Origin of the sequence: Actinomadura sp. (assembly GCF_044508335.1) — a bacterium.
In the GTDB taxonomy this organism is placed as follows: domain Bacteria; phylum Actinomycetota; class Actinomycetes; order Streptosporangiales; family Streptosporangiaceae; genus Spirillospora.
On record NZ_JBIQHY010000019.1, the window covers coordinates 20953 to 71031 of the forward strand.

The 50079-nt window shown below is 74.6% G+C and carries 43 protein-coding genes; 22 read left to right on the forward strand and 21 right to left on the reverse strand.

Annotated features, from left to right (window positions below; genetic code table 11):
- Positions 1 to 25: 25 nt before the first annotated feature.
- Complete coding sequence (locus tag ACIWVC_RS10100) at positions 26 to 1417, reverse strand: MFS transporter (protein WP_396454034.1); 1392 nt, start codon at positions 1415 to 1417, stop codon at positions 26 to 28.
- Between the two features lie 67 nt (positions 1418 to 1484).
- Here ACIWVC_RS10100 and ACIWVC_RS10105 point away from each other — a divergent pair, with 67 nt between their 5' ends.
- Together ACIWVC_RS10105 and ACIWVC_RS10110 are read left to right on the forward strand one after the other, a co-directional pair.
- Positions 1485 to 2054 (forward strand): TetR/AcrR family transcriptional regulator, encoded by a 570-nt coding sequence (locus ACIWVC_RS10105; protein ID WP_396446926.1) that lies wholly within the window; start codon positions 1485 to 1487, stop codon positions 2052 to 2054.
- A gap of 61 nt (positions 2055 to 2115) precedes the next feature.
- Complete coding sequence (locus ACIWVC_RS10110; RefSeq protein WP_396446925.1) at positions 2116 to 3138, forward strand: LacI family DNA-binding transcriptional regulator; 1023 nt, start codon at positions 2116 to 2118, stop codon at positions 3136 to 3138.
- A 77-nt stretch (positions 3139 to 3215) separates the two neighbouring features.
- On the opposite strand, the gene ACIWVC_RS10115 is transcribed toward ACIWVC_RS10110, so the two are convergent.
- A complete protein-coding gene (locus ACIWVC_RS10115; protein ID WP_396446924.1) occupies positions 3216 to 4283 on the reverse strand; it encodes a polysaccharide deacetylase family protein in 1068 nt (355 codons plus the stop codon).
- Between the two features lie 277 nt (positions 4284 to 4560).
- Here ACIWVC_RS10115 and ACIWVC_RS10120 point away from each other — a divergent pair, with 277 nt between their 5' ends.
- Positions 4561 to 5124, forward strand: a complete 564-nt coding sequence (locus tag ACIWVC_RS10120) for a TetR/AcrR family transcriptional regulator (protein WP_396446923.1) — start codon at positions 4561 to 4563, stop codon at positions 5122 to 5124.
- 9 nt (positions 5125 to 5133) lie between these two features.
- Positions 5134 to 5910, forward strand: coding sequence for an MBL fold metallo-hydrolase (locus tag ACIWVC_RS10125; protein ID WP_396446922.1), 777 nt, complete (start codon positions 5134 to 5136; stop codon positions 5908 to 5910).
- Here ACIWVC_RS10125 and ACIWVC_RS10130 read toward each other — a convergent pair.
- Entirely contained in the window at positions 5901 to 8132 is a 2232-nt protein-coding gene (locus ACIWVC_RS10130; protein ID WP_396446921.1) for an ATP-dependent RecD-like DNA helicase, read from the reverse strand. The genes ACIWVC_RS10125 and ACIWVC_RS10130 overlap by 10 nt on opposite strands.
- 63 nt (positions 8133 to 8195) lie before the next feature.
- Positions 8196 to 9224: an S-methyl-5-thioribose-1-phosphate isomerase gene (gene mtnA, locus ACIWVC_RS10135; RefSeq protein WP_396454035.1), complete on the reverse strand. Its 1029-nt coding sequence runs from the start codon at positions 9222 to 9224 to the stop codon at positions 8196 to 8198.
- Positions 9225 to 9373: 149 nt separating this feature from the next.
- Between mtnA and ACIWVC_RS10140 the strand changes: the two genes are divergently transcribed.
- From ACIWVC_RS10140 to ACIWVC_RS10155, 4 genes are all read left to right on the forward strand, one after another.
- Positions 9374 to 10195, forward strand: a complete 822-nt coding sequence (locus tag ACIWVC_RS10140; RefSeq protein ID WP_396446919.1) for a hypothetical protein — start codon at positions 9374 to 9376, stop codon at positions 10193 to 10195.
- Positions 10192 to 11715 carry a DNA polymerase Y family protein gene (locus tag ACIWVC_RS10145; protein WP_396454036.1) on the forward strand — a complete coding sequence of 508 codons (1524 nt, stop codon included), beginning with the start codon at positions 10192 to 10194 and terminating at the stop codon, positions 11713 to 11715. The genes ACIWVC_RS10140 and ACIWVC_RS10145 overlap by 4 nt, the downstream gene beginning before the upstream one ends.
- 51 nt (positions 11716 to 11766) lie before the next feature.
- Complete coding sequence (locus ACIWVC_RS10150; protein WP_396454037.1) at positions 11767 to 15039, forward strand: error-prone DNA polymerase; 3273 nt, start codon at positions 11767 to 11769, stop codon at positions 15037 to 15039.
- A 113-nt stretch (positions 15040 to 15152) separates the two neighbouring features.
- Positions 15153 to 17324 carry a protein kinase gene (locus tag ACIWVC_RS10155; RefSeq protein ID WP_396446916.1) on the forward strand — a complete coding sequence of 724 codons (2172 nt, stop codon included), beginning with the start codon at positions 15153 to 15155 and terminating at the stop codon, positions 17322 to 17324.
- 6 nt (positions 17325 to 17330) lie between these two features.
- On the opposite strand, the gene ACIWVC_RS10160 is transcribed toward ACIWVC_RS10155, so the two are convergent.
- A complete protein-coding gene (locus ACIWVC_RS10160; protein ID WP_396446915.1) occupies positions 17331 to 18260 on the reverse strand; it encodes a Ppx/GppA family phosphatase in 930 nt (309 codons plus the stop codon).
- A 75-nt stretch (positions 18261 to 18335) separates the two neighbouring features.
- Here ACIWVC_RS10160 and ACIWVC_RS10165 point away from each other — a divergent pair, with 75 nt between their 5' ends.
- Positions 18336 to 18764, forward strand: a complete 429-nt coding sequence (locus ACIWVC_RS10165; protein WP_396446914.1) for a PH domain-containing protein — start codon at positions 18336 to 18338, stop codon at positions 18762 to 18764.
- Here the strand turns inward: ACIWVC_RS10165 and ACIWVC_RS10170 are convergent.
- A complete protein-coding gene (locus ACIWVC_RS10170) occupies positions 18761 to 19666 on the reverse strand; it encodes a ribokinase (RefSeq protein ID WP_396446913.1) in 906 nt (301 codons plus the stop codon). The two genes, ACIWVC_RS10165 and ACIWVC_RS10170, sit on opposite strands and share 4 nt — an antisense overlap.
- Before the next feature lie 43 nt (positions 19667 to 19709).
- The gene (locus ACIWVC_RS10175; RefSeq protein ID WP_396446912.1) at positions 19710 to 19928 is read right to left on the reverse strand and encodes a hypothetical protein; all 219 of its coding nucleotides are present in this window, start codon (positions 19926 to 19928) and stop codon (positions 19710 to 19712) included.
- Between the two features lie 92 nt (positions 19929 to 20020).
- Between ACIWVC_RS10175 and ACIWVC_RS10180 the strand changes: the two genes are divergently transcribed.
- The gene (locus ACIWVC_RS10180; RefSeq protein WP_396454038.1) at positions 20021 to 20821 is read left to right on the forward strand and encodes an SAM-dependent methyltransferase; all 801 of its coding nucleotides are present in this window, start codon (positions 20021 to 20023) and stop codon (positions 20819 to 20821) included.
- 3 nt (positions 20822 to 20824) lie between these two features.
- Here ACIWVC_RS10180 and ACIWVC_RS10185 read toward each other — a convergent pair whose 3' ends face one another.
- A complete protein-coding gene (locus ACIWVC_RS10185) occupies positions 20825 to 21286 on the reverse strand; it encodes a MarR family winged helix-turn-helix transcriptional regulator (RefSeq protein ID WP_396454039.1) in 462 nt (153 codons plus the stop codon).
- Positions 21287 to 21323: 37 nt separating this feature from the next.
- Here ACIWVC_RS10185 and ACIWVC_RS10190 point away from each other — a divergent pair, with 37 nt between their 5' ends.
- Positions 21324 to 21470, forward strand: a complete 147-nt coding sequence (locus ACIWVC_RS10190) for a hypothetical protein (RefSeq protein WP_396446909.1) — start codon at positions 21324 to 21326, stop codon at positions 21468 to 21470.
- A gap of 2 nt (positions 21471 to 21472) precedes the next feature.
- Here the strand turns inward: ACIWVC_RS10190 and ACIWVC_RS10195 are convergent, their stop codons facing one another.
- The 8 genes from ACIWVC_RS10195 to ACIWVC_RS10230 form a co-directional block, all read right to left on the reverse strand.
- Positions 21473 to 22906: an arabinose isomerase gene (locus ACIWVC_RS10195; protein WP_396454040.1), complete on the reverse strand. Its 1434-nt coding sequence runs from the start codon at positions 22904 to 22906 to the stop codon at positions 21473 to 21475.
- A 142-nt stretch (positions 22907 to 23048) separates the two neighbouring features.
- On the reverse strand, positions 23049 to 25124 hold the full coding sequence (locus tag ACIWVC_RS10200; protein WP_396454056.1) for a bifunctional aldolase/short-chain dehydrogenase: 2076 nt from the start codon (positions 25122 to 25124) through the stop codon (positions 23049 to 23051).
- Positions 25121 to 26287, reverse strand: coding sequence for an L-rhamnose isomerase (rhaI, locus tag ACIWVC_RS10205; protein ID WP_396446907.1), 1167 nt, complete (start codon positions 26285 to 26287; stop codon positions 25121 to 25123). The genes ACIWVC_RS10200 and rhaI overlap by 4 nt, the downstream gene beginning before the upstream one ends.
- 11 nt (positions 26288 to 26298) lie before the next feature.
- Entirely contained in the window at positions 26299 to 26628 is a 330-nt protein-coding gene (locus tag ACIWVC_RS10210; protein ID WP_396446906.1) for an L-rhamnose mutarotase, read from the reverse strand.
- 62 nt (positions 26629 to 26690) lie between these two features.
- Complete coding sequence (gene rhaS / locus ACIWVC_RS10215; RefSeq protein WP_396446905.1) at positions 26691 to 27776, reverse strand: rhamnose ABC transporter substrate-binding protein; 1086 nt, start codon at positions 27774 to 27776, stop codon at positions 26691 to 26693.
- A 55-nt stretch (positions 27777 to 27831) separates the two neighbouring features.
- Complete coding sequence (locus ACIWVC_RS10220; protein WP_396446904.1) at positions 27832 to 28827, reverse strand: ABC transporter permease; 996 nt, start codon at positions 28825 to 28827, stop codon at positions 27832 to 27834.
- Positions 28824 to 29924, reverse strand: a complete 1101-nt coding sequence (locus ACIWVC_RS10225) for an ABC transporter permease (protein WP_396446903.1) — start codon at positions 29922 to 29924, stop codon at positions 28824 to 28826. Before ACIWVC_RS10225 ends, ACIWVC_RS10220 begins: the two co-directional genes overlap by 4 nt.
- Positions 29925 to 30021: 97 nt before the next feature.
- A complete protein-coding gene (locus tag ACIWVC_RS10230; RefSeq protein WP_396446902.1) occupies positions 30022 to 31560 on the reverse strand; it encodes a sugar ABC transporter ATP-binding protein in 1539 nt (512 codons plus the stop codon).
- 297 nt (positions 31561 to 31857) lie between these two features.
- Between ACIWVC_RS10230 and ACIWVC_RS10235 the strand changes: the two genes are divergently transcribed.
- The 8 genes from ACIWVC_RS10235 (at position 31858) to ACIWVC_RS10270 (ending at position 44125) form a co-directional block, all read left to right on the forward strand.
- On the forward strand, positions 31858 to 32889 hold the full coding sequence (locus tag ACIWVC_RS10235; protein WP_396446901.1) for a LacI family DNA-binding transcriptional regulator: 1032 nt from the start codon (positions 31858 to 31860) through the stop codon (positions 32887 to 32889).
- Between the two features lie 49 nt (positions 32890 to 32938).
- Positions 32939 to 33652: a (Fe-S)-binding protein gene (locus ACIWVC_RS10240; RefSeq protein WP_396446900.1), complete on the forward strand. Its 714-nt coding sequence runs from the start codon at positions 32939 to 32941 to the stop codon at positions 33650 to 33652.
- A 62-nt stretch (positions 33653 to 33714) separates the two neighbouring features.
- Entirely contained in the window at positions 33715 to 35136 is a 1422-nt protein-coding gene (locus ACIWVC_RS10245; RefSeq protein WP_396446950.1) for a LutB/LldF family L-lactate oxidation iron-sulfur protein, read from the forward strand.
- Positions 35133 to 35756, forward strand: a complete 624-nt coding sequence (locus ACIWVC_RS10250; protein ID WP_396446899.1) for a lactate utilization protein C — start codon at positions 35133 to 35135, stop codon at positions 35754 to 35756. Before ACIWVC_RS10245 ends, ACIWVC_RS10250 begins: the two co-directional genes overlap by 4 nt.
- The gene (locus ACIWVC_RS10255; protein ID WP_396446898.1) at positions 35753 to 37186 is read left to right on the forward strand and encodes a rhamnulokinase family protein; all 1434 of its coding nucleotides are present in this window, start codon (positions 35753 to 35755) and stop codon (positions 37184 to 37186) included. The genes ACIWVC_RS10250 and ACIWVC_RS10255 overlap by 4 nt, the downstream gene beginning before the upstream one ends.
- Positions 37187 to 37476: 290 nt before the next feature.
- Positions 37477 to 40410: an AAA family ATPase gene (locus ACIWVC_RS10260; RefSeq protein ID WP_396446897.1), complete on the forward strand. Its 2934-nt coding sequence runs from the start codon at positions 37477 to 37479 to the stop codon at positions 40408 to 40410.
- Positions 40411 to 40544: 134 nt separating this feature from the next.
- A complete protein-coding gene (locus ACIWVC_RS10265; protein ID WP_396446896.1) occupies positions 40545 to 41648 on the forward strand; it encodes an alpha/beta hydrolase in 1104 nt (367 codons plus the stop codon).
- Between the two features lie 5 nt (positions 41649 to 41653).
- Positions 41654 to 44125, forward strand: a complete 2472-nt coding sequence (locus tag ACIWVC_RS10270; protein ID WP_396454041.1) for a GMC oxidoreductase — start codon at positions 41654 to 41656, stop codon at positions 44123 to 44125.
- Positions 44126 to 44284: 159 nt separating this feature from the next.
- Here ACIWVC_RS10270 and ACIWVC_RS10275 read toward each other — a convergent pair whose 3' ends face one another.
- The 3 genes from ACIWVC_RS10275 to ACIWVC_RS10285 form a co-directional block, all read right to left on the reverse strand.
- Positions 44285 to 44734, reverse strand: a complete 450-nt coding sequence (locus tag ACIWVC_RS10275) for an SRPBCC family protein (RefSeq protein WP_396446893.1) — start codon at positions 44732 to 44734, stop codon at positions 44285 to 44287.
- Between the two features lie 65 nt (positions 44735 to 44799).
- Complete coding sequence (locus tag ACIWVC_RS10280; RefSeq protein WP_396446892.1) at positions 44800 to 45228, reverse strand: PPOX class F420-dependent oxidoreductase; 429 nt, start codon at positions 45226 to 45228, stop codon at positions 44800 to 44802.
- A 67-nt stretch (positions 45229 to 45295) separates the two neighbouring features.
- Positions 45296 to 46015, reverse strand: a complete 720-nt coding sequence (locus ACIWVC_RS10285) for a hypothetical protein (RefSeq protein WP_396454042.1) — start codon at positions 46013 to 46015, stop codon at positions 45296 to 45298.
- A 436-nt stretch (positions 46016 to 46451) separates the two neighbouring features.
- On the opposite strand from ACIWVC_RS10285, the gene ACIWVC_RS10290 reads away from it, so the two are divergent.
- The 3 genes from ACIWVC_RS10290 to ACIWVC_RS10300 all read left to right on the forward strand — a co-directional run bounded on the left by ACIWVC_RS10290 (position 46452) and on the right by ACIWVC_RS10300 (position 48507).
- A complete protein-coding gene (locus tag ACIWVC_RS10290) occupies positions 46452 to 46940 on the forward strand; it encodes a sigma-70 family RNA polymerase sigma factor (RefSeq protein WP_396446949.1) in 489 nt (162 codons plus the stop codon).
- Entirely contained in the window at positions 46937 to 47668 is a 732-nt protein-coding gene (locus ACIWVC_RS10295) for an anti-sigma factor family protein (protein ID WP_396454044.1), read from the forward strand. The genes ACIWVC_RS10290 and ACIWVC_RS10295 overlap by 4 nt, the downstream gene beginning before the upstream one ends.
- 134 nt (positions 47669 to 47802) lie before the next feature.
- A complete protein-coding gene (locus tag ACIWVC_RS10300; protein ID WP_396454046.1) occupies positions 47803 to 48507 on the forward strand; it encodes a hypothetical protein in 705 nt (234 codons plus the stop codon).
- A gap of 34 nt (positions 48508 to 48541) precedes the next feature.
- Here ACIWVC_RS10300 and ACIWVC_RS10305 read toward each other — a convergent pair whose 3' ends face one another.
- Positions 48542 to 49336, reverse strand: coding sequence for an ABC transporter permease (locus ACIWVC_RS10305; protein WP_396454047.1), 795 nt, complete (start codon positions 49334 to 49336; stop codon positions 48542 to 48544).
- Positions 49333 to 50079: ATP-binding cassette domain-containing protein (locus ACIWVC_RS10310; protein ID WP_396454049.1), on the reverse strand; the 747-nt coding region annotated here is incomplete at its 5' end. The genes ACIWVC_RS10305 and ACIWVC_RS10310, both read right to left, overlap by 4 nt.

The window sequence follows — 50079 nt, forward strand, 5'->3', positions numbered from 1 at the left end:
CGATGCCGCTGTGGTCCGCCCACGATCACCTGGTCTGGTCGGAGCGCGTCCGCGGCGTGACCGCCGGGGCGTTCACCGGCCTGCGCCTCGACCGGCCGGCGGTCGAGCAGAGGGCCGGCAGCGCGCCGAGGAGGGCCAGAGCCGCGGCGGTGACGAGCATCGCCCCCAGCCCCGCCAGGCCGTAGGGGACGCCGAGGACGGCGACTCCCACGGCGATCCCGAGCTGCTTCGCGGTGTTGGTGATGCCGGCGGCGACGCCCGCGCGCTCGGGAGGGGCCGCCTCCAGGGCGACCTGGCTGGAGACGAGGTTTCCGATCGCCGCCAGGCCGCCGACGGCGAAGCCGGGCGCCATCGCGGGCCACGACCCCGTCCGGTAGGCGGCGGCGAGCAGCAGCGTGGACAGCACGGTCAGCAGCGGCCCGGCGGCCACCAGCGCGGCGGACGGGAAGCGGTGGGCGATCCGCCCGAGCACCAGCGGCGCGGCCAAGGCCGGAGCGCTGTAGGTCAGGAACCACAGGCCCGCCTGCGCGGGCGGCGTCCCCATCGGGCCCTGCACGTAGAGCGAGAAGTAGGCCAGCGACCCGGCGCCCGCCGCATGGGACATCAGGGCCGCCGCGGCGTTCGCCGCGTACAGGCGGTCCCGCAGCAGCGACAGGTCGATCATCGGCTCGGGGACGCGGCGGCGGACGAGAACGGCGAGGGCGGCGGCGCCCGCGGCGGCCGGGAGCAGCACGCCGGGGGCCGTCCAGCCCAGCCCGGGGATCTCGATCAGCGCCCACAGCAGCCCGCCGAGCCCCGCCGTCAGCAGGCACGCCGCGACCGGGTCGAGCGGGCGGGGCCGCGCGTCCCGCGACTCGGGCACCCGCGCCGCGGCGGCGGCGAACGCGACCGCGCCCACCGGCACGTTCAGGACGAAGATCGCGCGCCACCCGAACAGCCCGGTCAGCGCGCCGCCGACCAGCGGGCCGGTGGCGATCGCGGCGCCCGACGCGGCGGCGTACACGCCGAGCGCCCGGTTGCGGGCGCGCCCCGCCGGGTACGCGGCCGCCAGCAGCGGCGACGCCGTCCCGTACAGGACGGCCGCGCCGCACCCCTGCACGGCGCGGAACGCGTCGAGGACGGGCGCCGAGGGCGCGAGCGCGCACGCCGATGAGGCCCCGGTGAACGCGGCTAGCCCGCCGAGCAGCATGCGGCGGCGCCCCAGCCGGTCGGCCAGCGCCCCGGCGGTCAGCAGCAGCCCGGCGAGCGCCAGCGCGTAGGCGTCGATGGACCACTGCACCTCCCCGAGTCCGGCGCCGAGGCGGCGGCGCATGTCGGGCAGCGCGATGTTCACGCCGACGAGGTCGAGGACGAGCAGGTACCCGGCGGCCGAGGCGACCGCGAGGGTCCAGGCCGGGCTGCGGCGGCGTGCGGGCATGGGTCCGGCCCTCCGTTAATATACGCTGTAGATATACAGCGTATATTAACCACTAGACTGCCGTTCCATGAAGACCCCGGCCCCGCGCGGGCGCGGCACTCGCGGGCTGACCCGCGAGGAAGTGCTCGACGCCACCCTCGACCTCGCCGAAGAGCGCGGCCTCGACGCGGTCAGCATGCGCGGGGTCGCCGACCGGCTCGGCGTCACGCCGATGGCCCTCTACCGCTACGTCGGCGGCAAGCAGGGACTCCTGGACGGCCTGGTCGAGCGCCTCATCCGGGAACTGCCCGACGACGACCCCGCCCTGCCCTGGCAGGACCGCCTCCGCGCTATCGGCGCCGGCATCCGGCAGGTCGCGCGCCGCCACCCGCAGGTGTTCCTGCTGCTGTTCACCCGCCCGACCGTCACCGAGGAGGCCCGGCGGGCGCGCAACACCGTCCAGGCGATACTGCGCAGCGCGGGGGTGCCGGAGGAGATCGTGACCCCGCTGCAGCGGCTGCTGGACACGGTCGGCATGGGGCTCGCCGCGTCCGAGGCCGGCGGCCGCTTCACCGGCGACGCCGCGGACGTCGACCGGGTCTATGATCTTGCGGAGGACCTGTTCCTCGCCGCGATCGAGCGGTACGCGCGGGAGTGATCTCCGTCTCCGCGCGGATATCAACTTTCGAAGTCGCCGCCGAGATCCTTATGCTTCGACCATGCAGCAGGAGGACGAAACAGCCAGGGTGACCCTGGCTCAAGTGGCAGATCAGGCCGGCGTCTCCATTTCGACGGTTTCGAAAGTCCTCAACGGACGGGAGGACGTGGCCCGCAAGACCCGCCTCCGGGTCGAGCGTCTGCTGGAGCACCACGGCTACCGGCGGGGGTCCCGGTCGGGCCCCGACGCGCCGCTCATCGAGATCGTCCTCCACGAGATCGAGAGCCTCTGGACGATGGAGCTGATCCGGGGCGTGGAGAGCGTGGCCAAGGCCAACGGCGCGAGCCTGGTGCTGACCGAGAGCGGCACCCGGCACTCCCCCGGCCCGGAGTGGATCAGCGGGGTGCTGCGCCGCCGCCCGCTCGGCGTCGTGCTGACCTTCTCCAGCCTGCCGCCGGAGTACAAGAAGCGGCTGCGGTCCCGGTCGATCCCGTTCGTCATCATCGACCCGGCCGGCGACCCGGAGCCGGACGTCCCGTCGGTCGGCTCGGCCAACTGGTCCGGCGGGCTCGCCGCGACCCGGCACCTCATCGACCAGGGGCACCGCCGCATCGCGATCATCACCGGCCCGGCGGACATGCTGTGCTCCGTCGCGCGGCTGGACGGCTTCCGCTCCGCGATGAGCATGGCCGGGCTGGACGTCGACCCGTCCTACATCGCCTACGGGGACTTCCACGTGGACGGCGGCTTCGAGCGGGCCATGGAGCTGCTCGGCCGCCCCGACCGGCCGACCGCGATCTTCGCGGGGAGCGACCTGCAGGCGCTCGGCGTGCTGGAGGCGGCGCGGGTGCACGGGCTGCGCGTCCCGGACGACCTGTCGGTGGTCGGGTACGACGACGTGGCCGTGGCGCCCTGGGCGAGCCCCGCGCTCACGACCGTGCACCAGCCGCTGCGGCAGATGGCGGAGTCGGCCACGCAGATCATCCTCGGCATCCGCAACGGGGAGCCGGTCGCGACGCGGCTGGAGCTGTCCACCAGCCTGGTGGTCCGCAAGAGCACCGCCCCGCCGCCCGAGGAGGGCTGACCGCCCGGCGGCCGCGGGGAGCGCCTCCCCGCGGCCGGGGCCCTGGCCGCGGGGAGGCGCCGGGGGGCGGGATCGGGTCAGCCGACTCTGCAGGAGACGTCCGGCCAGGTCCAGTTGCCGTAGTGCATGATCGTGAAGCCGAACGTGTTGCCGCTCCCGTTCGGCCGCATCGTCATCACGTTCCCGCTGGAGTCCCAGGACGGCGAGCCGTTCCAGGTCGCGATGATCTTCTGCGGGGGGTGCACGGTCACGGTGACGACCCAGTTGCTCGTCCCGGAGACGGTGACCGACAGGTTGAACCGGTCGCCCCACTGCTGCCCGGGTGAGATCTGCGCGGTGCAGGAGTCGCCGCCCCCGCCGGGAGGGGGCGTCGTCGTGCCGCCGCCTCCGCCGTCGGGCGCCACGGCCCGGCCGGTGGACGGCGAGATCATGCCGGGGCACAGGCCGCGGCTCTTGAGGTTCGCGACGATCTGCGGGATCGCCTGGATCGTCGTGTTGTAGCCGTCGTGCATGAGGATGACCTGGCCGCTCTGGAGCTGGCTCGCCCGCTGCACGATCTGCGCGGTGGACGCGCCGTTCCAGTCCTGCGAGTCGACGTCCCAGATGATCTCGGTCAGGCCGAGCTGGCGCTCGACCGCCTGCAGCGCGGCGTTGGTCTCCCCGTACGGGGGCCGGAACAGCTTGGGCGCGGTGCCGGTCTGCTGCTGGATCGCCTGCTGGGTCCGCTGGAGCTCGGACAGCATCTGCGACTGCGACATCTGGGTCAGGTGCGGGTGCGTCCAGCTGTGGTTGCCGATCCACATGCCGGCGTTCTTCTCCGCGCCGACCAGCGACGGGTTGTTCTGGACGTTCTGCCCGATGTTGAACAGGGTGGCGCGCACACCGTTCTGCTGCAGCGTCGACAAAAGCGTGGAGGTGTAGCCGGTGGGGCCGTCGTCGAAGGTGAGGCCGACGTAGCCGGCGCCGCAGTCGGCGGCGGCGAGCGGGACGGCGGCGCGTCCGCGCTGGGCCGCGAACCCGGCGGTCGCCGACAGGCTCACCAGGAAGGCGGCCGCGAGCGCCAGCACGGCGGCGATGATCACCGCGCTGCGGGCGCTCAGCGGCCTGCGCCGGGGTCTGGCGTGCAAGGGGGCGTGCTGGGGCATCGTGTTTCCTCCATGGGCCGATGGCTGCCCGCGGGCGGCGGGCGGGGGTGGGGAGCGGGCGGTGGAGGTGGAGCGGGGAACCTCATTCTGAAAACGGCTCCGAAAGGTGTCAAGGTATCGAGTGTGACTTTCGAGAACAAAATTCTTTCGTAGCCGAGATGCCATGCACTGAACTGCGATTTCAGTTTCGAAATATTTCGAGCAGCTTGGAAGGGCGCCGAGCCCGCAAGGGCGCGGCGGTTGAAATTTGTAGACCGGTCTGTCTAGTCTGACCGCCATGGCACCGCGCGGAGAGACACGGGAGCGGATCCTGCGGACGGCCGCGGACCTGTTCCAGCGGCAGGGCTACCACGGCACCGGGGTGAACCAGGTGCTCGCGGAGAGCGGCGCGCCCAAGGGCTCGCTGTACTTCCACTTCCCCGAGGGGAAGGAGCAGCTCGCGTCGGAGTCGGTGGCGCTGTCCGGCCGGACGGTCGGCGAGGCGCTCACCGAGGCCGTCCTCGCCGCGCCGGACGCGCGGGCCGGGCTCGCCGCCCTCGGCGAGCACTTCGCACGGAGCCTGCGCGACTCGGACTTCCGCAAGGGCTGCCCCCTCGCGACCGTGGCGCTGGAGACCGCCGCCGAGAGCGAGACCATCCGCGCCGCCTGCGACACCGCCTACGGGGAGTGGCTGGACGGCCTGCGCGCCGCGCTGCGCGGATGGGGCGTGCCCGCCGAGCGCGCCGGGCCGCTCGCCGCGCTGGTCCTGTCGTCCCTGCAGGGGGCCGTCATGCTCGCGCGCGTCCAGCGGGACGTGTCGGTCCTCCACCAGGTCACCCGCCAGCTCGCCGAACTTCTCTGAGGAGTCGCCATGCGCGTCCACCATCTCGACTGCGCCCCCATGCGGGAGATCGAGCCCGTCGACGGGGCGGGAGGCCCGCTGCGGGCGGTGGGCCATGTGCTGCTCGTCGAAACGGACGCCTCCGGCCTGCTGCTCGTGGACGCCGGGATCGGCCTCGGCGACATCGAGCGCCCGTCGGAGCGGCTGCTCGACGACTGGGTGGAGATGGCCGGGCCGGCCCTCGACCCGGCCGCGACCGCCGTCCGGCAGGTGGAGGCTCTCGGGTACTCCCCCGCCGACGTCCGGCACGTCGTCCCGACGCACCTGCACCGCGACCACGCGGGCGGGCTGAGCGACTTCCCCGACGCCGCGGTGCACGTGTTCGAGGCCGAGCACGCGGACGGCGGGAAGACTCCTGCGCAGCTCGCCCACGGCCCGAAGTGGGTCGTGTACGCGGACGGCGGGGGCGAGACGTGGCACGGCTTCGGCGGCGTCCGGGCGCTGGACGGCGTGCCCGAGGAGATCCTGCTCGTCCCGCTCGGCGGGCACACGCCGGGGCACGCGGGCGTCGCGGTGCGCGACGGGGACCGCTGGCTGCTGCACGCCGGGGACGCGTACATGTACCACGGGGAGGTCGACCGTCCCGACCCGGTCGTGCATCCGCTGATGGAGCTGGTCCAGGCGAGCGGCGAGGTGGACCGGGACCTGCGGCTCGCGAACGTCGCGCGGTTGCGCGAGCTGGCGCTGGGCGGCGGGGCGGAGGTGTTCTGCGCCCACGACCCGTGGGAGCTGGCCCGCTACCGCTGAGCGAGGCGGTGCGCCAGGGCGGTGTGGCGGCGGCCCGCGCCGGCGGTGCGGACGGCGGCGGCGAGCGCGCGGCGGGAGCCGACGAGGACGACGAGCTTCTTCGCGCGGGTGATGCCCGTGTAGAGGAGGTTGCGGCGCAGCATCATCCACGAGCCCGTGGTGAGCGGGATGACGACGGCCGGGTATTCGCTGCCCTGCGACCGGTGGATCGTGATCGCGTAGGCGTGGGCCAGCTCGTCCAGCTCGTCGAAGGCGTAGTCGATGCTCTCGTCCTCGTCGGTCACGACGGTCAGCGACTGCTCTTCCAGGTCGACCTTCGTGACGACGCCGACGGTGCCGTTGAAGACGCCCGCCTCGCCCTTGTCGTAGTTGTTGCGGAGCTGGGTGACCTTGTCGCCGGCGCGGAAGACGCGGCCGCCGTAGCGGCGCTCGGGGCGCGCGCCGTCGTGCGGGGTCAGCGCGTCCTGGAGCAGCGTGTTCAGGGAGCCGGCGCCGGCGGCGCCCCGGTGCATGGGCGTCAGGACCTGGACGTCGCGGCGCGGGTCGAGGCCGAACCTGCGGGGGATGCGGTTGGCGACGACGTCCACGGTCAGCTCGGCGGCCTCGTCCTGGTCCTCGCACGGGAACAGGAAGAAGTCGTCGTAGCCGCGGGTGTGCGGGTGGTCGCCCGCGTTGACGCGGTGCGCGTTGACGACGATGCCGGACCGCTGCGCCTGCCGGAAGATCTTCGTGAGCCGGACGCGCGGGATGGCGTCGGCGCCGAGCAGGTCGGCGAGGACCTCGCCCGCGCCGACGGACGGGAGCTGGTCGACGTCCCCCACGAGCAGCAGGTGCGCGCCGCGCGGGATCGCCCTCACCAGCTTGTTCGCGAGGATCAGGTCGACCATGGAGGACTCGTCGACCACGACCAGGTCGGCGTCGAGGGGGTTGTCCTGGTCGTACTCGGGGTCGCCGCCGGGCCGCAGCTGGAGCAGCCGGTGGACGGTCGCGGCCTCGTGCCCGGTCAGCTCGGCGAGCCGCTTGGCGGCCCGCCCGGTCGGCGCCACCAGGACGATCTTGGCCTTCTTCGCGGCGGCCAGCTCCACCACCGACCGGACGGTGAAGCTCTTGCCGCAGCCGGGGCCGCCGGTGAGCACGGAGACCTTGGACGTCAGCGCGAGCTTGACGGCCTCCTCCTGCTCGGGGGCGAGCGCCTGGCCGGTGCGCCGGCGGAGCCACGGCAGGGCCTTGTCCCAGTCGACGTCCGCGAACGCCTTGAGCCGGTCGGTCGGGGCGTCCAGCAGTTCGAGGAGCCCGCGGGCGAGGGAGCGTTCGGCCCGGTGGAACGGGACGAGGTACACCGCGGGGATCGTCGCGGCGTCCTCGCCCTCGCCGGGGATCGGCTCCCGGACCACGCCCTCGTCGCGGGCCAGTTCGTCCAGCGCCGGGACGATCAGCTCCTTCGGCACGCCGAGGATCTTCTCCGCCGCGGTGACCAGGTTCGGCTCGGGCAGGAAGCAGTGCCCGTCGTCGGCGGCCTCCGACAGCGTGTACTGCAGCCCGGCCTTGATCCGCTCGGGGCTGTCGTGCGGGATGCCGACGGCCTGCGCGATCGTGTCGGCCGTCTTGAACCCGATCCCCCACACGTCCGACGCGAGCTGGTACGGCCGCTTCCGGACGGTGTCGATCGACTCGTCGCCGTACTGCTTGTAGATGCGCACGGCGAGGGACGTGGACACGCCGACGCCCTGCAGGAAGACCATCACCTCCTTGATGGCCTTCTGCTCCTCCCACGCCTCGCCGATCCGCTTGCTGCGCTTCGGGCCGAGGCCGCGGACCTCGACGAGGCGCTCCGGCTCCTCCTCGATGACGCGCAGGATGTCGGTGCCGAAGTGCTCGACCATCCGGTCGGCCATCACCGGCCCGATCCCCTTGATCATCCCGGAGCCGAGGTAGCGGCGGATGCCCTGGATCGTCGCGGGCAGCACGGTCGTGTACGACTCGACCTCGAACTGCTTGCCGTACTTCGGGTGCGAGCGCCACCGGCCGGTCAGCCGCAGGCTCTCCCCCACCTGCGCCCCGAGCAGCGCGCCGACCACCGTGAGCAGGTCGGGCCCGCTCTTCGCGGTCGCGACGCGCGCGACCGTGTAGCCGGTGTCCTCGTTGGCGTAGGTGATCCGTTCCAGGACCGCGTCCAGTTCCACCGGGCGCGGCGCGGCGTTGGGGTTCGGGGAGGTCGGCACGGTCACCATGATGGACGATCCGGGTGACGGGACGGCCGGAGCCGGGCGGGAGATCCCGCGCGCTCACCTCCCGGCGCCGCCGGGCGTCGCGCCGGCGGACACCTCCAGCACCCCCGTCTCGGTGACGAGCGCGGTCACCAGGCGGGCGGGCGTGACGTCGAACGCGGGGTTGAACGCGGTCACCCCGTCGGGCGCGGTCCGCGCGCCGCCCCAGGTCAGCACCTCGTCGGGCGGGCGCTCCTCGATCGGGATCTCGTCCCCGCCGGCGATCGCCAGGTCGACGGTGCTCCAGGGCGCGGCGACGACCAGGGGGACACCGGCGGCGTGGCAGGCGAGCGCCACGCCGACCGAGCCGATCTTGTTCGCGGTGTCGCCGTTGGCGGCGATCCGGTCGGCGCCGATGACGGCGACGTCGGCGAGGCCGCGCAGGATGGTGCTGGGCGCGGCCCCGTCCGCCTGGACCACGCACGGGATCCCGGCCCGGTCGAGCTCCCAGGCGGTGAGCCGCGCGCCCTGCAGCAGCGGGCGGGTCTCGTCGGCGTAGACGATCTCGACGCGGCCGCGCTCGTGCAGTTCGCGGACGACGCCGAGCGCCGTCCCCCATCCGGCGGTGGCGAGCGCGCCGGCGTTGCAGTGCGTGAGGACGCGCAGGGGCCGGTCGCCCGCGCGGTCCAGGATCCAGTCGGCGCCGTGCGCGCCGATCGCCCGGTTGCCGCGGACGTCCTCGTCCAGGATCGCCTGCGCCTCGGCCGCGACCGCGTCGGCGCCCTTGGCGGCCAACGGCAGGACGCGGTCGACGCCGGCCGCGAGGTTCACGGCGGTGGGCCTGGCCCGGCGGACGCGCGCGATCGCGGCGTCCCGCGCCGCGTCGTCCCATCCCTCGCGCGCGGCCTGCAGCAGGGCGATGGCGACGCCGAACGCGCCCGCGACGCCCAGCGCCGGGGCGCCGCGCACGACGAGCCGGCGGATCGCGTCCACGAGCGTGTCGACGTCGCGCGCCACGACGTACTCGACGCGGCCGGGCAGGACGGTCTGGTCCAGCAGGCGCAGCCCGTCGCCCGTCCACTCCAGGGTCCGCACGTCGCTCGTCATAGTGTTCAAACTACTCGTTCAAAGCACCGCGAAGCCCTATGGCGTCGGGCATTCCGCCTCCGCGACTCCGCTCTGCGACCTGCGGCAACTTGACACGGATCGAACTTGTGTTCGAAATTGTGCAGAGGGCGCAGGAGAGGAGGACGACGGTGCCGGAGGCCGCGCTGCGGGACCTGGCGGCGGTGCCGGAGGCGGCGCCCGGCCGCTCCGCGCCCGCCGGGGCGACGGTGCCGGTGCTGCCCGCGCTGCGGCCCGTGCTGCCGGGCGGCGGGCTGCGGCCCGGCTCGGTCGTCGGCCTCGGCGGGGCGGACGGGCCGGGCGCCGCCTCGCTCGGTCTCGCGCTCGTCGCGGGCGTCTCGCGGCACGGCGGCGAGGACGGCTCCGGCGGCTGGTGCGGCGTCGTCGGCGTCCCGGACTTCGGCGTGCTCGCCGCCGCCGGGATGGGCGCCGACCCCGGGCGGCTGCTCCTCGTCGACGATCCGGGCGGCCGGTGGCCGGACGTGGTCGCCGCGCTGGCGGAGGCCGTCGAGCTGATCCTGCTGCGCCCGCCGGAGCGGCCGGGCGCCGCCGCCGTCCGGCGGCTGCCGGCGCTCGCCCGCAAGCACGGCTGCGTCCTGGCGCTGACCGGCCCGTTCGCCCGCGACTGGCCGGGCGTCCGGCTCCGCCTCCGCCTGGACGAGGCCGCCTGGGACGGCCTCGGCGACGGCCACGGGCGGCTGACCGGACGCCGCGTCCTGGTGACCGCCGAGGGCCGCGACGCCCCCGGCGCGGGCCGCAGCGCCCGCCTCTGGCTCCCCGCCCCCGACGGATCGGTCGTGCCCGACGGATCGGTCGTGCCCGACGGCTCGGTCGTGCCGGACGGGACCGCGCGGCGGCCCCTGGAGCTCGTCTCCGCCGGCGCGCCCGTGCACCCCCGGCCGTCCGGCGCCCCGCCGCTGGTGCGGGTCGCGGCGGAGGAGGGGATCGCGTGACGCGGGCGCTGGTCGTGTGGTGCCCGGACTGGCCGGTCACCGCGGTCGGGATCGACGCGGCGACGCCCGGGGCCGCGGTGTCGCGGGGCCGGGTCGCGGCGTGCTCGGCGGCGGCGCGGGCCGCGGGGGTGCGGCGCGGGCAGCGGCTGCGGGACGCGCAGCGCCGCTGCCCCGACCTGGTCGTCCGGGAGCGGGACCCGGACGCCGAGGGGCGGCTGTTCGAGGAGGTCGTGCAGGCGGTCGCGGAGCTGACGCCCCGCGTCGAGGTGGTGCGGCCGGGGCTGTGCGCGGTGCCGGCGCGCGGGCCTGCCCGCTTCTACGGCGGCGAGGAGGCGCTGCGCGTCCTGGTGCAGGACACGGTCGTGGAGGCCGGGCACGATTGCGGCTGCGGCATCGCGGACGGGCTGTTCGCGGCGGAGCTGGCGGCGCGGGCCGGGGAGGGCGGCGCCGTGGTGCCCGAGGGCGGCGCGGCCGCGTTCCTCGCGCCGTACCCGCTCGCGGTGCTCGACCGGCCGGAACTGGCCGACCTGCTGCGGCGGCTCGGCGTCCGGACGCTCGGCGACTTCGCGGCGCTGCCGTCCGGGCACGTCGCCGGGCGGTTCGGTGCGGACGGCGCGCTCGCGCACCGGCTCGCGCGCGGGGAGGAGCCGCGCCCGCTCGCCCCCGTCCCGGGCGCGGCCGACCTGTCGGTGCGCGCCGGCTTCGACCCGCCCGCCGAGCAGGCCGAGCGGGTGGTGTTCGCGGCGAAGCGGCTCGCGGGCGAGCTGCACGAGGGCCTCGCGGCGGACGGGCTGGCGTGCGTGCGGCTGGAGGTCGCGGCCGGGTTCGCGGACGGGCGCGTCCTGCGGCGGCTGTGGCGGCACGAGGGCCTGTCGGCGCTGGCGGTCGCCGAGCGGGTGCGGTGGCAGCTGTCGGCCTGGCAGGGGGCCGAGACCGAGGCAGAGGCCGAGGCGGTGTGGGGCGGTGTCACGTGGGTGGAGCTGGCGCCCGACCAGATCGTCCCGGACGAGGGGCGCCAGGAGGCGCTCTGGGGCCGGACCGCGGTCACCGGCCGGATCACCCGGGCCGCCGACCGCGTCCAGGCGCTCCTCGGGCACCGCGGGATCACCCGGCCGGTGCTCGTGGGCGGGCGCGGGCCGGGCGAGCGGGTCGTCCGGGTGCCGGTCGGCGACCTGGCCCCTCCCGGCCCGCCGGAGGGGCCGTGGCCGGGGCGCGTGACGGGCCCCGCGCCGGCGGTGGTCCCCGCGGCGCCGTCCCCGGCGGAGCTGGTCGACGCGTCCGGCGAGGCGGTGGTCGTCTCGGCGCGGTGCGAGGTGTCCGCGCCGCCGGCCGCGCTCGCGATCGGCGGGCGCTCCGCCGCCGTGACGGGCTGGACGGGCCCGTGGCCGGCCGACGAGCGCTGGTGGGATCCGGACCATGCGCGGCGCAGAGCGCGCTTCCAGGTCACCACGGACGACGGCGCCGCCTACCTCCTCGCCGTCGAAGGCGGCCGATGGCACGTCGAGGCCGTCTATGACTAGGGGGCTGACCAGGCGACGCATCACCGGGCGGCGCACGGCCGGGCGGGGCTCATGACGGGCTGGTACAACCCGCCGATCCCCTGGCGCGAGTTCGAGGAGCGGCTGTCGTGGCGCCCGGCCGCGCGGCCGCCCGCGGAGGCGCCGGCGCCGCCCGGTCCACCGCGCCGCGCCGAGGCCGAGACGGCGTGGGCGGAGCTGCACGTGCACTCGTCGTTCAGCTTCCTTGACGGGGCCAGCGACCCCGCCTCGCTCGTCGCGGAGGCGGCGCGGCTCGGCGTGGAGACGATGGCGATCACCGACCACGACGGCATGTACGGGGCGGTGCAGTTCGCGCAGGCCGCGCGCGACGCCGGCGTCGGGACGGTGTTCGGCGCGGAGCTGAGCCTCGGCCCGCCGGGCCCGCGGACCGGGGAGCCCGACCCGGCGGGGCGGCACCTGCTGGTCCTGGCGCGCGGCGCGCAGGGGTACGCGCGGCTGTGCTCGGCGATCACGTCGGCGCAGCTCGCGGGCGGGAAGAAGGGCCGCCCCGTCTACGACCCGGACGCGCTCGCCGGGGCGCACGGCGGCCACTGGGCGGTGCTGACCGGATGCCGCAAGGGGGCGGTCCCGGCGGCGCTGGAGGCGGGCGGCCCGGACGCCGCGGAGCGGGAGCTGCGCGACCTGATCGCCGTGTTCGGCCGCGGCAACGTGTTCGTCGAGCTGGTCGACCACGACCAGCCGGACGACGACCTGCGCAACGACGCCCTCTACGAGCTGGCGCACCGCACCGGGGCCGGCGTCGTGGCGTCCAACAACGTGCACTTCGCGGCGCCCGGGGCGGACGCGCGGCTGGCGCAGGCGCTGGCCGCCGTCCGCGCCCGCCGCGCCCTGGACGACATGGTCGGCTGGCTCCCGGCCGGCGGCACCGCCCACATCCGGTCCGGGGCGGAGATGGCGCGGCGGCTGGCGCGGTTCCCCGGCGTCCGGGAGCGGACGGTCGAGCTGGCCCGCGAGTGCCGGTTCGGGTTCGACGTGGTCGCGCCCCGGCTGCCCGACTGGCCCGTCCCGGACGGCCACACCGAGGCGACCTGGCTGCGGCGCCTGGTCGCGGAGGGCGCGCGCGAGCGGTACGGGCCGCCGGAGCGCGAGCGGGTGCCGGGCGCGTACGCGCAGATCGCCAAGGAGCTGGACGTCATCGAGCAGCTCGGCTTCCCCGGCTACTTCCTGATCGTCCACGACATCGTGGAGTTCTGCCGGAGCAGGGGCATCCTGTGCCAGGGGCGCGGATCTGCGGCCAACTCGGCGGTCTGCTACGCGCTCGGCATCACGGGCGTCGACGCCGTCCGGCACGGCCTGCTGTTCGAGCGGTTCCTGTCCCCCGGGCGGGACGGCCCGCCCGACATCGACCTCGACATCGAGCACAGGCGCCGCGAGGAGGCCATCCAGTACGTGTACGAGAAGTACGGGCGGGAGTGCACGGCGCAGGTCGCGAACGTGATCAGCTATAGGCCGCGGATGGCCGTGCGGGACGCGGCCCGCGCCCTCGGCTTCTCCCCCGGCCAGCAGGACGCCTGGTCGAAGGGCATCGACCCGCGCGACCCCGTCGGGTCGGAGACCGACGTCCCGGCGCCGGTGCTCGACCTGGCCGGCCGCATGCTGAAGCTGCCCCGCCACCTCGGCATCCACTCCGGCGGCATGGTGATCGCCGACCGCCCGGTCGGGGAGATCTGCCCGATCGAGTGGGCGGCCATGCCGGGCCGCAGCGTCCTGCAGTGGGACAAGGACGACTGCGCGGCGGCCGGCCTGGTGAAGTTCGACCTGCTCGGGCTCGGCATGCTCGCCGCGCTGCACGACTGCTTCGACCTGGTGGACGAGCACCACGGGCGCCGCTACGACCTGCAGTCCGTCCCGCCGGAGGACCCGCTCGTCTACGACATGCTGTGCGACGCCGACACGGTCGGGGTGTTCCAGGTGGAGTCGCGGGCGCAGATGGCGACGCTGCCGCGCCTGCGGCCCCGCGAGTTCTACGACCTGGTGGTGGAGGTGGCGCTGATCCGGCCGGGGCCGATCCAGGGCGGGTCCGTCCACCCGTACCTGCGCCGCCGGAAGGGCCTGGAGCCGGCCGTCTGCCCCCACCCGCTGATGGAGCCCGCGCTCGGCCGGACGCTCGGCGTGCCGCTGTTCCAGGAGCAGATGATGCAGCTCGCCGTCGACTGCGCGGGGTTCACACCCGCGGAGTCGGACCAGCTCAGGCAGGCGATGGGCGCCAAGCGCGCCCCCGAGCGGGTGGAGCGGCTGCGGCGCCGGCTGCTGGACGGGATGGCCGAGCGCGGCATCCCGTCCGACATCGCGGAGAGCGTCTACGAGAAGATCCTCGGCTTCACCGGGTTCGGGTTCCCCGAGTCGCACGCGCAGAGCTTCGCCCACCTCGTCTACGCCAGCGCCTACCTGAAGCGCCACTACCCGGCCGCGTTCACCGCCGCCCTGGTGCGCAACCAGCCGATGGGGTTCTACAGCCCGCAGAGCCTCGTCGCGGACGCCAGGCACCACGGCGTCGAGGTCAGGAGCGTGGACATCAACGCCAGCGGCGTCCACCCGACGCTGGAGGAACCGGTCGAGGTCGTCTCCGACCACCCGCACGCGCCGAGCGAGCCGCAGCCGGCGATCCGGCTCGGCCTGTCCGGCATCCGGAACCTGGGCGACGACACCGCGGAGGCGATCGCGGCGGGACGCCCCTACACGAGCATGGAGGACCTCGCCCGGCGGGTGCCGCTGTCGGCCGGGGCGCTGGAGGCGCTCGCGACGGCGGGCGCGTTCGACGGGCTCGGCCTGTCGCGCCGCGAAGCGCTGTGGGCGGCGGGTGCGCTCGCGGGCTCGGGACCGGGGCGGCTGGAGGGCGTGACGCCGGGCGCGTCGGCGCCGGCGCTGCCCCCGATGACGCCGATCGAGGAGACGCTCGCCGACCTGTGGGCCACCGGCGTGTCCCGCGTCCATCCGGTCGCGCACGTCCGGGAGGCCCTGGACGAGACGGGCGCGCTGCCGGCCGCGCGGCTCGCCGCCGTGCCGGGCGAGACGAACGTCCTCGTCGCCGGGCTCGTCACCCACCGGCAGCGCCCGCCGACCGCCGGCGGCATCGTTTTCATGACGCTGGAGGACGAGACCGGCATCATCAACGTGGTGTGCCCGCCGCCGGTGTTCCAGCGGTACCGGGGCCTCGCCGTCGACGCGCAGGCGCTGCTGGTCAGCGGGCGGCTGGAGCGCGCCGACGGGGTCGCGAACGTCCGCGCCGCCCGGCTGCGCCGGCTGCCGGTCCCCGGCCGCGTCAAGGCCCGCGATTTCCATTGATCCGCGGACGCTAGAACCTCGGGCCGCCCTCTGTCATCGTATGGAAGCGTTGGGGCCGCGTGCCGCCGCGGGGCGGCCGCCAAGACGCGGCTCGCCGGGAAAAGGTGATCTCCATGGACGGGCCGCGAGCGTCCTCCCTGCGCGAGCTGCGCCCGGACGACCCCACGCGGATCGGCCGGTACCGCATCGAGGCCAAGATCGGCGAGGGCGGGATGGGCGCGGTCTACCTGGGCCGCGGCGAGGACGGACGCCAGGTCGCGGTGAAGGTCGTCCGCGCCGAGCTGGCCGGCGACCGGACGTTCCTCGCCCGCTTCCACGACGAGGCCGCCAACGCCCAGCGCGTCGCGTCGTTCTGCACCGCGCAGGTCCTCGAACACGGCGAGGACCTCGGCCTCGCCTACATGGTGACCGAGTACATCGACGGGCCCTCGCTGCTGGAGCACGTCAGCGAGAACGGCGCGCTGTCGCCCGGGATGCTGCACGGCGTCGCGGTCGGCGTCGCCGCCGCGCTCGTCGCCATCCACAGCGCGGGGCTGGTGCACCGCGACCTCAAGCCGAGCAACGTGCTGCTGTCCATCTCCGGCCCCCGGGTGATCGACTTCGGGATCGCCCGCGCGCTGGACATGGTGTCCTCGCACACCCGGACCGGGCAGGTCGTCGGGACGCCCGGCTGGATCGCGCCCGAGCAGATCACCACGCAGCAGGTCACCACGGCCGTGGACGTGTTCGCCTGGGGCTGCCTCGTGGCGTACGCGGCGAGCGGCCGCAACCCGTTCGGGCAGGGCTCGTTCCAGATCCTCGCGGCCCGCGCCGTGCACGCCGAACCGGAGGTCGGCGACCTGCCGCCGTCGCTGTCGGGACTCGTCCAGGCGGCGCTGCGCAAGGACCCCGGCGCCCGGCCGAGCGCCCGCGAGCTGCTGCTCGCGCTGGTGGGCGGCGGCGGGGAGGCGGCGGTGACGACCGAGCTGGGCGAGTCGTGGACGTCTCCCCCGCTCGCGGCGGACCCGAGCACCACCGCGCGCGACGGCGCGTCCGCACCGTCTCCGCCGCGGCCGTCGCCTCCGCGGCCTTCGCCCCAGCTTCCGCCGCAGCCCCAGGCTTCACCGCAGCCCCAGGCTTCACCGCAGCCTCAGGCTTCGCCGCAGCCTCAGGCTTCGCCGCAGCCCCAAGTCCAACCCCAAGCCCAGCCCCGGCCTCAACCGGACCCCCAGGCCCAGCCGCGGCCCCAGGCTCAGCCGCGGCATTCGCCGATGCCCGCGGCGGAGCCGGCGACCCGGCCGGCGCCGGAGCAGCAGCCCACCGCCTACGCGCCGCCGCCGCGGCCGTGGCGGCCGCCGCCTCCGGGGAGGTCCCGGCGCAACACGCTGATCGCCGCGTCGGTGGCGGCCGCGCTGGTGGCGGCGGCCGTGGCGGGCGGCGTCTACTACCTGAACCGGCCGTCCGGCAAGACGGGGGACGCGGGCGCGAAGCCGGCGGCGTTCCCGTCCGGGCCGCTGCTGGTGCGCATCGACACCGAACCCGGCTGGCCGAAGACGTGCCACGCCGACATCGGCCTGTTCACGCCGGGCGGGGCCGTGCGGACGCTGGTCGGCGGGCCGTCCTGCGACACCCTGCCCGAGCGGTCGCCGGACGGCCGGCTCGTCGCGTTCACCCGGAGCGGCGGCGGGAGCACCGCGGCGTGGGTGATGAACGCCGACGGCACCGGCGCCCGGAAGGTCACCGACATCGCGGGCGGGCGGGTGGCCTGGTCGCCCGACGGCACCCGCCTCGCCTACATGGGCCGGCAGGGCGGCGCCAAGCAGATCTTCACGATCGGCCTGCGGGACCACAAGGTCACCCAGCTCACCGACGACGACTCGGCCAAGGACGACCCGATGTGGTCGCCCAAGGGGCGGATCGTGTTCTGGAGCAAGCGCGACGGCGCCGAGCAGATCTACACCCTCGACCCGGACCGCCCTGGCGGCGCCTGGACGCGGCTGACCAGGGACGGCGTCCGCTCGGTCGACCCCGAGTGGTCGCCGGACGGGTCGAAGATCGCCTTCACCCGGGGCACGTCCGAGGAGAGCGCGATCTGGACGATGAACGCCGACGGGTCCGCGGCGCGGGCCGTCACCTCCGGCGGCGGGCACGACATGGACCCCGGGTGGTCCCGCGACGGCCGCTGGATCTGCTACGTGCGGGGCGCGACCAGCGACCCGGTGCTGCACGCCGTCCGGGCGGACGGCACCGGCGACCGCGTCCTCACCCCCGCCGGGAGCGTCCTCGGGCACCCGAACTGGGCGTGACCCCGGTCAGCCGGTGATCATGTCGAGGCGGCGCAGGATGACGCCCTCGCGCAGCGCCCACGGGCAGATCTCCAGCTCGGTCAGCTCGAACAGGTCCATCGCGGCGTCCGCGACGATCGCGCCCGCGAGCAGCAGCTCGGCGCGGCTCTCCGACACCCCGGGCAGCCCCGCGCGCTCCGCCGACGGCATCGGCGCGAGCTTCTCCGCCCAGTCCGTCACGTCGGCGTCGGACAGGGCGCGGCGCTGGTACGGCCCGTCGGCGCTCGGCGCGGCCCCGGCGATCCGGGCGAGCTGCTTGAACGTCTTGGACGTGGCGACCGCGTGGTCGGCGGCCCCGTAGCGGGCGACGTCCCCGACGTGCCGGGCGATCTCCGCGCGGACGTGCCGGCGCAGGTCGCGGATCTCCTCCGGCGGCGGCGGGTCGGCGGTGAACCAGCCGCGGGTGAGCCGGCCCGCGCCGAGCGGCAGCGAGATCGCCACATCCGGCTCCTCGTCGATGCCGGACGCGATCTCCAGCGAGCCGCCGCCGATGTCGACGACCAGCAGCCGCCCCGAGGACCAGCCGAACCAGCGGCGGACGGCGAGGAACGTCAGCCGCGCCTCCTCCTCGCCGGGCATCGAGCGGATGTCGATCGACTTGTCGGCGCGGATCCGGGCGAGCACGTCCTCGCCGTTGGCGGCGTCGCGGACGGCCGACGTCGCGAACGCGACCAGGTCCTCGACGCCCTTGTCCTCGGCGACCTGCAGCGCCTCGTCGACGAAGTCGCGCAGCAGCGCCTCGCCCTCCTCGGACAGGCGGTCGGAGTCGTCCAGGTGGGCGGTGAGCCGCAGATCGGCCTTGTGGGAGTACGCGGGCAGGGGCCGCGCCCCCTGGTGGGCGTCGACCACCAGCAGGTGCACGGTGTTCGAGCCCACGTCCAGCACGCCGAGTCGCATGCCTGCGACGCTACCGGACGCCCCGCGGCGCGGGTGCGGCCCGGTCGGCGGCCGGTTGCGGCTACGGTGGCGGGCATGGAAGCGGGATCGCAGCGCCGGTGGAGAGTGCCCCCAGGTCACGTGGCGGTGAAGTGCGCCGCCGCGGCGGCCGTCACGGCGCTCATCGTCCTCTACAGCCACGACCCGCAGTTCCTGTTCCTCGCCGGAGCCGCGGCGATCGGGCTGAACGCGCTCGCGCTGCGCGACCTGGTCGCGCCGGTCCGGCTCGCCGCCGACGGGGACGGGCTCACGGTCGTCGCCGGCTACGCGGGGCACCGGCGCATCGGCTGGGACGAGGTGCGCACGATCAGGGTCGACGAGCGGCGCCGGCTGCTGCTGCACACGCGGATGCTGGAGATCGAGACCGCCGACGACCTGCACCTGCTCAGCGCGTTCGACCTCGGCTCCGACGTCCACGACGTCGCCGACGAGCTGTACCGGCTGCGGGCCCGCACGGACCGCTAGGGCTCGGGCAGCTCGTCCGGGGTCGGGTAGGAGCTCTGCGCGCCCCGCCTGCGGACGGCCGCGGCGCCGGCGCGGGCGGCGTACCGGGCGGCGTCGCGCAGCGCGTCGCCGCGCGCGAGGCGCAGGCACAGCGCGGCGGTGAAGGCGTCGCCCGCGCCGGTCGTGTCGACGGCGTCGGTCTTCGGGGACGGGACCGCCGCGACGCCCTCGCCGTCGGCGACCACGGCGCCCTCGGCGCCGAGGGTGACGACGGCGGAGCGGGGCCCGGAGCGGGCGAGCGCCGCCGCGGTCTCGCGGGGGTCGCCGCCGGCGCCGCCGAGGACGAACGCGGCCTCGTGCTCGTTGACGACCAGCGGGTCGCAGAGGGCGAGCAGCCCGGCGGGGACGGGCGCGGGCGGCGACAGGTTGAGCACGACCCGCCCGCCCGCCTCCGCCGCGGCGCGGGCGGCGGCCTCCACGGCCGGCAGCGGCACCTCAAGCTGGAAGGACACGACGGACGCCCCGGCGATCATCGCGCGGGCGGCCTCGACGTCGGCCGGGGTGAGCCGGGCGTTCGCGCCGGGCGAGACGATGATGCTGTTGTCGCCGTCCGGCCCGATCGTGATGAGCGCGACGCCGGTCGGCACGCCGGGCGTGGTCGCGAGGTGGGCGAGGTCCACGCCGCCGGCGGCGAGCGCGCCGCGCAGCAGCTCGCCGTGCCCGTCGTCGCCGACCCGCCCGACGATCCCGGCCCGGCCGCCGAGCCGCGCCGCCGCGACCGCCTGGTTGGCGCCCTTCCCGCCCGGATGGACGACGAGGTCGGAGCCGAGCACGGTCTCCCCCGGCGCCGGCCGCCGGCCGACCTCGACCACCAGATCCGCGTTGACCGACCCGACCACGGCGACTTCCCACTGCCCGACCACGCAGTAACCACTACAGGTCCGGCGGTCCCCGCGCAACCGCTGGTCAGGCCGGGTGCAGCTCGGCCAGGTCGACGTCCTCGGCGAGTTCTTCGACGGAGGCGTAGTAGCCGCGGCCGGCGAGCATCCCGTTTCGCGTCACCAAGAAGGCGCTGTCCCCGTGAACGCCCGCGTACTCCGCCAGGACCCGGTGTGCGCCCGTCAACCGCACCGCCGTCACGCGCAGCCCGCCGGGCCCCGCCCAGCTCCCCCGATCATCCTCCATGCACGGAACGTTACGTATCGCTACGCTCAGTAGCGCCACCGGGTTCCGCCGTCGAGTTGCCGCCCGCCCGCCGATGGCACGATCATGACCGGGTGAGCGACTTCTCGGACGGGACCTCCGCCGGCCTGGACACCGGCTCCCCCAACGTCGCGCGGATGTACGACTACTGGCTCGGCGGGAAGGACAACTTCGCCGCCGACCGGGAGGCCGCCGAGCGCGTCGTGGAGATCTCCGAGGGGCGCGTCGTGCGGGGCGTCCGCCTCAACCGCGCGTTCCTGCGCGCCGCGGTGCGCGCCGCCGCCGAGGCCGGCGTCCGGCAGTTCCTCGACCTCGGGTCCGGGCTGCCGACGCAGGAGAACGTGCACGAGGCCGCGGCGGCCGCCGCCCCCGGCGCGCGGACCGTCTACGTCGACAACGACCCGGTCGTCTGCGCGCACGGCCGGGCGCTGCTCGCGGGCGCGGGGAACGTCGGGTTCGCCGAGGCCGACCTGCGCCGCCCGGACGCGGTGCTCGGCCATCCGGTCGTCCGCGACATGATCGACTTCTCCGCGCCGGTGGCGCTGCTGCTGGTGTCGGTGCTGCACTTCGTGGACGACGCCGACGATCCGCACGCGCTGGTCGCCCGCTACCGCGACGCGCTCGCGCCCGGCGGCCGGCTGATCCTGTCGCACCTGGCCACCGACGCCTTCCCGGAACAGATGGCGCGGGCCGAGCAGGTCTACGAGGGGGCGAGCGCGCGGCTCGGCGCCCGCCCGAGCGCGCTGATCCGCCGCTTCTTCGACGGGTTCGAGCTGCTCCCGCCGGGCCTCACCGGCCCCCGCGAGTGGCTGGAGGGCGGCGGGACCGACGGCGAGCGCTTCGCCGGCCTCGTCGGCACGGGCGTGCTGCGCTGACCGCTACCCCTCCCGCCGGCCGCTCCGGTCGCGGGCGATCTCCCGGAAGGCGTCCTTGAAGACCGCGTAGCGCTCCTCGCCCAGGGCGCGCCGGTGCCGGTCCTCGATGCCGGCGATGATGGCGCGGGCCTTGGCCATCTCGTCCAGCCCGCGCTCGGTGGGCACGATCAGCTTGGCGCGGCGGTCGGCGGGGTCGGGCTCGCGGCGGACGTAGCCGAGCGCGGCCAGCTCGTCCACGATCGTGCCGACGATCTGCTTGTGCCGCCCGGAGCGGGCCGACAGCTCGGTCGCCCGCGACCCGCCCGCGTCCAGGAAGGCCAGCACGGCGCCGTGCCGCGGCCGGACGTCCGGGTGGCCCTCCTCGGCCAGCCGCTCGAACAGCTCCTCCCGCAGCGCCCGCGTCAGCCGCGCCGCCAGCATCGCCAGGTCGGGCTCCCGCCCTCCGGCCCCGTCCTCAGTGGTCACGAATATTGACTATATATCGGTCGTCGCTGAGGGCGGCGTGGACGCGGGCGCAGGCGTCCGAGCCCTGATCGCCGGGTTGGACGCGTACGCCCCGGGGGTCGCGCGGCTCGTCGGGGCCGTCCGCGGGCTCCGCGACACGGGCGGCTTCCTCCCGCCGGACCTGCCTCCGGACCCGCCGGGCTGAGCTCAGGGAGCGACCTGCACCAGCTCGATCCCCAGGAGGTCGGCGAGGGACTCCAGATCGGCGGTCAGGCGGCCGGTGCCGAGCGCCCAGTGGTGGGAGATGCCGGTGGCGCTCCACGCGTCGACCCACTCGCCGGGGTCGCAGCCGAAGTCGACGCGGGACGTGGTGTTGCCGATCTGCAGCAGCGGCCCGTCCACGGTCTCGCCCTCGGACGCGACGAACGCGAACCGGCCGTCGCGCCGCTGGACGATCCCGAACGCGGTGACCGGCCCGTGCTTGACGTCGAACTCCACCGACACGCCGTAGCCGCGCTTGCCGTGGTAGACGCCGAGGCCGCGCAGCAGCGGGCGGCGGGCGCTGATCGCCAGGTGCGCGGGTCCGTCGTGGCCCATCTCGACGTGGCCGCGGCGGAAGTCCAGGGCCTGCAGCTCGGTGAACGAGCCGCCCGCGCCGAGCCGGTCGGCGATCAGCATGGCGAGGGAGGTGCGCAGCTCGTACTCGCCGGCGGCGGGGACGCCGCGGGCGGTCAGCAGCGAGGCGCCGAGGATCATGCCGGCGCCGAGGCGCTCGTGGATCTCGCCGTCCAGGCCGCGGTGGTAGTAGGCGAGGCTGTCGAGGGCGAAGTCCTCGGCGAGGCGGTCCAGGCCGACGGCGACCCGCGCCGCCCACGTCAGGTCGTCGTCGTCGACGGACGCGTCCAGCTCGAAGATCTTCTCCGCCTCGGCCTTCTTCGCGGCGGTCTCGGCGTCGGTGACCTTCTCCACCCGGACGCGCAGGTCGTCGAACTCCAGCACCTCGACGTGCCCGCCGAAGTTGGCGCTGACCAGGGTCAGGTCGGTGGAGACGTCCAGCATGCCCGGGTACAGGTGGCCCATCAGGCCGTGCCGGCCCCTGCGCAGCGCGGCCCGGACCCCGGCGGCCCGCACCCAGCGGCCGATCTTCGCCCAGGCCCGCTCGTCCTCCAGGTATCCGGACACCGAGCGGAACGGGACGCCGCAGCGCTCGAACGCGTTGGCCATCTCCGGCAGCGGGCAGGCGCCGCAGTAGGCGAGCCACTGCCCGGTGTCGAACGTCGCGTGGTCCATCGACTCGGTCGGCTGCAGGTTGATCAGCAGGACGGGCGCGTCCGCCCGCTGCGCGACCGGGACCAGCATCGACGCGGTCATGTAGGTGGTGAGGAAGCCGACGATGATGTCGCAGCCGGCGGCGCGGAGCCGCTCGGCCGCGGCGGCGCCCTCCTGCGCGTCGGAGATGAACCCGGCGTCGACGACCTCGGCGCCGAGCCCGCGCATCCGCTCGGCGACGCGCCCGGCGGAGCGCTTCAGCTGCGGCAGCAGGTCGGGGAACTGCGGCCAGTACGCGCCGAGCCCCCCGGCGACGAGACCGACCTTGACGGGCGGGGAGGCGGTTTCTGCGAACTTCTCGGGCACGTCCATCGTTGTCCTTCCGGGTTCCTTTGGTCGAGCGGGCCCTACGGGACGGCCGGCGGCCCGGGTGGGGACGGTGCGGCGGCGGACGTGTGTGAGCGCCGCCGCACCGTCCGGGCCCCGGCCGTCCCTCCTTTCCGGTGATGCCCCGTCAGCGCAGGAAGGCGGCGGCGACGCCGGCGTCGACCGGGATGTGCAGTCCGGTGGTGCGGGTCAGGTCCCCGCCGGTGAGGGCGAACACGGCCGCGGCTACGTGCTCGGGCAGCACCTCGCGCTTCAGCAGCGTCCGCTGGGCGTAGAACTCGCCGAGCTTCTCCTCCTCCACTCCGTACACGGCGGCGCGCTGGGCGCCCCAGCCGCCGGCGAAGATGCCGGAGCCGCGCACCACCCCGTCGGGGTTGACGCCGTTGACGCGGATGCCGTGCTCGCCGAGCTCGGCGGCCAGCAGCCGCACCTGGTGCGCCTGGTCGGCCTTCGTCGCGCCGTAGGCGATGTTGTTCGGCCCGGCGAACACGCCGTTCTTGGACGCGATGTAGACGATGTCGCCGCCCATGCCCTGCTCGACCATCACGCGGGCGGTCTCGCGGGACACCAGGAACGAGCCGCGCGCCATGACGTCGTGCTGCAGGTCCCAGTCGGCGGCGGTCGTCTCCAGCAGCGGCTTGGAGATCGACAGGCCGGCGTTGTTCACGACGAGGTCGACGCCGCCGAACGCCAGGACCGCCTCCCGGACGGCCGCCGCGACCTCCTCCTCGGAGGTGACGTCGGCGCCGACCGCGACGGCGGCGTCCGGCGCGCGGAGCGCCGTCGCGCCGATCTCGGCCGCGACCTTCTCGGCGGCCGCGAGGTCCCGGTCGGCGACCGCGACGCAGGCGCCCTCGGCGGCCAGGCGGCGGGCGGTGGCCGCGCCGATGCCGGAGCCGCCGCCGGTGACCAGCGCGACCCGCGCGGCGAGGGGCTTGGGCTTCGGCATGCGGCGGAGCTTGGCCTCCTCCAGCTCCCAGTACTCGATGCGGAACTTCTCCGCCTCGTCGATCGGCGCGTACGACGACAGCGCCTCCGCGCCGCGCATCACGTTGATCGCGTTGACGTAGAACTCGCCGGCCACCCGGGCGGTCTGCTTGTTCGCGCCGAAGGAGAACATGCCGACGCCGGGGACCAGGACGATCGCCGGGTCCGCGCCGCGCATCGGCGGCGAGCCGGGCGCGGCGTGCCGGTCGTAGTAGGCCGCGTACTCCTCGCGGTAGGCGGCGTGGAGCTCCTTCAGGCGCGCCTTGACGTCGTCGAGCGGCGCGTCCGGCGGCAGGTCCAGGACCATCGGGCGCACCTTGGTGCGCAGGAAGTGGTCCGGGCAGGACGTGCCGAGCGCCGCGAGCCGCGGGTGCTCGGCGCGGGACACGAAGTCGAGCACGGCCTCGCCGTCGGTGAAGTGCCCGACCTGCGGCCGGTCGGTGGACGCCAGCCCCCGCAGCAGCGGGAACAGGGCGGCGGCGCGGGCGCGCCGCTCGCCCTCCGGCAGCGCCGGGTGGACCACCTCGCCGAACGGGTCGGCCCGGCCGTGCTCGGCGATGTAGGTCTCGGCGGTGCGGATGATGTCGAGCGAGTTGGCCTTGCACTCCTCGCTCGTGTCGCCCCAGGCCGTGATGCCGTGCCCGCCGAGGATCACCCCGATCGCCCGCGGGTTGGCGCGCTTGATCTCGGCGATGTCGAGGCCGAGCTGGAAGCCGGGCCGCCGCCACGGCACCCACGCGACCCGGTCGCCGAAGATCCGCCGGGTCAGCTCCTCGCCGTCGGCGGCCGTCGCGATCGCGATGCCGGAGTCGGGGTGCAGGTGGTCGACGTGCGCGGCATCGACCAGGCCGTGCATGGCGGTGTCGATGGACGGCGCCGCGCCGCCCCTGCCGTGCAGGCAGTAGTCGAACGCGGCGACCATCTCATCCTCGCGCTCGACGCCCGGATACACGTCGACGAGGGCGCGCATCCGGTCCAGGCGCAGCACCGCCAGGCCCTCCTCGGTGAGGGTGCCGAGGTCGCCGCCCGAGCCCTTGACCCACATCAGCTCGACGTCGCGGGCCGTCACGGGGTCGGTGACGGTGCCCTTGGCCGAGGCGTTGCCGCCCGCGTAGTTGGTGTTGCGCGGGTCCGAGCCGAGGGTGTTGGCCCGTTCGAGCAGCTGCTCCACCTCGGGCGGGGTGGCAGTCATCGGTTCGTCTCCTTCACCTGTCAGGCGCCCCAGCCGGCGCCCTGGCCGTCCTTGCGCTCCTCGACGATCCGCTCGTAGTAGCCGGACTCCTTGTAGGCCGCGACCGGGTCGGGGTGCAGGCCCATCTCCTCGCGCAGCTCGGCGAGCAGCGGCCGGACGTCGGTGTTGTAGGCGTCCATGAAGATCGCGTTGGCCTCCAGGACGTCGCCGGCCGCCTGCGCGGCGCGCAGCGCGTCCCCGTCCACCAGCAGCGCCTTCGCCGTGGCCTCCTGCACGTTCATCACCGAGCGGATCTGGCCCTGGATCTTCGGCTCGACGTTGTGGCACTGGTCGAGCATGAACGCCACGCCCGCCTCGGGGTCGTAGCCGCCGCCCCGCACCACCTCGTACATGATCCGGAACAGCTGGAACGGGTCGGCGGCGCCCACCATCAGGTCGTCGTCGGCGTAGAAGCGGGAGTTGAAGTCGAACCCGCCGAGCTTCCCCTCGCGCAGCAGGAACGCCACGATGAACTCGATGTTGGTGCCGGGCGCGTGGTGCCCGGTGTCGACGACGACCTGCGCCTTCGGGCCGAGCTTGACGCAGTGCGCGTAGGAGGAGCCCCAGTCCGGCAGGTCGGTCATGTAGAAGGCGGGCTCGAACAGCTTGTACTCCAGCAGGAACCGCTGGCCGTCGCCGAGCCGCTCGTACACGGCGGCGAGCGCCTCGGCCATCCGGTCCTGCCGGGCGCGGATGTCGTCCTGCCCCGGGTAGTTCGTCCCGTCGGAGAACCACAGCTTCAGGTCGCGGGACCCGGTCAGGTCCATGATGTCGACCGCTTCGAGCAGGTGGTCCAGGGCTTTGCGGCGGACGGCGGGGTCGGGGTTGGTGACGCTGCCGAGCATGTAGTCGTCGTCCTGGAACACGTTGGTGTTCACGGCCCCGATCCGCACGCCGCGCTCCTCCGCGTACGCGGCCAGCGCGGCGTAGTCGTCCACCCTGTCCCAGGGGATGTGGACGGCCACGCTGGGCGCGACGCCGGTGAACCGGTGCACCTGCGCGGCGTCGTCGATCTTCTCCTGCGGGGTGCGCGGCACGCCCCGCTGGGCGAAGACCTTGAACCGGGTCCCCGAGTTCCCGTACGCCCACGAGGGAGTCTCGATCTGCTGGCGGCGCAGGGCGTCCTTCACCGCGCTGGTGTCGTTCACGGTTACCTCTCTCAATCCAGGTGGAAGACCTCGGCGAGCGGCCGCATGCCCTCGTCGGGGCGGCCGTCGAGGTCCTCGAAGTACTGCGCCATCTCCGCCTGCCAGCGGGCGTTGACCTCGGTGCGGGCCATCGCCTCCTGGGCGGCCTGGAAGTCGTCGGTCTCCAGGTAGCCGACGAGGAGGCCGTCCTCCCGCAGGAACAGCGAGTAGTTGCGCCAGCCGGTGTCGCGCAGCGCGTTCAACATGTCGGGCCAGACCCCCCGGTGGCGCTCCTTGTACTCCTCCAGGCGGTCCTGCCGGACCTTCAGCAGGAAGCAGACGCGCTTCGTGCGTTCGGGCATGGGCCGATCAGCCTTTCCGCCCGGGGGCGGCGTCCGCCGCCCCCGGGCCGCTCCGCTCGTCCTCAGAAGTGGTAGTCGTCGATGTTCTTGGCGTCGAAGACCGTGGGCGGGCCGAGGATGACCTCGCCGCCCGAGCCGATCGTGCGCTCGCCGAGCTTGCCGGCCTTGAACTTCTCGCCCTCGGCTCCGGTGATCTGGCCGGACGACAGCGCCGCCGCCGCGTAGGCGGCCAGGTAGCCGAGGTTCTTGGGGTCCCACAGCTCGAATTTCTCGACCGTGCCGTCCTTGACGAACTTGCGCATCTGGTCGGGGGTGCCGAGGCCGGTCAGCACGACCTTGCCCTTGTACTTGGAGCCGGAGATGTAGCGGGCCGCGGCGGCGATGCCGACGGTGGTCGGCGAGATGATGCCCTTGAGGTTGGGGTACGCCTGCAGCAGGCCCTGCGTCTGCTGGAACGACTTCTGGTCGTCGTCGTCGCCGTAGGCGACCTTGACGAGCTTCATCTTCGAGTACTCGGGCTTGGCGAGCTCGTCCTTCATGAACTTGATCCAGGTGTTCTGGTTCGTGGCGTTCGCCGTCGCCGACAGGATCGCGATCTCGCCCTCGTGGCCGATCTGCTCGGCGAGGAGCTTGACCTCGCTGCGGCCGATCTCCTCGGAGCTGGCCTGGTTGATGAACACGTCCCGGCACTCGGGGTTGGTGTCGGAGTCGTAGGCGACGATCTTGATGTTCTTGGCCATCGCCTGCTTCAGCGGGCCGCACACCGCGTTCTCGTCGTTGGCGGCGATGAGGATCGCGTCGTGCCGCTGCTGGATGAGCGTGTTGATGTAGGAGACCTGGGAGGACGCGGACGCGTCGGACGGGCCGACCTCCTTGGCCTCCGCGCCGAACTCCTTGGCCGCGCCGATGCCGGCGTTGTCGACGATCGTCTCGTAGGGGTTGTTGACCTGCTTGGGGAGGAACGCCAGCTTCAGGCCCTTCTTCAGCGGCGCGTTCGGGTTCGCCGTGGCGTTGCCTCCGGCGGCCTTGGCCTCCCCGGAGCCGGAGTCGTTCTTGGTCGTGCCGCCGCAGGCGGCCATGCCGAGGGCCAGGACGCTCGCCGTGGCGACGGCCGCCAGCCGGCGCGGGGCGCGCAGACGAATGGTCATCACGATTGCCTTTCGGGGTCGGGAGGAATGCGGCGGGGGGACGTGTCTCAAGGGGTCAGGTGGGGGCGGGGGCCGCGGGTCTCGCGCCCCGCCGCCTCCCTCGCGCGTCGCGGGCCACGGCGATCAGCCGCGGGGTGAGGACGCTGACGATGAGGAGCAGCCCGGTGACGATCGACTGGACCTCGGTGGAGACGTCGTTGAGCATCAGCAGGTTGCGGAGCAGGCCGATGAGCAGCACGGCCGCGATGACGCCGCCGAGCGTGCCCTTGCCGCCGTCGAAGTCGACGCCGCCGAGCAGCACCGCCGCGATGACGGCGAGCTCCAGGCCGAGGCCGTTGTCGGCGCGGGCGCTGCCGTAGCGGAGCGTGTAGACGATGCCCGCGAACCCGGCGACCAGGCCGGACACCGTGAACAGGATCAGCTTGATGCGCTTGACCCGGATGCCGGCGAAGTAGGCGGCGTCCTCCTGCGCGCCGATCGCGAACAGCGACCGGCCGACGCCGGTGGCGTGCAGGACGACTCCGGTCGCGGCGGCCAGCAGGACGAACAGCGCGATCGGGTACGGGATCGGGGTGCCGGGGACGGACGAGGTGGCGAGGTCGGTGTAGGCGAACGGGAACTCCGAGACGGCCCCGGTGCCGAGCGTCACGTACGCGAGCCCCCGGTAGAGGGTCATCGTGCCGATCGTCACGGCCAGGGACGGCAGCCCCAGCCTGGTCACGAGCAGCCCGTTGACCAGGCCGCAGACGAGGCCCACGACGAGCACGATCGGGATGATCGTCTCGATCGCCATGCCGCCGTCCCACATCTTGCCGGTGAGCGCGCTGCACAGCCCGAGGACCGAGGCCACCGACAGGTCGACCTGCCCGCACACGACCAGCAGCGTCATCGGCAGCGCGATCAGCGCGATCTCCGACAGGTCGTCCAGCGCGAACGACAGGTTGTCGTCACTGGCGAAGTCGGGCGAGAACCCGGCGCCGCCGGCGAACACCACGACCAGCAGGGCGGTGACGGCGGTCTCCCACCGCATCAGCCCTCCGAGGCGGCTCATGCCCGTCCCTCCTTCTCCTGCGGGACCGTCTCCGCGGCGTCCCGGTGCGCGGCGGATTCGAGGGACCGCTGCTTCAGCGCCCGGGTGACGCGCAGCGCCAGCAGCCGGTCCACGCTGATGGCGAGCAGCAGCAGGACGCCGGTGATCGCGTCCTGCCAGAACGAGTTGACCTTGAGCACCACCAGCACGCTGCCGATGGTGGTGAGCAGCAGGCCGCCGAGCGCGGCCCCGTACACCGTCCCGACGCCGCCGGTGATGGCGACGCCGCCGACGACGACGGCCGCGACGACCGTCAGCTCCCAGCCGTGCGCGGCGTCCGCGACGACGGTGCCGAACCGGGCGAGCCACAGCACCCCGGCCAAGCCGGCGAGCGCGCCGCTGACCAGGTAGGCGGTGAGGACGCGGCGGCGGATCGGCACGCCCGCGAGCCGCGCGGCCTCCGGGCTGGACCCGATCGCGTAGAACTCGCGCCCGGACGAGTAGGAGCGCAGGTAGTACCCGGCCGCCAGCATCACCGCGACGGTGACGATCGGCAGGTAGGGGACGCCGAGGATCCCGTCGTTGCCGAGCTTCAGCACCGAGGACGGCAGCTCGGCGGCGCCGATCTGCTGCCCGTGGGCGATGCGGTAGTCCAGGCCCTGGATCACGTACAGCGTGCCGAGCGTGACGACGAGGGAGGGGACGCGGCAGAAGCTGACCAGCAGCCCGTTGGCCAGCCCGCACGCCAGCCCGATCGCGACGCCGAAGAGCAGCACCGGCACGACGCCGTGGCCGCCCTCGGCGGCGAACTTGCCGGCGCTGAACGCGACGAGCCCGACGACGGACCCGACCGACAGGTCGATGTTGCGGGTCACCACGACCACCGTCTGCCCCACGGCGAGCAGCACGAGGATGGAGGCGTTGAGGAAGATGTCCTTGACGCCCTGCCCGGACAGGAACCGCGGGTTGGCGATCGTGGTCGCGACGACCAGGACGACGAGGCCGCCGAGGATGCTCATCTCGCGGGCGCGCAGCACCAGCTCGACCAGGCGGCGGCCGCCGCCCGCCGGGCCGCCCGCGCCGCCCGGCCGCGCCGGAGTCTCGGTGAGAACGGTCATCGGGCACCGCCCATCCGGGGGACGACCCCGCCCATCCGGGGGACGACCCCCAGATCCCCGCGGGGGCGGCACGACGATCCTCGCTTCGCTGCGGTCGTCATGCCGCTTCCCCCGTTCCCGCGCGGCCGGTGGCCGCGGCCATCACGCTCTCCTCGGTCGCGTCCGCGCGGGCGATCTCGGCGGTGAGCCGCCCCTCGTGCATGACGAGGACGCGGTCGGCCATGCCGAGCACCTCCGGCAGGTCGGAGGAGATCATCAGCACCGCGAGGTCCTGCGCGGCCAGCTCCGACAGCAGCCGGTGCACCTCGGCCTTGGTGCCGACGTCGATGCCGCGGGTCGGCTCGTCCACGATGAGCACGGCCGGCTCGGTGGCGAGCCACTTGGCGAGCACGACCTTCTGCTGGTTCCCGCCGGACAGGACGCCGACGGCGTCGCTGAGCCGGGAGTACTTGAGCCGGAGCCGCAGCCCCCAGTCGGCGGCGCGGTCCCGCTCGACCCGCCGGGAGATCAGGCCGCCGCGCCCGGTGGCGCGGCGCAGCGCCTTCAGCTGGGTGAGGCCCATGTTCCGCTCGATGGACATGTCCATGACGAGGCCCTGCTGGCGGCGGTCCTCGGGGACGAGCGCGAGCCCGGCCGACATCGCGGCGGTGGGGCTGCCCGCGGGCAGGGCGCGCCCCTGCACCTCGACGGCGCCGGCGTCCCAGCGGTCCACCCCGAAGATCGCGCGGGCGACCTCGCTGCGGCCGGCGCCGACCAGCCCGGCCAGCGCGACGATCTCGCCGCGGCGGACCTCGAAGGAGACGTCGGTGAAGGCGCCCTCGCGGGTCAGCCGGCTGACCTTGAGCGCGACCTCGCCGGGCGTCACGTCCTGCTTGGGGTAGAGGGCGTCGAGGTCGCGGCCGACCATCCGGCGGACGAGGTCGTCCGGGGTGATGTCCTCGGTGAGGTCGGTGCCGACGTGGGCGCCGTCGCGCAGGGTCGTGACCCGCCGGCAGAGCTCGAAGATCTCCTCCAGCCGGTGCGAGATGAACAGCACCGCGCAGCCCTGGTCGCGCAGCGTGCGGGTCACCGCGAACAGGCGGGCGACCTCCTGGCCGGTGAGCGCGGCGGTGGGCTCGTCCATGATGAGGACCCGCGCGTCCCGGGAGATGGCCTTGGCGATCTCGACGACCTGCTGGTCGGCGATCGACAGGCCGCGGGCCGGCTGCTGCGGGTCCAGCGCGACGCCGAGCCGCTCGAAGAGCCTCGCGGTCTCGGCGTGCATCGCGCGGCGGTCGATGCGGCCGAGCGCGGCGCGGGGCTGGCGGCCCATGAAGATGTTCTCGGCGACCGACAGGTCGGGGAACAGCGTGGGCTCCTGGTAGATGACGGCGACGCCCGCGGCCTGCGCGTCGGCGGGGCCGCCGAAGACCACCGGCTCCCCGTCCACGCGGACCTCGCCCGCGTCGGGGCGGTGCACTCCTGCGAACGTTTTTACGACCGTGGACTTGCCGGCCCCGTTCTCGCCGGCGAGGGCGTGCACCTCGCCCGCGTGCAGCTCCAGCGTGACGCCCTGCAGGGCGCGCACGGCGCCGAACGACTTGCTCACGTTGACCAGTGCCAATGTCGGCGGCGCCGACCGGCCCGGTGCGTTCATGGCGGCCCTCCTCGCGGGGGACGTCGGTTTCCCGCAGCTGAAAAACGTTTTAACGTGATGTTGCGCAGGACGCTAGATGTGACCCGGAGCACCCGTCAAGAGGGGATCCGTTCGAAGACCCGGCCGGAAGCGGCGAAAACACCGTCCGGACAAGGGCGGCGGAACTTTCCGAAGTCGTTCCGCCGGGGCCGCGCCGCCGGGATCCGGCCGCCCGGGTTCCGACTCTGGGGTTGACACGTTTTAATGACATGACCCAAAGTGAGCGGCGACACAGACGGACGGACCGGGGGACGCGCATTGAGCAGGACGGTCGGCATCAAGCAGGTCGCGGAGCGCGCCGGCGTCTCCCCCGGCACCGTGTCCAACGTGCTCAACCGGCCCGAACGGGTCGCCGAGGCGACCCGCGCCCGCGTCGAGCAGGCGATCCGCGAGCTGGGGTTCGTCCGCAACGGCTCGGCGTCCACGCTGCGCGCCGGGCACAGCAGCACGCTGGGGCTGATGGTGCTCGACCTCGCCAACCCGTTCTTCACCGACGTGGCGCGCGGCGTGGAGGACATCGCCAGCGAGCGCGGCTACGCGGTGCTGCTGGCGTCGTCGGCCGAGTCGGCGGAGCGGGAGCAGCGCAACCTGCGGGTGTTCGCCGAGCAGCGGGTGCGCGGCGTGCTGCTGACCCCGTTCGGCGACGACGGGGAGACCGCCGACCGGCTGCGGGAGCGCAACGTCCCGGTGGTGCTGCTCGACCATCCGACGCCGCGGGCCAACCAGTGCTCGGTCGCCGTCGACGACGTGGCGGGCGGCGAGCTGGCGGTCCGCGAGCTGCTCGACGGCGGGGCCCGCACGCTGGCGTTCGTCACCGGGCCGATGGTGCTGCGGCAGTGCGCCGACCGGCGCAGGGGCGCGCTGCGGGCGCTGCGCGCCGCCGGGCTCGGCCGCGAGGCGATGCGCGAGGTCCCGGTCGGCGCGATGAACGCGCGGTCGGGGCAGGAGGCGGCGCGGCGGCTGCTGGAGACGGGCCCGCCGCTGCCGGACGCGATCTTCTGCGCGAACGACCTGCTCGCGCTCGGGGTGCTGCGCGTCCTGCTGCAGGCCGGGATCAAGGTGCCGACTGACGTGGCCTTGATCGGGTACGACGACATCGAGTTCTCGGCGGCCGCCGCCGTCCCCCTCAGCTCGGTGCGGCAGCCGACCTACCAGCTCGGCCGCATCGCGACCGAGCTGCTGCTGGAGGAGTGCGACGAGTCGGCCGGGCACGCCCACCAGCAGGTCATGTTCCAGCCCGAACTGGTCGTCCGCGAGTCCAGCCGTTCAGCGTCCGGAGGCCCATCATGAGCACGGCGAACCCGAGGGTGCGGGGGGTCGTCCCCCGGCGGAGGCGCGGATGAAGGTCGCGCTGTTCCTCACCTGCGTCAACGACACGATGTTCCCCGAGACGGGGAAGGCGATGGTGCGGCTGCTGCGGCGGCTCGGCCACGACGTGGAGTTCCCCGAGTCGCAGACCTGCTGCGGGCAGATGCACCTCAACACCGGGTACCGGGAGCAGGCGCTGCACCTGGTGAAGGGGTTCGCGGAGACGTTCGAGCCCTACGACGCGGTGGTGGCGCCGTCCGCGTCGTGCGCCGCGATGGTCCGGGACTGGCATCCGCGGCTGGCGCCGCGCACCGCCGGGGTCGCCTCCCGCGTGCACGAGCTGTCGGAGTTCCTGGTGGACGTCCTCGGCGTCACCGACGTCGGCGCGTACTTCCCGCACCGCGTCACCTACCACCCGACGTGCCACTCCCTGCGGATGCTGCGCGTCGGCGACCGGCCGCTGCGGCTGCTGCGCGAGGTCCGCGGCATCGAGCTGGCCGACCTGCCGGACGCGGCGGAGTGCTGCGGGTTCGGCGGGACGTTCGCACTGAAGAACGCCGAGGTGTCGGCCGCGATGTGCGCGGACAAGGTCACCGCCGTCCGGCGGACGGGGGCCGAGGTGCTGTGCGCGGCCGACAACTCGTGCCTGATGCACATCGGCGGCGCCCTCACCCGCACCCGCGCGGGGGTGCGGACGATCCACCTGGCCGAGATCCTCGCGTCGACCGAGGAGGACCCGTCATGACGTCTTCTTCCAGGCCCGCCTCTTCTTCCATGCCCGACTCCGCCATGCCCACCTATGTCGGGATGCCGTCGTTCCCGGACGCGGCCAGGCGGGCGGTGGCGGACACCCGGCTGCGCGGCAACCTCGCGCACGCGACCACCACGATCCGCGACAAGCGCGCCGCCGCGGTCGCGGAGCTGGCCGACTGGCCCGCGCTGCGCGAGGCGGGCAAGCAGATCAAGGACCACGTCCTCGCGAACCTCGGCCACTACCTGCGGCTGCTGGAGGAGAAGGTCACCGAGGCCGGCGGGACGGTGCACTGGGCGCGCGACGCCGGCGAGGCCAACCGGATCGTCGCGGACCTGGTGAAGGCGACCGGCGAGACCGAGGTCGTCAAGGTCAAGTCGATGGCCACGCAGGAGATCGGGCTGAACGAGTACCTCGCCGAGGAGGGCGTCACCGCCTACGAGACCGACCTCGCCGAGCTGATCGTCCAGCTCGGCGGCGACCGGCCGTCGCACATCCTCGTCCCGGCCATCCACCGGAACCGGTCCGACATCCGCGACATCTTCCTGCGCGCGATGGACGACGCGCCCGAGGGGCTGACCGACTCCCCCGCGGCGCTGGCCGAGGCGGCGCGGCGGCACCTGCGCGCCAAGTTCCTGTCGGCGAAGGTCGGCGTGTCGGGCGTGAACTTCGCGGTCGCCGACACCGGCACGCTCGTCGTCCTGGAGTCGGAGGGCAACGGGCGGATGTGCCTGACGCTCCCGGAGACGCTGATCTCGGTGATGGGCGTGGAGAAGATCGTGCCGAGCTGGCGGGACCTGGAGGTGTTCCTGCAGCTGCTGCCCCGCTCCTCGACGGCCGAGCGGATGAACCCCTACACCTCCGCCTGGACGGGCGTCACCCCCGGCGACGGCCCGCGCGACTTCCACCTCGTGCTGCTGGACAACGGCCGCACGGCCACGCTCGCCGACGAGGTGGGGCGGCAGGCGCTGCGCTGCATCCGCTGCTCGGCGTGCCTGAACGTGTGCCCGGTCTACCAGCGCGCGGGCGGCCACGCCTACGGGTCGCCGTACCCGGGGCCGATCGGCGCGATCCTGTCGCCGCAGATCAGGGGCATCGGCTCGGACGTGGACGCCTCCCTGCCCTTCGCGTCGTCGCTGTGCGGGGCGTGCTTCGAGGCGTGCCCCGTCGCGATCGACATCCCCGAAGTGCTCGTGCATCTGCGGGCGCGCGCGGTGGAGAAGGGTCCGCGGCATCCGCTGGAACGGGTCGCGATGAAGGCGGCCGGGTGGACGCTGCGCTCCCCGACCCGGCTGGCGCTCGCGCAGCGCGGCGCGTCCGCGAGCCGCCGGATCGTCGGGCGCGGCGGCCGGATACGGCGGCTGCCGGGGCCGCTGAACGCCTGGACCGAGACGCGGGACGCGCCCGCCCCGCCGAAGGAGTCGTTCCGCGCCTGGTGGGCCCGCACCGGCGGCGGACGGAAGGAGGACGGCCGGTGACCGCGCGCGAGGAGATCCTGCGCCGCATCGAGGGCGTCGCGCCCACCCGCCCGGCCGCCGAGGTCGCGGCCTCCTACGCCCGGATCGACCGCTCCTACCTGCGCCGCCACCATGACGACGACGGCGTCCTCGACCTGTTCGCCGAGCGGGTCGCCGACTACCGCGCGACCGTCCTGCGGGTGGCGGAGTCGGAGGTCGCCTCGGCGGTCGCGGAGCGGCTGGCGGCCCGCCCCGGCCCGTACGGCGTCCCGTCCGACCTGCCCGCCGAATGGACGGCGGCCACGGACGCGGCGCTCGTCCGCGACTACTCCGTGGCGTCCCTCGACCGGGTGGCGGGCGCGGTCACCGGCTGCGCCGCCGCGATCGCCGAGACCGGCACGATCGTCCTGGACCACGGCGCCGCGCAGGGGCCGCGCGCCCTGTCGCTCGTGCCCGACTACCACCTGATCGTGGTGCTCGCCGAGCAGGTGGCGCCGGACGTGCCGGAGGCGCTCGAACGGCTCGACCCGTCGCGCCCGCTGACGTTCGTGTCCGGCCCGTCGGCGACGAGCGACATCGAGCTGTCCCGGGTGGAGGGCGTGCACGGGCCCCGCACGCTGGAGGTCCTGGTCGTCCGATGAGCGCCGCCACTTTCGCCGCCGTCGACCTGGGCGCGTCCAGCGGCCGCGTGATGGCCGGGCACGTCGGCCCCGGAACCCTCGAACTGGAGGAGGTACGCCGGTTCCCGAACCGGCCCGTCCGCGCCGGCGGCACCCTGTACTGGGACATCCTCGGCCTCTACGGCAACGTCCTGGACGGGCTGCGCGCCGCGCCGCCCGGCCTCGCGTCGGTCGGGATCGACTCGTGGGCGGTCGACTACGGCCTGCTGGGCCCGGACGGCGCCCTGCTCGGCAACCCCGTCCACTACCGCGACGCCCGCACCGACGGCGTCATGGACCGCGTCCGCGCCGAGCTGGGCGACGACCTCCTCTACCGGACGTCGGGGCTGCAGTTCCTGCCGTTCAACACGATCTACCAGCTCGCGGCGGACGACCTGTCCCGGGCGAGCACGCTGCTGCTCATCCCCGACCTGCTGGCGTACTGGCTCACCGGCGAGATCGGCGCCGAGCGCACCAACGCCTCCACGACCGGCCTGCTGGACGTGCGCGAGGGGACCTGGTCGCGCGATCTGCTCGCCCGCCTCGGCCTCCCGGCGGGGATCCTCCCGCCGCTCCGCGACCCGGGCTCGGTGATCGGGCGGTTCCGCCCGGACGTGGCGGCCGAGACCGGCCACGGCCCGCTTCCGGTCACCGCCGTCGGCTCGCACGACACCGCCTCCGCCGTCGCCGCCGTGCCCGCCGCCGGGGGCGGGTTCGGCTACATCTCGTGCGGCACCTGGTCGCTGGTCGGCGTCGAGCTGGACGCGCCGGTGCTGACCCGGGAGAGCCGCGAGGCCAACTTCACCAACGAGGCGGGAGTGGACGGGACGGTCCGCTACCTGCGCAACGTCATGGGCCTGTGGCTGCTCCAGGAGTGCCTTCGGGCCTGGGGCGGCCCCGACCTGCCCGCCCTGCTCGCCGAGGCCGGGCGCGTCCCCGGCCTGCGCTCGCTGATCGACCCCGACGACCCGGAGTTCCTGCCGCCCGGCGACATGCCGGCCCGCATCGCCGCGCACTGCCGCCGCCGCGGGTTCCCCGCGCCGTCCACCCGCGCCGAGACCGTCCGCTGCATCATGGACAGCCTCGCCCTGGCGCACCGCGCCGCGCTGCGCCGGGCCGCCGCGCTGTCCGGCGTCGACGTCGAGGTCGTGCACCTGGTGGGCGGCGGCAGCCGCAACGACCTGCTGTGCCGGCTGACCGCCGACGCCGCCGGGCTGCCGGTGGCGGCCGGGCCGGTCGAGGCGACGGCCCTCGGCAACGTGCTGGCCCAGGCCCGCGCCCACGGCGTCGTCAAGGACCTCGCCGAGGCCCGCGCGCTGGTCGCGGCCACCCAGGACGTGCGCCGGTACGAGCCGTCGGGCGACGGCTCCCGGTGGCGGGACGCCGCCGTCCGGCTGGGCCTGGAGAGCTGAGCCCGGCGGCCCGGCGCCGGCGGCCGGGCCCGCACCGGAGCCGGCGTCCGGGATGTCACGAGGCCGCGACGGTTTACCCACCCGAGGTTGACATAGGGCTTCCGAGGGCCGTTCATAGCTATGTACACACGGTCACGGAGGAGGGCCGTCCCGTGGGGATCACGTGCGGTCAGGGGTGTGTCGCCCCGCCTTATTGACGTTCCACCCGATAAGGTTGAATTCCGCAATTCTCAGACCACAAGAAGCATGATCACGGCGTATCGACCGCCTGTCGCTGTTGGGATGTGGACATGCAGGGTCGTACGGCGCGCGAGGCCGGAGGCTCCGGCAACGCCCCGCTGGTCGGCCGGCGGGACGCGCTGCGGGAGATCGACCGCGTCCTGGACGCGGCCGCGGGGGGCTACGGGTTCCTGGCGATGGTCGGCGAGCCCGGCGCGGGGAAGACGCGGCTGCTGAACGAGCTGGCCGACGGAGCGATCGCGCGGAAGCTGCCGTTCGTGGCGGGCCGCGCGGCCGAGTTCGAGCAGGAGATGCCGTTCGGCGCCGTGGTCGACGCGCTCGACGACCGCCTCGAAGAGCACGCCCTGAACCTGCCGCCGGGGGCGCTGCGGCTGCTCGGCACGGTGTTCCCCGCGCTGGCCGACCTCACCGGCGAGCCGCCGGCCGCCTCGCCTGAGTCGCAGGTCGCGCGGTACCAGCTGCACCGCACCGTCCGGCACCTGCTGGAGGAGCTGGCCGAGCCGTCCGGGCTGGTGCTGATCCTGGACGACCTGCACTGGGCCGACGACGCGACGATCGAGCTGCTCGACCACCTGGTCCGGCACCCGCCGCGGGCGCGGGTGCTGGTCGCGGTCGCCTACCGGCCCGCGCAGGCGTCGCCGCGGCTGGCGGCGCTGGTGGACGCGGCCGGCCCGCAGGGGGTGCGGGTCAGCGTGGAGCCGCTCTCGCAGAGCGAGGTGCGCGACTTCCTCGGCCCGGAAGTCAGCCGCTCCCGCTGCGAGGCGCTGTTCAAGGCCAGCGGCGGCAACCCCTTCTACCTGGAGGCGCTGGCCAAGATGGCCGGCGGCGCCGCGCCCGTGGCGGGCAACGGCCTCGACCCGCACTGGGAGCGGGGCGTCGCGAACCTGACCGAGGTGCCGCCGGAGGTGCGGGCGGCGCTGCAGCTGGAGCTGAGCGCGCTGCCGCCGCACGCGCAGCAGATGGCGCGCGGCGCCGCCGTCGCCGCGGACGTGTTCGAACCCCAGCTCGCCGCGGTCGCCGCGGAGATGGACCCCGGCGACGCGCTCGCCGCGCTCGACGCGCTGACCGGCCACGACGTGGTGCGGCCCGCGCCGGGCGGCCGGTTCCGGTTCCGGCACCCCCTGGTGCGGCACGTCGCCTACGCCTCCGCGGCGGCGGGCTGGCGGATCGCCGCGCACTCGCGGGTCGCGGCGCGGCTCGCCGAGCTGGGCGCCCCGGCGGCCGTGCGCGCCCACCACGTGGTGCGGTCGGCGCGGTTCGGCGACGCCGAGGCGATCTGGACGCTGGTGGAGGCGGCCCGCGTCGTCGCCCAGCAGGCGCCCGGCACCGCCGCGTACTGGCTGCAGGCCGCGCTCGGCCTGATGCCCGACACCGCCGACGAGGGGTATCCGGACCGGGTCGAGCTGCTGGTCGAGCTGACCTTCATGCAGGCCGTCAGCGGGCACGCCGAGGAGGGCCGGAAGACCGCCCGCACCCTGCTCGAACTGCTGCCGCCCGACGACATCGTGCGGCGCGCCCGGACCGTGCACATGTGCGCGATCATGGAGCGGCAGCTCGGCCGCATCCACGAGGCCCGCGCCATCGTGCTGGACGAGCTGCGCCGCATCACCGACCGGCAGACCCCGGAGGCGGTCCTGCTGCGGATCCGGCTCGTCGCCGACCGCATCCAGAAGATCGACACGCGCGGGTCGCACGCGATCCTGGAGACCATCCCCGACAGCGCCCCCGGCTGGAGCCCCGGGCTGACGGCGGCGGTCGCGGCGATGCGCCCGATGGTCGCCTACGGGCGCGGCGAGGTCGAGCAGGCGATCGCCTACGCGCAGACCGCCGACCGGCTCTTCTCCGCCGCGTCCGACACCGACTTCGCCGACTGCCTGGACTGCTTCGCCTGGCTGGTGTTCGCCGAGTGCTTCCTCGGCATGTACGACGAGGCGCTGCGGCACGTCGAGCGGCTGGTGTCGATCACCCGGGCGACCGGGCAGACGTTCGTGCTCGGCTACATGCTGACCGGGCAGTCGCGCATCCTCACCCACCTCGGCCGGCTGGAGGAGGCCGCCGCCGCGGCCGACGAGGCCACCGCGGTGGGCCGCGACCTGCGCTCGCAGGAGGTGCTGGCCTACGGGCTGATCCAGCAGTGCCTGACCGCGTCCTGGATGGGCGAACACGAGCGGGCGCTGCGCGCCGGGGACGAGGCCGTCGCCAACGACACCGGCTCGGGCGAGTGGTGGACGCACATGGCGCACGTCGCCCGCGCCATCGCGGTGATCAACGAGGGCCGGCTGGAGGAGGGCGCCACCGCGCTGATCGCCGCGTGCGGCACCGGCGACCAGGGCCTGGACTTCGGCACCCTCGGCGGCTGCGCCGAGGCGCTGGCCTGCGTCCGCGCCGCGCAGGACGACGCCGCCGACGCGGCGAACTGGGCCGGCATCGCCGAGGCGATCGCCAACCCGGCGCTGACCGGCGACGTCGGCCTGGCCCGGCTGGCCCGCGCGCACGCGCTGCGCCCCGCCGACCCCGCCGGGTCGGCGGCGCTGGCGGCGGAGGCGGCCGACCTGCTCGCCAAGGCCGGGCGGCGGCCCGACGCGGGCCGCGCCGAACTGGCCGCCGGGCTCGCGCACGCCGCCGCCGGCGACCGCGCCGCGGCCCGCGAGCGGCTGCGCGCCGCCGCGGAGATCTTCGAGGCGTGCGGGATGAAGGGGCTGCAGGCGCAGGTCGCGCGCGAGCAGCGCCGCCTCGGCGTGCGGGTGCCCGGCGCCGGGACGCCCTCAAGGGCCGCCAAGGGCAAGCCGGACCTGCCGTTCGGGCTGTCGCCGCGCGAGCACGAGATCGCGCAGCTGGTCGCCGAGGGCCTCAGCAACCAGCAGATCGCCGAGCGGCTGTTCCTCAGCGTCCGGACGGTGGAGACCCACCTGTCGCGCGTCTTCGCCAAGATCGGCGTGTCCTCGCGGGTCGGTGTCGCGACCGCGATGAACCGTTCCGAGTAGAGCCGACTCTTACTTCACGTACGTCCCGTACGTGAAGCCGGTCCGTCCGCGCGCGTAAGTACGGGTTCTCCACGATGCCGCGCCGATATCGGCGTTTGGCAAGGTTGGGGCGTCAGGAAGCGGAGGAGACGGACATGGATCAGCAGCGGATCGCGCGCTTCACGCACGCGGGCGTCGCCGACGCCGAGATCTCCGTGCACCCCTTCGCGACCGACGACGGGCTCGGCCTGAACCTGACCCGGTTCCGCCGCGCCCGCGCCGACCGCGGCGACGACACCGTCCTGCTGGTGCACGGCCTGACGTCGTCCAGCGACATGTACATCATGCCGGAGCACACCAACCTGGTGAACTACCTGCACGACGCCGGGTTCGGCGACGTGTGGGCGGTGGACCTGCGGATCAGCGGCCGGTTCCCCTACAACGCCGAGACGCAGCGCCACACGCTCGACGCCCTCGCGCTCTGGGACCACCCCGCGGCGCTCGCCGAGCTGCGCCGCCACATCGGCGACCGCCGCCTCCACGTGATCACCCACTGCGTGGGCTCGATCTCGTTCTCCATGGCGCTGGCCGCCGGCACCGTCACCGGCGTCACCAGCCTGGTCTGCAACAGCGTCTCGCTGACCCCGCGGACCCCGCCGTGGTCGAGGATCAAACTCGGCTACGGGCCGGCGCTGATGGAGTACGTCGTGGGGCCCTGCCACCTGGACCCCCGATACGGGAACGCTCCCGTCCTGACGCGCGGCTGGATGCTCGCCAAGGCCGTCGCACCGTTCCACCGCGACTGCGACGAGCCGGCCTGCCACATGCTCAGCTTCATGTGGGGCGGCGGCAAGCCGATCTTCACGCACGAGAAGATCTCGCCGGTCACGCACGGCCGGCTGCCCGACCTGTTCGGGGCCTGCAACGTCAACTACTACCGGCACATCCACGCGATGGTGAAGAAGGGCCGCGCGGTCAAGTACGACCCGCGCGACCCGCGCTTCGCCGCCCTGCCGGACGACTACCTGTCGCGCGCCGACTCGGTCACGACGCCGATCCTGTTCCTCACCGGAGACCGCAACCACGTGTTCACCGACTCCAACATCGTCTGCCACCGCATGCTCGAGAAGGCCGCGCCGGGCCGGCACGAGCTGGCGATCCTGCCCGGCTACGGCCACCAGGACCCGTTCATGGGCGCGAACTCCGACACCGAGGTGTTCCCGCAGGTCGTCGACTTCCTGAAGCGGAAGGCGGGCTGATCGCCATGGAGCACGCCGACGCCGTGGTGGTCGGGTCCGGGTTCGGCGGGTCCGTCGCCGCGTACCGGCTGGCGGAGGCCGGCCGGTCGGTCGTCCTGCTGGAGCGCGGGCAGCCGTACGCGCCGGGCGACTTCCCCCGCTCCCCCGCCCAGATGGGCCGGGCGTTCTGGGACCCGGCCGAGGGCCTGTACGGGATGTTCGACGTCTGGAGCTTCAAGGGCTGCGACTCGGTCGTGTCGTCCGGGCTCGGCGGCGGGTCGCTGATCTACGCGAACGTGCTGCTGCGCAAGGACGAGCGCTGGTTCGTCGACGACCGCCCGGACGGCGGCCACGCCCCGTGGCCGGTCACCCGCGCCGACCTCGACCCGCACTACGACGCGGTCGAGAAGATGATGGGCGCGACGCCCTACCCGCTGGAGCGGGTGCCGTTCGACGACACCCCGAAGTCGCACGCGATGCAGGACGCGGCGGCCGAGCTGGGGCTGGAGATCTCGCTGCCGCCGCTCGCGGTCAGCTTCGCGTCCCGCCCCGGCGGCACGCCCGGCCTGAGCCTGCCGATCGCCGACGCCGGCTACGGCAACATCCACGGCGCCGAGCGGCGGACGTGCAAGCTGTGCGGCGAGTGCGACATCGGCTGCAACGAGGGCGCCAAGAACAGCCTCGACCACACCTACCTGTCGGCGGCGGCGCACCACGGCGCCGACATCCGCACCCTGCGCGAGGTGAAGGCGATCCGGCCCCGGCCGGGCGGCGGGTACGAGGTCGACTACGTCCACCACGCCGACCTGACCGCGAAGAAGAGCCGCCCGCCCGTCCAGACGATCTCCTGCGACCGGCTGATCCTGGGCGCCGGCACCTACGGCACCACCTACCTGCTGCTGAAGTCGCGGGACGCGTTCCCGGGCCTTCCGGAGGCGCTCGGCACCCGGTTCAGCGGCAACGGCGACCTGCTGACGTTCCTGCTGCGCGCCAAGGACCGCAACCGCGTCCGGCCGCTGAACGCCAGCCGCGGGCCGGTGATCACCACGGCGATCCGGCTGCCGGACGAGCTGGACGGCGTGCCCGGCGCGGGCCGCGGCGCCTACATCGAAGACGGCGGCTACCCCGGCTTCACCGACTGGATCGTCGACAGCCTCGACCTCCGCAACGACTTCGAGCGCGCGGTGAAGTTCCTGTGGAACCGGTTCACCGAGTTCTTCAAGGACGCGCCCGACACGAACCTGTCCAAGGAGATCGCCGACCTGATCGGCGACGGCGCCCTCACGGTCAGCTCGCTGCCGCTGCTCGGCATGGGCCGCGACACCCCCGACGGGCGGCTGCGCCTCAAGGGCGGGCGGCTCGCCGCCGACTGGGACCCCGAGACCAGCGAAGAGCTGTTCAACCGCGTCCGCAAGACGATGCGGGGCATCGCGGACGTGCTCGGCGCCGACTACCACGACAACCCGATGTGGTTCACCAAGCGCATCATCACCGTCCATCCGCTGGGCGGCGCCCCGATGGGCGCCCACCCGGGCGAGGGCGTCTGCGACGCCTTCGGCGAGGTGTTCGGGTTCCCGGGCCTCTACATCGCCGACGGGGCGGCGATGCCGGGTCCGGTGGGCCCGAACCCCTCGCTCACCATCGCCGCGCACGCCGACCGGCTGGCGACGCGGCTGCTGGAGGACGCGCCCGCACGGGGACGTGCGGCGGGGTCCGCGACCGCTCCGTCTGCCACGGGGGCCGAGCCGGCCGGCGGGGCCGGCTCGCACGGCGGGGCGGGGGGCAACGGCTCGATGTACGGCCCGTCGCGGGAGGTGCCGGGGGTCGTCCCCCCGCAGGAGGCACGCCCGCTCCCGGGGGGCCGCGGCGGGACACGGGGACCGTCCGCCGCGGCGGCGGGCCGTACGTCGCTGTCGTTCACCGAGGAGATGAAGGGGTTCGTCACCTACGGGGAGACCGACGCGCGGATCGGCGAGCTGGCGGAGAACCGCAGGCCCCTGTCGTTCCGGCTGACGATCACCGCGGACGACGCCGACCGCTTCCTCGCCGACCCCGAGCACGAGGCGAAGGCCGAGGGGTGGGTCGACGCGGGCGGGCACGGGGGCCGCTGCCCGGTGGAGCGGGGCACGTTCAACCTGTTCGTCGCGGACGGCGCCGAGGACCGGCGGCTGATGAAGTACCGGCTGTTCTACACCGACGGCGAGGGCCGCCGGCGGACGCTGAGCGGGTACAAGAACGTCAAGCACGGCCCGCCGACGCGGATCTGGCCGGACACGTCCACGCTCTACGTGCGGCTGCTGGACGGCCACGTCGGCGAGGACGGGGAGGGCGGCGCGGACGTCGTCGCGGCGGGGGTGCTGCACATCCAGCTGACCGACTTCGCGCGGCAGCTGACGACGTTCCGCACGTCCGGCCCGGACGGGCCGGGCAAGCTCCTGGACTTCGGCCGGTTCTTCGCCGGCGAGCTGTGGGAGGTGTACGGGCCCGATCCCGTCTGAGCGGGATCGGCGGGGGGCCGGGTTCGTGCAGGCCGAGGGAACTGCGGGGTGCTCTCGGCCTGCACCTTTTCGCCGGAGGCCGCGCGGGGGGTCGCGCGGTCTCCGGCCCTTCCCCGCACTCCGGGCGCCCTCGCGGGCCGCCCGCGGGCTGCCCGCCGGCTAGATGCCGGCGGCGCGGCGGGCGGGGCAGTCCGGCGGGCAGTTCTCGGCGTGCGCGGGCAGCCACCGGACGAACGTCTTCAGCATCAGGCCCAGCGCGAACCCCACGAGCGGGCCGGTGCCGGGGATCAGCGGCTCGAACACCGCCTCCCAGCGGATGGCGGTGCCGGAGCCGCGGGCCTCCAGGTGCACGTCGGAGCGGTAGCGGCGCACCGGCAGGCCCGACAGGGCGATGTAGCCGAAGTGCGAGTACGGCTCGTAGGCGACGGTCTGCTCGCTGGCGGGCCAGATCTTCTTGACCGTCCCGACGCCGTAGGTGGTCGTGTCGCCCTTGCGCACCTGCTTGGCGGGCGTGGGGAACTTGCCCCAGGCGCCCCACGCCTCGGGGACGGCCAGGTGCCGGAACACCTCTTCGGGCGAAGCGCTGGTGGTGGCGGTGGCCTGGATCATCACCGAACCGTAGCCAGTCGCGGACGGCCCGCACAAGGCGCGCCGCCAGGGTTATTGGCGGGCCGTCAACGCCCGATGCCGTAGAGGCGCTCGACGTGCAGGCGGACGACGAGGCGGCGGTCGGCGACCATGGCGCGCCGGTAGTCGTCCCAGTCGGGGTGCTCGGCGCGGCGGATGTCGCGGTACACCTCGATCAGCTCCTCGACCACCTCGTCGTGCGGGTCGGCGGCGACGGCGGACAGCTCGGCGGTGCCCTCGGCGACGGTGTAGGACCAGCCGTCCGCCGCGCTGACGTGCAGGCTGGCGCGCGGGTCGCGGGCCAGGTTGCGGGTCTTGGCGCGGTCGGCGGTGACGGAGACGCGGACGAGGCGGCGGTCCTCGTCGTAGTGGTAGTTGACGTTGGACAGCTGCGGCCGCCCGTCCCGCTTCAGCGTGGCCAGGACCCCGAGGTCCCGGTCCTTCAGCAGCTTCACCAGCGCCGCGTCGTCCGCCATCGTCCGCCTCCGTGGAAGAGATCCGCTTTCCCGGCGACAACCACCGGGCGCCGTGATCCCTTCCCGGTCACCGCGCCGCGGCGGCCGGGAGGGTCGGGAGGGTGAGGACGCGGGCGTGCGGCGGCGGCCCGGAGGCGGGGCCGCCGCGCTCGCCGTCCGCGGCCGCCTCCCCGCGCGCGGCGCGGCGGGCGGCGCGGCCGGTGTGGATGCGCCCGGTGTGGATGTGGCCGCGGAACACCGCGCCCTTCGCGGTGACCTTGACCGCCTGGAAGTCGTGCGGCGGCAGCGCGCAGAACCCGGTCCGGACGACGTCGTCGAACAGCGAGTCCGACACGACGTAGGCCAGGTCGCGGTCCGGGTCGCCGGTCAGCAGCCGGCGCAGCGGCCCGGCGTCCAGCAGCCGCTGCACGACGATGGGCGCGTCGCCGGCCGGCCCGAACGGCCCGGCGGTCAGTGTGCCGTGGTGCAGCGCGAGCCGGACCCGCAGCCGGAACCGGCCGGCGTTCCGGTTGGTCTCGCGCAGCGCCTCGGCGAGGCCGATGACGAAGTCGCCGGCCACCGTCGCCGGGTCGACCCCCTCCGGCAGCGTGGCCAGCTCGCCGTCGCCGCCGACCTGCTTGGCCCAGCCGCCCCGGTCGAGCCCGGCGCCGCGCGCCGCGCGGTCGAGCGCGTCGGACAGCTGCCGCTGCGCGAGCAGCTGCTCGCGCACGTCGCGCTTGCTGTACCCCTGGATGTCCACCGCCAGCAGCAGGCGGTAGCTGAGCTGTGCTTCCCCGTTTCCTTCCACTGTGCCGATCCCGCCCCTCGGTCCTGTCTGGGCGAATGGGCCCGGTGCCCGCGTTCGCTCCACGTCCTGGAGTGAGCGTCGCCCCTGCGGAGGACTCCCAGAAGGGGATCGTGTCGCCATCGTCACGCCCCTTGGACGCGGCTGCGGGGGCGTCCGCCCCGGAAGGTAAGGAAAAGGTGGCGAACTAGTTAGGGATGATCTGGAAAATCCACCACAAACCGGTCTCGGTTGAACCGGGCGGCCCCGGGGTCGCGTACTGCCTCCCAGCGTGACACCCGACACACGGTCACCGCGTCGTCCCGCCCCCGCACCCGCCCGGAGACCCCCGATGGCCCACAGATCACCGGCCGCCTCGGCCACCCGCGAACGCCCGCCCGGACCGTGGAGCTGGTTCCGCGGCCCGCAGCCCGCCGGCGGCGTGGACGACCAGGTGATCGTGACCGAGCTGTACCGCGTGTACGGGCGGCCGCTGCTGTCGTTCGTCCTGCGCCTCACCGGCGGCGACCGGCACTGGGCCGAGGACGTGGTGCAGGAGACCATGATCCGCGCCTGGCGCAGCGCGCACCAGCTCGACGAGAACGCGACCTCGCTGCTGCCGTGGCTGGCGACGGTCGCCCGCCGGATCGTCATCGACGACCAGCGGCGCAAGAACGCACGGCCGCAGGAGGCGGGCGAGGGCCCGCTGGAGAACATGCGCGTGCCCGACGGGTTGGAGGATCTGCTGCGCTCCGTCGTCGTGTCCGAAGCCCTCCTCGCGCTGTCCCCCGCCCACCGCGAGGTCCTCAACGAGACCTTCTTCCGGGACCGCTCGGTCAACGAGGCGGCCAAGCATCTCGGCATCCCCGTGGGCACCGTGAAGTCCCGGGTCTACTACGCGCTCAGGGCGCTGCGCGTCGCCCTGGAGGAGAGGGGCGTGACGCCATGAGCGCGGACATGCTGCACATCGACGTCGGCGCCTACGCCCTCGGCCTGCTGGAGGAGCCGGACCGCCGGGCGTTCGAGGCGCACCTGTCGACGTGCCTGTCCTGCCACGAGGAGCTCGGCGCGCTGCGCGGGCTGGCCGAGACGCTGGACGGCATCGGGCCGATCGCCGAGCCGGCCGACGCGATGCCGGCGCCGCCCGAGCCGGCGGTGGTGACCGATTTGATGAGGCACCGGATCAGGCGGCGGCGGCGGTACCGCGCAGCGCGGGCGCTGGCCGCGGCCGCCGCCGGGGTCGTGCTGCTCGGCGGGGCGCTCGGCACCGGGTACACCCTCGGCGCCGACCGCGGCACGGGGGCGGCCCCGCCGTCCCGGCAGGACGACACCACGGCCGCGCTGCTGCGGGACGGGCAGCGGATGTCGGCCACCGACGCGGGCACCGGCGTCACCGGGACGGTCGCCATGCAGCAGAAGGCGTGGGGCAGCCGGATCGGGATGCAGCTCAGCAAGGTGCGGGGGCCGCTGGAGTGCGAGCTGGTCGCGGTCGACCGGCGCGGCGACCCGCACACCGTCGTCGGCTGGTCCGTGCCCGCCAAGGGCTACGGGCTGCCGGGGTCGCCGCAGCCGCAGCTGGCGCTGCAGGGCGGCACGGCGCTGCGGCCCGAGGAGATCAGCCGGTTCGAGATCCGCACGATCGGCGGGGGGCGCACGCTGCTGACCGTCCCCGCGTGACCCGCGCCCCGCGCGCGCCCGCGTGACCCGCGGCATGTCCCGGCGGCCCGGCCGCACCGGCCGCCCGGGACGTGCCGTTTCCAGGTGCGTCCTCCCCGTACGTCGCGGGCCGGGGCGTCTCCTACCCTGATGGGGTGAGTGCGACCCGGTCTTCGACAGGCCCCGAGCTGATGCTGCCGGGGCTCCGCGAGGTGTACGACGCCTACGTCCGGGAGGCCGGCGCCCTTCCCGCGCTGAACGGCCCGCTCCAGGCGGAGGTGTGGGCGTCGGCGCAGCTCGGCGCCCTGGAGGCGGCGGCCCCGCACGCGCAGGGCCGGCGCGCCGCGCTCGGCGACCTGATCGGGTGCCTGCGGGCGGCGGCGACGCCGGGCGCGCGGGCGTTCCTGCGGGCGATCGCCGCGATCGGCCCGGTGGAGGGGCGCAGGGCGGCGGGGCGCGCGGCCGACGCGCTCGCCGGCGTCCCGGCGGCGCCCTGGGAGGGGTCGCTCGGCCGGGTCGTGCCCGGCCAGGCGTGGCTGATCCAGGAGGGCCCGCTGGACGGCGACCGCCTGGTCTGCGAGTTCCGCTACGCGGGCGCGGGCACCGCCGGGATGCACGCGCTCGCCGTCCGGCTGTCCTACGGCGGCGCGCCCGCCGAGATCGTGATCGTCGGGGACGTCCCTGCGCTGATGGGCGCGGCGCGGCAGGCGATGCAGGCCGAGCTGTGCGTCGTCCAGCCCTACGACGCCGCGGCCGCGGGGGCCAGGCTCCGCGCCGCGCTGGGCGGCGCGGAGCCCCTGCCGGAGGCGTGCTACCCGGCCCTGCCGCTGGCCCGGCACCGCCTCTCCCTGCTGCCCTAGCGGCTCCCCGCCGCCCTGGCGGCTCCCTGCCGGCTCAGCGGCCCATGGCGCGGTAGCGGCGGACCGACAGCGGGACGAACACCGCCGCGATCACCAGCGGCCACACGACCGCCATCAGCACGCTGTGCTGCGCCGCCCACGAGTCGCCGGCGGCGGGTGCGCCGAACAGCTCGCGGCACGCCGTCACCGTCGACGACATGGGGTTCCATTCGGCGACCGCGCCCAGCCAGCCGGGCATCGTGCTCGGCGCGACCAGCGCGCTGGACAGGAACCCGATCGGCCACACCAGGATCTGCACGGCCACCACCGACTCGGGGCCCTTGGCGGCCAGCCCGAGGTAGACGCCCGTCCAGACGAGCGAGAAGCGCAGGAGCAGCAGGAGCCCGAAACCGGCGAGCGCCCGGGCGGCGCCGCCCTCGACGCGCCAGCCGATCAGCACGCCGCAGGCCGCCATGACGGCCAGGCCGGCGACCGCGTAGATCATGTCGGCGGCGGCGCGGCCGACCACGGCGGCGGACGGGGACATCGGCATCGTGCGGAACCGGTCGGTCACCCCCCTGGCCGCGTCGCCAGCGACGCGCACGAACGTCTCCTCGACGCCGAACGCCATCGTCAGCGCGAACATCCCGGGCACGATGAACGCCCGGTAGCTCCCGCCGCCCGGAACGTCCATCTGGCCGCCGAACAGGTAGCCCATCATCAGCACGACCATCACCGGGAACAGCAGCCCCACGGCGATCTGGCCGGGCCGCCGCCGCCAGTGCGCGAGGGCCCGGCCGGTGAGCGTCCACCCGTCGGCGACCGCCCAGCGCAGCGCCCGCGCGCTCATGCGGGCACCTCCTTCCTCTCCGTGAGGTGCAGGAACACCTCGTCCAGGGTGGGGCGGCGGAGCCCGATGTCGGCGACCCCGACGCCCGCCTCGTCCAGGGCGCGGACGGCCGCGGTCAGCGCGGCGGCCCGCCCGGTCACCGGCGCGCCGACGCGCAGGGCGTCGGCGTCCACGTCGACCTCTCCCGCCGCGACGCGGCCGATGACCGCGGCGGCCTCCGCGAGCGCGCCGGGGTCGTCCAGGACGACTTCGATCCGGTCGCCGCCGAGCCGCCCCCTCAGCTGGTCGGGGGTCCCCTCGGCGATGACGCGGCCGCGGTCGATCACCGAGATGCCGGATGCGAGCCGGTCGGCCTCCTCCAGGTACTGGGTGGTCATCAGGACGGTCGTGCCGCCGTCCACCAGCGCGCGGACCGCGTCCCAGACCTCGTTGCGGCCGCGCGGGTCGAGACCGGTCGTCGGCTCGTCGAGGAACAGCACCGGCGGCGCGAGGATCATCGACGCGGCGAGGTCGAGGCGCCGCCGCATGCCGCCGGAGTACTCCCCCGCGGGCCTGCCGGCGGCGTCGGTGAGCCGGAAGCGCTCCAGCAGCTCGTCCGCCCGCCGCCGCGCCTCCCGGGCGCCGAGGTGGTACAGGCGGCCGAACATGACGAGGTTCTGCCGCCCGCCGAGCACCTCGTCGACCGCCGCGTGCTGCCCGACGAGGCCGATGCGCCGCCGCACCTCGCCCGCCTCGCGGACGAC

Bases quoted from the DNA above. Each gene is read 5' to 3' on its own strand.
- ACIWVC_RS10100 (WP_396454034.1), bottom strand. From the start codon at position 1,417: ATGCCCGCACGCCGCCGCAGCCCGGCCTGGACCCTCGCGGTCGCCTCG.
- ACIWVC_RS10105 (WP_396446926.1), top strand. From the start codon at position 1,485: ATGAAGACCCCGGCCCCGCGCGGGCGCGGCACTCGCGGGCTGACCCGC.
- ACIWVC_RS10110 (WP_396446925.1), top strand. From the start codon at position 2,116: ATGCAGCAGGAGGACGAAACAGCCAGGGTGACCCTGGCTCAAGTGGCA.
- ACIWVC_RS10115 (WP_396446924.1), bottom strand. From the start codon at position 4,283: ATGCCCCAGCACGCCCCCTTGCACGCCAGACCCCGGCGCAGGCCGCTG.
- ACIWVC_RS10120 (WP_396446923.1), top strand. From the start codon at position 4,561: ATGGCACCGCGCGGAGAGACACGGGAGCGGATCCTGCGGACGGCCGCG.
- ACIWVC_RS10125 (WP_396446922.1), top strand. From the start codon at position 5,134: ATGCGCGTCCACCATCTCGACTGCGCCCCCATGCGGGAGATCGAGCCC.
- mtnA (WP_396454035.1), bottom strand. From the start codon at position 9,224: ATGACGAGCGACGTGCGGACCCTGGAGTGGACGGGCGACGGGCTGCGC.
- ACIWVC_RS10150 (WP_396454037.1), top strand. From the start codon at position 11,767: ATGACGGGCTGGTACAACCCGCCGATCCCCTGGCGCGAGTTCGAGGAG.
- ACIWVC_RS10155 (WP_396446916.1), top strand. From the start codon at position 15,153: ATGGACGGGCCGCGAGCGTCCTCCCTGCGCGAGCTGCGCCCGGACGAC.
- ACIWVC_RS10160 (WP_396446915.1), bottom strand. From the start codon at position 18,260: ATGCGACTCGGCGTGCTGGACGTGGGCTCGAACACCGTGCACCTGCTG.
- ACIWVC_RS10165 (WP_396446914.1), top strand. From the start codon at position 18,336: ATGGAAGCGGGATCGCAGCGCCGGTGGAGAGTGCCCCCAGGTCACGTG.
- ACIWVC_RS10175 (WP_396446912.1), bottom strand. From the start codon at position 19,928: ATGGAGGATGATCGGGGGAGCTGGGCGGGGCCCGGCGGGCTGCGCGTG.
- ACIWVC_RS10195 (WP_396454040.1), bottom strand. From the start codon at position 22,906: ATGGACGTGCCCGAGAAGTTCGCAGAAACCGCCTCCCCGCCCGTCAAG.
- ACIWVC_RS10210 (WP_396446906.1), bottom strand. From the start codon at position 26,628: ATGCCCGAACGCACGAAGCGCGTCTGCTTCCTGCTGAAGGTCCGGCAG.
- rhaS (WP_396446905.1), bottom strand. From the start codon at position 27,776: ATGACCATTCGTCTGCGCGCCCCGCGCCGGCTGGCGGCCGTCGCCACG.
- ACIWVC_RS10220 (WP_396446904.1), bottom strand. From the start codon at position 28,827: ATGAGCCGCCTCGGAGGGCTGATGCGGTGGGAGACCGCCGTCACCGCC.
- ACIWVC_RS10225 (WP_396446903.1), bottom strand. From the start codon at position 29,924: ATGACCGTTCTCACCGAGACTCCGGCGCGGCCGGGCGGCGCGGGCGGC.
- ACIWVC_RS10230 (WP_396446902.1), bottom strand. From the start codon at position 31,560: ATGAACGCACCGGGCCGGTCGGCGCCGCCGACATTGGCACTGGTCAAC.
- ACIWVC_RS10240 (WP_396446900.1), top strand. From the start codon at position 32,939: ATGAAGGTCGCGCTGTTCCTCACCTGCGTCAACGACACGATGTTCCCC.
- ACIWVC_RS10245 (WP_396446950.1), top strand. From the start codon at position 33,715: ATGCCGTCGTTCCCGGACGCGGCCAGGCGGGCGGTGGCGGACACCCGG.
- ACIWVC_RS10255 (WP_396446898.1), top strand. From the start codon at position 35,753: ATGAGCGCCGCCACTTTCGCCGCCGTCGACCTGGGCGCGTCCAGCGGC.
- ACIWVC_RS10260 (WP_396446897.1), top strand. From the start codon at position 37,477: ATGCAGGGTCGTACGGCGCGCGAGGCCGGAGGCTCCGGCAACGCCCCG.
- ACIWVC_RS10265 (WP_396446896.1), top strand. From the start codon at position 40,545: ATGGATCAGCAGCGGATCGCGCGCTTCACGCACGCGGGCGTCGCCGAC.
- ACIWVC_RS10270 (WP_396454041.1), top strand. From the start codon at position 41,654: ATGGAGCACGCCGACGCCGTGGTGGTCGGGTCCGGGTTCGGCGGGTCC.
- ACIWVC_RS10275 (WP_396446893.1), bottom strand. From the start codon at position 44,734: ATGATCCAGGCCACCGCCACCACCAGCGCTTCGCCCGAAGAGGTGTTC.
- ACIWVC_RS10280 (WP_396446892.1), bottom strand. From the start codon at position 45,228: ATGGCGGACGACGCGGCGCTGGTGAAGCTGCTGAAGGACCGGGACCTC.
- ACIWVC_RS10295 (WP_396454044.1), top strand. From the start codon at position 46,937: ATGAGCGCGGACATGCTGCACATCGACGTCGGCGCCTACGCCCTCGGC.
- ACIWVC_RS10305 (WP_396454047.1), bottom strand. From the start codon at position 49,336: ATGAGCGCGCGGGCGCTGCGCTGGGCGGTCGCCGACGGGTGGACGCTC.